Source organism: Streptomyces sp. NPDC005925, from assembly GCF_040638805.1.
Classification (GTDB): domain Bacteria; phylum Actinomycetota; class Actinomycetes; order Streptomycetales; family Streptomycetaceae; genus Streptomyces.
This window is the reverse complement of record NZ_JBEXVL010000013.1, coordinates 115,344-171,818: the sequence shown is the minus strand read 5'-3', so window position 1 is coordinate 171,818 and position 56,475 is coordinate 115,344. Positions and strand designations below refer to the sequence as shown.

Here is a 56,475-nt window from a genome sequence, read left to right as displayed (position 1 = left end):
GGACGCGGAGCACCGAAGTCGAAGCCGCCGCGAACACCGTTGACAGGGCGCTGGAACTCGCCCGGGTAGGGCGCGTCCGCGTCGTTTCCGCGCCCCGGCAGCGCGTGCCGGCCGGCGGATCCGCTGTCCTGGCCCAGCCCGGCGAAGTGGCCGGTCGAGCCGGCGTCGTACGCCTGCGGAGCCGGGAACTGCCCCGTCGGGGACGCGTCGCCCCGGCCGCCCGGGTTGCCGAAGACGTCCGGACGGACGAATGGGTTGCCCTGGGGAGACTCCGTGCCGGGCCGGACGAACCGGCCCGAGTCCTGCGGGTTCTCCGTGCCCGGCGCCGGGCCGGAGAAGTCGGGGCGGGCGAACTCGGCCGTGGAGCCCACGCCCTGCCGCTCGTCGTGCCGCGGCACCACCGGCATCTCGGACGTCGAGCCGACGCCCTGCCGGTCGTCGTAGCGCGGCACACGGGGCGTACGGCCCGGGTCCTGCTCGTCGTGACCGCGCGGGGTGTCCAGCGAGGCCCGTGGCACCGGCGGCCGGGCGTTCTCGTCGCTCCAGCTCGGCCGGGACTGCTGCGTGGGGCCGCCGGGCAGTTCGCCGCGCGGCGCACCGCGCGGCGGGAGCTGCGGACGGCGGCCCTGCTCGTCGTTGCCGCCGAGCGGCCTGCCGCCGAAGACGTCCTGGTCGCCGACCTGCGGCTCGTTCGGTGTCGCCGCCTGCATGCCCTGCGGGGCGACCGGAGTCTGCGCGCCGAAGGCGTGGCCCGCTCCGGCCGGAGCGGGACCCTGCGGCCCACGCGGGCCGCCCGGACCACCGGGGCGCGCGCCGTCCCGGCCGGGCAGCGCGGCACGCGGCTCCTGACCGGCACTGAGCAGCCCGGGGCCACCGGGTCCGCCGCCGAGCGCGCCGCCACCCGCACCGCGTCCGCCCTGGGCCGCGGCGCGCCGGGCCGCCGCCACACCGGCGGAGGCCTGCGCGGCGGCGGGACCGCCCGCGCTCTGCTGCCCGTGCTTCGGCTGGGGCTTCCTGCCGCCCTGGGCGACATCGACGGGCAGCATGACCAGCGCGGTCGTACCACCGGAGTCGGACGGGCGCAGCTGGATGCGGATGCCGTGCCGCTGCGACAGCCGGCCGACCACGAACAGACCCATGCGGCGGGAGACGGAGACGTCCACGGTGGGCGGCGAGGCGAGCCGCTCGTTGATCGACGCCAGGTCCTCCGGGGACAGGCCGATACCGGTGTCGTGGATCTCGATCAGCACACGGCCGTCGGGCAGCGCGTGGCCGGTGACCTTGACCTTGGTCTGCGGGGAGGAGAACGACGTGGCGTTCTCCAGCAGCTCGGCGAGCAGGTGCACGAGGTCGTTGACGACCCGGCCGGCCACTTCCGTCGTCGGCACGGCGGCCAGCTCGATGCGCTCGTACTGCTCCACCTCGGACGCGGCGGCGCGGAGCACGTCGACCAGCGGGACCGGGCGGGTCCAGCGGCGGCCCGGCTCCTCACCCGCGAGGACGAGGAGGTTCTCGCCGTTGCGGCGCATACGGGTCGCGAGGTGGTCGAGCTTGAACAGCGACGACAGCTGGTCGGGGTCCGCCTCACGCGACTCCAGCTCGGAGATCAGCGACAGCTGGCGCTGGATCAGACCCTGGGAACGGCGGGAGAGGTTGGTGAACATCGCGTTGACGTTGCCCCGCAGCAGGGCCTGCTCGGCGGCGAGGCGGACCGCCTCGCGGTGCACGTCGTCGAAGGCCGCGGCCACCCGGCCGATCTCGTCCCGGGAGTGCACACCGACCGACTCCACGGAGGTGTCGATGTCCTGCGGGTCGGACTCGGACAGCTGCTTGACGAGCTCGGGCAGCCGGTCCTGGGCGACCCGTGTCGCGGTCTCCTCCAGGCGGCGCAGCGAGCGGATCATGGACCGGGCCACGACGAAGGCGCCGACCAGTGACACACCGAGCACGAGCAGGATCAGCGCACCGGAGATGATCGCTTCCTGCTCGGAGGCGCTGCGCAGCTCGCGGGCCTTCTGCTCCATGTCCTCGAGCAGCGTGCGCTCGATCTTCTTCATCTGGTCGATCTTCGTCGAGCTGTCGTCGACCCAGTCCAGGTAGGACCGCTTGTCCAGCGACCTCAGGCCGCCGGGGGAGTTCAGCGCCCGGCCGGCGTAGGTGTCGGTCGCCTCGATCGTCGGGTTGCCCTCGCTGATCGGCTTGAGCAGTTCCTCGGCACTGTCGCTGCCGTAGATGCTCTTGAAGCTGCGCAGCTCCGAGGTCTGGCTCTGCAGCGCCGACTCGGCGTAGAGGCGGTCGTTCTCGGAGAGGTCGCCGAAGCTGTTGTCGTTGGCGGGCAGCGCGGCGGCGATGACGGCGCGCTGGATGGAGGCGTACTCCTTGGCGGAGGAGAACGCCGACAGCGCGCGCGTGCGCTGGATCATCTCCGGGTTGCTGGTCGCCTCCGACATGTCCTGCGAGAGGTCCAGCAGGTGGGTGATCAGACGGTGGTAGGCCTCGACCGACTGGGTGGAGTTCTCCTTGGCCTCGTACGCGTTGGAGCGGACGTCGCTGAGGGTGTTCAGGTCGGTGGCGATGCCGACGAGGCTGTCGCGGACGCCGAGGAGGTTGCCCTTCTTGGCCGCGTTGTCGACCTCTTCGGAGCTGGTGATGAAGTTGTCCAGCGCGCGGTCGGTCTTGTCGCGGTAGCCCTTGACGGTGAAGCCGGTGGCCTTCGCGCCGTGGGCCAGCGGGCCGGCCGACTGGTCGCGCTCCTCCTGGAGCGCGGCGGCCAGCTCGGTGGCCTGCTTCGTCATGTCCGTCAGCAGCTTCATGTTGTCGAGCTGCTGTATGTCGTCCATGGACTGGTTGATGCGCAGCGCGCCCAGGGAGGTGGCCGCGACCACGGGCAGCGCGAGCAGCGACACCAGTCGGGTCGAGATGCGCCAGTTGCGCAGGGCCACGCGGGAGCCGGGGCCGCCGGGGTTCTTCACGGTCGCGGGGGCCGACGCGGAGCTGGGGGAGGACGCACCGAGGCGCCCGGAGCGCGCACCGCCGTCGCCGGACTGGCCCTGGTTCTGGGCGTGCTGGGGCGAGGAAGTGCCGGCCATCGGGCCGGTCCCGCCGCGCGGCTCCGGCTCCGCCGAAGCGCTGCCATCCCTCTTGAAACGTCCCTGCACTAGCGTCGCAACCTCTGGACCAGGCGTCCCGCCGCGCGAACGGCGAAGACGGTGTCGGCGTCGTGGGGGCGCCCTGAAAAACGTCCCCATGGCGGTCGTGAGTGACCGGCGCTGGTTCCCCCTTCTTGCCGCCCACTCGGCGCGTCTGTGCGCCCCCTGTGCGCCGGCTCGATCCTGCGGCGGTCCGTGGAATTCCAGCACAGTGCTGGACCTCCAACAAGGGCCATGGGCCACCCCGTGCCGATCGTTACACCTTGTGATTACAACTTCACCAGGCGTACGAAATGATCCAGGGTAAATCGGGCGAATGCGCCACAGGTGGCGGCGGAGCGGTCGGTGTCCCAGTCGACATGATCAGGTGCGAAATGTTCCGTTAAAGACGAAAATGCCCCTTTTCCCCGCCGTGATCATCGGCCCGGATTGACCGATTTGCATGCCGCCTCGTGAGCAAACTCACACACTGATCATGAGCTCTTCACCTCAGCGACGGGAAGTTGAATGTTTAGCCTGACGCTTTGCAGGGATGGCAAATCCGACAACCCGCACCTGAGCGGCGTCCGCTGACGTCTGCCGGGCGCCCGGACGACAAGGTCTCGAACAACGGTGAAGACGACGATGACGTTCCACAAGATCGCCAATCCCCGCCGCACGACGCTGGCCCACCTGAAGGACGCCGACGAACTGCAGAAGCCGGAGCAGCCGGAGCACAGCGTCGAGCTTCCCACCCAGACCGCGAACCCCAGGCGCACCATCCTGAACGAGATCCCGGCCCCCGCCACCCCCGCCGAGTAACCGCGGTACTCACACCCGGTACGCCTGCGCAGTACGCACACGAGGGCGCCCGCTCCGAAGGGCGCCCTTCGTCGTGTGCACGCTGCCGCGCGTGCCGCAGGCCCCGGGCCCGTGAAGCCGGCCCCGCCGGCCGTCGTGGCCGCGAGGCCGTATGGCGCGAGGCGCGGACCGGTCGCCGCGTTAGCCTGGAGCGTCAGACTCCAGCCGCGTCAGTCAAGGGGCCGAACATCCCGTGCGCATCGCCAGATTCTCCATCGACGGGAACGTAGCCTTCGGAGCCGTCGAGGGCGACAGGCCCGACGAACTCGTCCTCGACATCATCAAGGGCATCCCGTTCGCGGACTTCGAGCTCTCCGGCACCAAGGTCCCGGTGAGCAAGGTACGGCTGCTGCCGCCCGTGCTCCCCAACAAGGTCGTCGCCTTCGGCCGCAACTACGCCGAGCACGCGCGCGAGCTGGGCCACGAGGTACCCGCCGCCCCGTTCGCCTTCTTCAAGCCGTCGACCTCCGTGATCGGCTCCGGGGACGAGATCCAGTACCCGCCGTTCTCCGAGGAACTGCACCACGAGGCCGAGCTCGCCGTCGTCATCGGCCGCATGTGCCGCGAGGTCCCGCGCGAGCGCGTCAAGGACGTCGTCTTCGGCTACACCTGCGCCAACGACGTCACCGCGCGTGACGTCCAGAAGCGCGAGAAGCAGTGGGCGCGCGCCAAGGGCTTCGACACCTCGTGCCCGCTCGGCCCCTGGGTGGAGACCGAGCTCGACGCGAGCGACCTGACCATCCAGCTCACGGTCAATGGTCAGCAGCGGCAACTCGGCCGGACCGGCGAGATGATCCACTCCATCGAGGATCTGATCGTCAACATCTCCGAGGCCATGACGCTGCTCCCCGGCGACGTGATCCTCACGGGCACCCCGGCAGGGGTCGGCCCCCTCAACGTCGGCGACGAGGTCGCCGTCACCATCGAAGGCATCGGCACTCTCACCAACAAGGTTGTCAAGCGTGGCTAGCGCACCCGGCTCCCCCGTACGCGTCCGTTTCTGCCCGTCGCCGACCGGCAACCCCCACGTGGGGCTGGTCCGCACCGCCCTGTTCAACTGGGCGTTCGCCCGGCACCACCAGGGCACTCTGGTCTTCCGCATCGAGGACACCGACGCGGCCCGCGACTCCGAGGAGTCCTACGAGCAGTTGCTCGACTCGATGCGCTGGCTGGGCTTCGACTGGGACGAGGGCCCCGAGGTCGGCGGCCCGCACGCGCCGTACCGCCAGTCGCAGCGCATGGACATCTACCAGGACATCGCCCGGAAGCTCCTCGACGCCGGCCACGCCTACCGCTGCTACTGCTCCCAGGAGGAGCTGGACACCCGCCGCGAGGCCGCCCGCGCCGCCGGCAGGCCGTCCGGCTACGACGGCCACTGCCGCGAGCTGAGCGCCGCGCAGGTCGAGGAGTACGAGGCCCAGGGTCGCCGGCCCATCGTCCGCTTCCGCATGCCCGACGAGACGATCACCTTCACGGACCTGGTCCGCGGCGAGCTGACCTTCACCCCGGAGAACGTGCCGGACTACGGCATCGTCCGGGCCAACGGAGCCCCGCTGTACACGCTGGTCAACCCGGTCGACGACGCCCTGATGGAGATCACCCACGTCCTGCGCGGCGAGGACCTGCTCTCGTCCACCCCGCGCCAGATCGCCCTGTACAAGGCGCTGATCGAGCTGGGCGTCGCCAAGGAGATCCCGTCCTTCGGCCACCTGCCGTACGTGATGGGCGAGGGGAACAAGAAGCTCTCCAAGCGTGATCCGCAGTCGAGCCTGAACCTCTACCGCGAGCGCGGCTTCCTCCCCGAGGGCCTGCTCAACTACCTCTCCCTCCTCGGCTGGTCCCTCTCGGCCGACCAGGACATCTTCACGACGGACGAGATGGTCGCCGCGTTCGACGTCACCGACGTGAACCCGAACCCCGCCCGCTTCGACCTGAAGAAGTGCGAGGCGATCAACGGCGACCACATCCGCATGCTCGACGTGAAGGACTTCACCGAGCGGTGCCGCCCGTGGCTCGGGGCCCCGTTCGCCCCGTGGGCACCGGAGGACTTCGACGAGGTCAAGTGGCAGGCCGTCGCACCGCACGCGCAGACCCGCCTGAAGGTCCTTTCGGAGATCACCGACAACGTCGACTTCCTGTTCCTGGCGGAGCCGGTCGAGGACGGGGCCAGCTGGACCAAGGCCATGAAGGAGGGCTCGGACGCCCTCCTGCGCACCGCCCGCGAGAAGCTGGAGGCGGCCGACTGGACGTCCCCGGACTCCTTGAAGGAGGCCGTCCTGGCCGCGGGCGAGGCCCACGGCCTCAAGCTCGGCAAGGCGCAGGCCCCGGTCCGTGTCGCCGTCACCGGCCGCACGGTCGGCCTGCCCCTCTTCGAGTCCCTGGAGATCCTGGGCAGGGAGAAGACGCTGGCCCGCATCGACGCGGCCCTGGCGAAGCTCGCCGCGTAACTCCTCGTAACCCTTCGTACGCCCGGCGGGGGCGGCAGCCGGCGCGCTGCCGCCCCCGTTCGGCACGCCGGCCCGGCGGCGCCGCGCTACCGTCGGTGGCATGAGCGTCAGAGCCGTGGTGTGGGACGTGGACGACACCCTCTTCGACTACACGACCGCCGACCGCACCGGCATGCGCTGCCACCTCGCCGCCGAGGGCCTCCTCGCGGCGTACGACGGTGTCGAGCAGGCCCTCGTCCACTGGCGGACGACCACCGACCGGCAGTGGGCGCGGTTCGCGGCCGGGGAGGTGTCTTTCGAGGACCAGCGGCGCGACCGGGTCCGGGACTTCACCGGCCGCGACCTGACCGACGCCGAGGCCGACGCCTGGTTCCAGCGCTACCTGGGCCACTACGAGGCCGCCTGGACGCTCTTCCCGGACGTCCTGCCCGTCCTGGACGCCCTCGCCCGCAGCCACCGGCATGCCGTGCTCTCCAACTCCAGCCTGCACGTCCAGGACCGCAAGCTGCGCGTGCTCGGGGTCCACGACCGCTTCGAGACCATCCTGTGCGCCGCCGAACTGGGCGTCGCCAAGCCCCGGGCAGCCGCCTTCCGGGCGGCCTGCGACGCACTCGGCCTCGCCGCGCACGAGGTCGCGTACGTCGGTGACCACCCGGAGATCGACGGGCGCGGCGCCGCGGAGGCGGGTCTTGTGTCGGTGTGGATCGACCGGGGCGGCGTGTACGCCACGCTCGAGCCCCCTCGCGGGCCCCACCGCATCGCTTCGCTCGCCGAACTCCCCGCGCTTCTGGGCGCCGATACTCGTTTTGGAGCCCCGTCCACCTTCGGGTAATGTTCTTCCTGCGCCGCGGGAAGCGGGCCGGAAGGCCGGATACCCGGAGCGTACAACTAGAACAAAATCCCCTCAGGGGCTTGCGTTCCAGTGGCCTATGGTGTAATTGGCAGCACGACTGATTCTGGTTCAGTTAGTCTTGGTTCGAGTCCAGGTAGGCCAGCTCGCAGAGCTCATCTGCATCGCGGATCACATCCGCAAGCCCCCGTTGTGTAGCGGCCTAGCACGCTGCCCTCTCAAGGCAGTAGCGCCGGTTCGAATCCGGTCGGGGGTACGGATCCTTCGGGATCAGGGCCCCCGTTGTGTAGCGGCCTAGCACGCCGCCCTCTCAAGGCGGTAGCGCCGGTTCGAATCCGGTCGGGGGTACTCAGAGGTCTAAACCACCTTTGGTCTATGGTGTAATTGGCAGCACGACTGATTCTGGTTCAGTTAGTCTTGGTTCGAGTCCAGGTAGACCAGCTCGGACCTGCGGAAACGCAGAGTCCACGCCCCCGTTGTGTAGCGGCCTAGCACGCCGCCCTCTCAAGGCGGTAGCGCCGGTTCGAATCCGGTCGGGGGTACGAGACGATGGCTCTCCGCCTCAGCGAAACCTCGCTGAGGCGGAGAGCCATTTTTCGTCTCCGTCCGCGGGTGCGCGGTGGGGTGATCGCGCAGTTCCTCGAACTGCTCCTGATCGAGCGACGTGCCCCGGGTGCCCGTGTGGCCGCGCTGTGCGTCGACCGCCGGTTGGACCTGCCGCGGCGCTGAGGCCGGCCAAACCGACGGGCTACGAGATGTCCTGGTCGTCAGCCTGAGCGGCGCAGGGCTTCCGAGAGGCGACCTGCGGCGTCGATGACCGCCTGGGCGTGCATGCGGCCGGGATGCCGGGTCAGGCGCTCGATGGGGCCGGAGACAGACACGGCGGCCACCACGCGATTCGAGGGGCCGCGCACCGGAGCGGAGACCGATGCCACGCCGGGCTCGCGCTCGCCGATCGACTGGGCCCAGCCGCGGCGCCTGACACCCGACAGAGCCGTCGCCGTGAAACGGGCGCCCTGCAGGCCGCGGTGCAGCCGCTCGGGCTCCTCCCAGGCCATCAGGATCTGCGCCGAGGAACCGGCCTTCATCGTCAGCGTGGAGCCGACCGGGACCGTGTCCCTCAGGCCCGACAGCCGCTCGGCGGCGGCGACGCAGATGCGCATGTCGCCCTGGCGGCGGTACAGCTGCGCGCTCTCGCCCGTGATGTCACGCAGATGTGTGAGCACCGGGCCGGCCGTCGCCAGCAGGCGGTCCTCGCCCGCCGCCGCGGCCAGCTCCGCGAGGCGCGGGCCGAGAATGAACCGCCCCTGCATGTCGCGCGCGACCATGCGGTGGTGTTCGAGGGCCACGGCCAGGCGGTGGGCCGTGGGTCGTGCCAGTCCGGTCGCTCCGACCAGACCCGCGAGGGTGGCCGGACCGGACTCCAGAGCGCTCAGGACGAGTGCCGCCTTGTCCAGAACGCCGACGCCGCTACTGTTGTCCATGAAACGATACTTGCGTCTCACTCTGTGAAACGCAAGTTCAATTTCCCGTGGAACCCGCCACTCTGGAAACCACGAAGGCACAGTGGCCCGTGACCAGGGCCCTGGCGGCGGGCGCCCGGGAACAGGGGCGCGGGCGCCGTCTCCTCACAGATCTCTAGTTGGGCCGGCGCACTCCTTGCCGGCCGGAGGGAAAGCGATGGGTAGGACACTCGCGGAGAAGGTCTGGGACGACCACGTCGTCCGGCGCGCCGAGGGCGAGCCCGACCTCCTCTTCATCGATCTGCACCTGCTGCACGAGGTGACCAGCCCGCAGGCCTTCGACGGCCTTCGCAAGAGCGGGCGCACCGTGCGCCGGCTCGACCTGACCATCGCGACCGAGGACCACAACACCCCCACCCTCGACATCGACAAGCCCATCGCCGACCCGGTCTCCCGGGTCCAGCTGGAGACGCTGCGCGCGAACTGCGCCGAGTTCGGCGTCCGGCTGCACCCGCTGGGGGACGTCGAGCAGGGCGTCGTACACGTCGTCGGACCGCAGCTGGGGCTGACCCAGCCCGGTACCACCGTCGTCTGCGGCGACTCGCACACCTCCACGCACGGCGCCTTCGGCGCGCTGGCCTTCGGTATCGGCACCTCGCAGGTCGAGCACGTGCTGGCCACCCAGACGCTGCCGATGTCCCGCCCGAAGACCATGGCGATCACGGTCAACGGCGAACTCCCCGAGGGTGTCACGGCCAAGGACCTGATCCTGGCCATCATCGCGAAGATCGGCACCGGCGGCGGCCAGGGCTACGTCCTGGAGTACCGCGGCGAAGCCGTCGAGAAGCTCTCGATGGAAGCCCGGATGACCATCTGCAACATGTCGATCGAGGCCGGCGCCCGCGCCGGCATGATCGCGCCCGACGAGACCACCTTCGCCTACCTCGAGGGCCGTCCGCACGCCCCCGAGGGCACCGACTGGGACGCCGCCGTCGCGTACTGGAAGACGCTGCGCACCGACGACGACGCGGAGTTCGACGCCGAGGTCGTCATCGAGGCGGCCGAACTGTCGCCGTTCGTCACCTGGGGCACCAACCCGGGCCAGGGCGCGCCGCTTTCGGCGTCCGTCCCCGACCCCGCTTCGTACGAAGACGCTTCGGAGCGCTTCGCCGCCGAAAAGGCCCTGGAGTACATGGGGTTGGACGCCGGGCAGCCGCTGCGGTCCATCACGGTGGACACCGTCTTCGTAGGTTCCTGCACCAACGGACGCATCGAGGACCTGCGCGCCGCCGCCGGGATCCTTCAGAGCCGCAAAGTCGCCGACGGCGTACGGATGCTGGTCGTGCCCGGCTCCGCCCGGGTCGGTCTGCAGGCCGTGTCCGAGGGGCTGGACGTGGTCTTCAAGGAGGCCGGTGCCGAATGGCGGCACGCGGGCTGCTCGATGTGCCTGGGCATGAACCCGGACCAGCTCGCCCCCGGTGAGCGCTCCGCGTCCACCTCCAACCGCAACTTCGAGGGCCGGCAGGGCAAGGGCGGCCGTACGCACCTGGTGTCGCCGCAGGTCGCGGCCGCGACCGCCGTGCTGGGCCACCTGGCCTCGCCCGCCGACCTGTCCGATGCCCCCGTGCCCGCTGGAGTCTGAGAGTCATGGAAGCATTCACCACCCACACCGGCCGGGCCGTCCCGCTGCGCCGCAGCAACGTCGACACCGACCAGATCATCCCCGCCCACTGGCTCAAGAAGGTGACGCGGGACGGGTTCGAGGACGGACTGTTCGAGGCCTGGCGCAAGGACCCGGAGTTCGTGCTCAACCGGCCCGAGCGCCGGGGGGCCACCGTGCTGGTCGCCGGGCCGGACTTCGGCACCGGTTCCTCGCGGGAGCACGCCGTCTGGGCGCTGCAGAACTACGGCTTCAAGGCCGTGATCTCCTCGCGGTTCGCGGACATCTTCCGTGGCAACTCCCTCAAGAACGGCCTGCTCACGGTGGTTCTGGAGCAGAAGACCGTGGACGCGCTGTGGGAGCTGACCGAGCAGGACCCGACGGCCGAGGTGACCGTCGACCTGGAGCGCCGCGAGGTGCGGACCGGGAGCGTCACCGTCTCCTTCGAGCTGGACGAGAACGCCCGCTGGCGGCTGCTGAACGGCCTGGACGACATCTCCATCACGCTCCGGAACGAGGCCGACATCGCCGCGTACGAGGCGAAGCGCCCGGCGTACAAACCGAGCACCGTCCAGGTCTGAGCCGTCGACCCGCCCGGCGCCTGGCACGCGTCCGGCATCGATGGCCGTAACAGGTCGAGTTTCGGCCACTGCGACACCCCGCCGTACCCCCGATCGGCCCGATCGGGGGTACGGCCTTTTTGTGTACCCGAACGGCCCTTCCCGGGGCGCTGGAAGACGCCAACGTCCCACGTTAAGGGGGTTGTTGCCGGGGTAGGCGAGGTTCGTGGACGAGACGGCCCCGGGCGCCGGGCAAGGCCGTTTGCGGCGGCAGTTGCGCCCTGGGCAGGCGACAACTCGCCCCAGATGGCACAATCTGTGCATGGAACACGACGGCCAACTCCAGCTCTATGCGGCGGTCGCGGTCCGACTCAAGGAAGCGCACGCAAAGGTGCGCGCACTGCAAGTCCCGGAGGGCGTACGGATGGCGCTGGCCCGGAAGCTGCTGGTCGTTACGGCCGCGGCCAAGCACGATCTCGCCGACGCGGCAAGGCGTCTGGAGCGGTTCATGACGGACCTCGACGAGGGTCGGCTCCCCGAAGAGGAACGCTGAACAGCCCGAGGCGGCCCGAGTTCGCTGCGGCACAAGGGTGATAAGCCCGTTTCGTGTTTGATTTGCGGTATATATCTGCCTAACGTGCGAAAACGCTAGAACACATTCGTTCCGGCGATGTCTCCGAAGGGGAAGACGTGAACAAGGCGCAGCTCGTAGAAACGATCGCCGACAAGATGGGCGGCCGTCAGCAGGCCGCCGATGCTGTCGACGCGGTCCTGGACGCCATCGTCCGCGCGGTCGTCGCGGGTGACCGGGTCTCGGTCACCGGCTTCGGTTCCTTCGAGAAGGTCGACCGTCCCGCCCGGTACGCCCGTAACCCCCAGACCGGCGAGCGGGTCCGGGTCAAGAAGACCTCCGTGCCCCGCTTCCGCGCGGGCCAGGGTTTCAAGGACCTGGTGAGCGGCTCGAAGAAGCTCCCGAAGAACGACGTCGCCGTGAAGAAGGCACCCAAGGGCAGCCTGACCGGCGGGGCTTCCGCGACGGTCAAGAAGGCCGCCGCGAAGAAGGCCACCAGCAGGACCGCCGCCGCGAAGAAGACCACCGCGAAGAAGACCACGGCCAAGAAGACGACGGCCGCGGCCAAGAAGACCACGGCGAAGCAGGCGCCCGCCAAGAAGACGACGGCGACCGCCAAGAAGACGACCGCGAAGAAGGCCCCGGCGAAGAAGGCGACCGCCAAGAAGGCCCCCGCCAAGAAGTCGACCGCCCGCAAGACGGCCAAGAAGGCCACCGCCCGCAAGAGGTAGGCACCACAGCGTCACTCACGCGACGGGCCGGACTCCGTATCGGGAGCCCGGCCCGCGGCGTGCCGGAAGGGCCGCGGCGTGCGGGGGCCGTGCTGCGGCGAAGGGTGCGCCGCAGGTCAGAACGTCTGCAGTGTCACCAGTGTGATCCGCCGGGACTCGCCCTCGCCGTCCGTCTCCACGCGCACCCGCTGCCCCGGCCGCAGCAGCCTCAGGCCCCCCGCGTCGAACGCCGCCGCGTCGAAGGGCACCGGTGTGCCGTCGTCCAGCAGCACCTGCCCGCTGCGGCTTTCCGGGTCGTACGTGTATGCGGTCGCCTGCATGACGGCAGCCTACTGCCCTGTTATCAGCAACCGCGCGGTGACCGCGGCCGTGTGGGACCCCACGCCCAGCGCGAGTGCCGTACGCAGGTCGTCGCCGGTGTCCACGTCCCGGCGTACCGAATCCACCGCTTCCAGCAGCAGTTCCGTGGCGCCGGACGCGAGGTGGCGGGAGCGGGAGTCGGGGCCGAAGGCCGGCCGCAATTCCCGGCCCGGGGCCGCGGTCAGCAGCGTCGTGCCGATTGCGGCCGCGTCGGCGAGAAAAGCACGGGGGAATTCGGCCGCCGCGTCCAGCACCCGCGCCAATTCCGACGGCCGGAGCGCGGGAAGATCGGCGTTGAGGGCCGCCAGCGGACTTTTGCCGCGTGCTGCCCGTACGGCCGTCGCCGCGTGTGTGAGAGCCGCGTTGAGCCCGGTTCCCGGCTCGTCGGCGACGATCCGGGCGCCCAGCGCGGACAGTTCCCGGCCGGCCCGGGCGTCGTCCGTGACGACTGCCACATCCCGCACCGCGGCGCAGGCCAGCGCGGCGGCCACCGTGTCCTGCGCGAACGCCAGCGCCAGACCGGGCCGCTGCCCGTCGCCCGCCGTGGCCGTGAGCCTGCTCTTGGCGCGCACCAAGGACTTCAGCGGTATGACCAGGGTCCACTGCACCGGCGTTCCGCCCCTCTCCTGTCGCGGCCATTGTCACCCGGTCCATCAGTCGGCGCTGTCGCCGGGGCGTACGGTGTTCTCGACAGACCGACGGCCCGGGGCGACACTTGTGCGGCCCCCCAGGCCCAAGAGGAAGGTGTACGCGTGCCCCGCCGCAGAATCGGCTTCTGGTACCGCTTCGCCGCGGTGATCTGCAAACCGCCGCTGGTGGTTCTGCTCAAGCGGGACTGGCGTGGAATGGAAAACATTCCGGCCGAGGGTGGATTCATCACGGTCGTGAATCACAATTCACACATCGATCCCTTCGGCTATGCACACTTCCAGTACAACACCGGACGGGTTCCGCGTTTCCTGGCGAAAAGCGGGCTTTTCCGTGGGGGATTCGTGGGTGCCGCGATGCGCGGCACGGGGCAGATCCCCGTCTACCGCGAGACGTCCGACGCCCTCAGCGCCTTCCGGGCCGCCATCGACGCCGTGCAGCGCGGCGAGTGCGTCGCCTTCTACCCCGAGGGCACCCTCACCCGCGACCCGGACGGCTGGCCCATGACCGGCAAGACGGGCGCCGCGCGGGTCGCCCTGCAGACCAAGTGCCCGGTCGTCCCGGTCGCCCAGTGGGGCTGCAACGAACTCCTGCCGCCCTACGCCAGGAAGCCCCGTCCCCTGCCCCGCAAGACGCACCGCGTGCTGGCGGGCCCGCCGGTGGACCTCTCGCGCTTCTACGACCAGGAGATGACCGCGGAACTGCTGAAGGAGGCGACGGAGGCCATCATGGCCGCCATCACCCGGCAGCTGGAGGTCATCCGCGGCGAGAAAGCCCCCGAGAAGCCCTACGATCCACGCGAGGAGCGGATGGAGCAGCGGCGCAGGACGTCGACGCAGCCGCGGCACAGGGCAGCACAGGAAGAGGGGCTGGGCACGTGAGCAAGCCGGTCAGGGCCGCCGTTTTCGGCACCGGATCGTGGGGCACGGCGTTCGCCATGGTGCTCGCCGACGCGGGCTGCGACGTCGTGCTGTGGGCCCGCCGCCCCGAACTCGTCGAGGCGGTCAACTCCACGCGCACCAACCCGGACTACCTCCCGGGCGTCCGGCTTCCCGCGCGGGTGCGGGCCACCACGGACGCCGCCGAGGCCGCGCGCGACGCCGACTTCACCGTCCTCGCGATCCCCTCGCAGACGCTGCGCGGCAACCTCGCCGCATGGGCGCCGCTGCTGGCGCACGACACCGTCCTCGTCTCGCTGATGAAGGGCGTCGAACTCGGCTCCGCGATGCGGATGAGCGAGGTCATGGACGACGTGGCGAAGGTCGGCCGGGACCGCATCGCCGTCGTCACCGGGCCCAACCTGGCCCGGGAGATCGCCGCCCGGATGCCGGCCGCCTCCGTGGTGGCCTGCGCCGACGAGGCCGTCGCGCAGCGGCTCCAGGGCGCCTGCCACACGCCGTACTTCAGGCCGTACACCAACACCGACGTGATCGGCTGCGAACTCGGTGGCGCCGTGAAGAACGTGATCGGGCTGGCCGTCGGCATCGCGGACGGTATGGGCCTCGGCGACAACGCCAAGGGCTCGCTCATCACCCGGGGCCTCGCCGAGACCACCCGCCTCGGTGTCGCGATCGGCGCCGACCCGCTCACCTTCTCCGGGCTCGCCGGCCTCGGCGACCTGGTGGCCACCTGCTCCTCGCCGCTGTCCCGCAACCACACCTTCGGCACCAACCTCGGCAAGGGCATGACCCTGCAAGAGACCATCGCCGTCACCAGGCAGACCGCCGAAGGCGTCAAGTCCTGCGAATCGGTACTGGATCTGGCCCGCCGGCACGGCGTCGACATGCCGCTGACCGAGACGGTCGTCGGCATCGTCCACGAGGGCAAGCCGCCGGCCGTCGCGCTGAAGGAGCTCATGTCGCGCAGCGCGAAGCCGGAACGACGCTGAGCGACGGCCGGTACGACGCGAGGGAGCGCCGGTACGACGCCGGGCGGCCGTCGCCCACGACGCCGGGCGACCGTCCGTGGGACGCGCGGCGCGGACGGCCCCGCGAGCGCTGACGCGGGGAATACCAGCGGGTACTCTCGACGCGATATGAGCACCCAGAATCTCCCCCAGAGTCCTGCTCAGCCGCCTCGCAAGCCGCGTGTGGCCGTCGTGTTCGGCGGGCGCAGTTCCGAGCACGGGATTTCCGTGGTCACGGCCGGGGCCGTCCTGCGCGCCATCGACCGGACGAAGTACGACGTCCTGCCGATCGGCATCACCCGGGACGGCCGCTGGGCGCTCACCGCCGACGAACCCGAACGCATGGCGATCGCCGACCGCCGCACACCCAGCGTCGACGAGCTCGCCGAGTCCGGCGAGGGCGGCGTGCTGCTCCCCGTCGACCCCGCCAGCCGCGAAGTCGTCTACAGCGAACCGGGCTCGGTGCCCAAGGTGCTCGGCGACGTCGACGTCGTCTTCCCCGTCCTGCACGGCCCGTACGGCGAGGACGGCACCCTCCAGGGCATGCTGGAGCTGTCCGGGGTGCCGTACGTCGGCTCCGGGGTGCTCGCCTCGGCCGTCGGCCAGGACAAGGAGTACATGAAGCGGGTGTTGACCTCCTTCGGGCTGAGGGTGGGCCCGTACGTGGTGATCCGGCCCCGCGAGTGGCAGCAGGACGAGGCCGCCGCCCGCAGGAGGATCGTGGACTTCGCCGGTGAGCACGGCTGGCCGGTGTTCGTGAAGCCCGCGCGCGCGGGATCGTCGATCGGCATCACCAAGGTCGAGGACCTCTCCGGCCTGGACGAGGCTGTCGCCGAGGCGCAGCGGCACGACCCGAAGATCCTGGTCGAGGCGGCGCTGCGCGGCCGGGAGATCGAGTGCGGGGTGCTGGAGTTCGTGGACGGGCCGCGCGCGTCCTTGCCGGCCGAGATCCCGCCGCCGGACGCGCAGGCGTACTACGACTTCGAGGCCAAGTACATCGACTCGACGCCCGGCCTCGTGCCGGCCCCCCTCACCGACGAGGAGACCGCCGAGGTGCGGCGGCTCGCGGTGCAGGCCTTCGACGCGGCGTCCTGCGAGGGGCTGGTCCGGGCGGACTTCTTCCTCACCGAGGACGGCGAGTTCGTCATCAACGAGATCAACACGATGCCCGGCTTCACGCCGATCTCGATGTACCCGCAGATGTGGCAGGCCACCGGCATCAGCTACCCCGAGCTGGTGGACCTGCTGGTGGGGGCGGCGCTGCGGCGGACCACCGGACTGCGCTGAACCGGCCGGGGTGCGGCCGTACCGGTCCGTGCGCGCGTGACGGAGGCGATCCCCTCGGGGGTCGCCTTCTCGCTGGGTTTCCCGCCGGCCCGCGGTCCCGCCTCAGAGGGTCGTCCGAGGGCGCGGCACAGTATGATCGCCGGGCTTCCCCGGGCCGGGAACCACCGCCGACGCCCAGTCGTCTGCTGAGGAACAGCCCCTGCCGATCAGTCGGGCGAGGGCGGCGGTCCGTGCGCCGGTGACGGACAGAGCACACCGGCCGAGGCGGACGGGGGATCAGAGATGGACGACGGGGCAGGTCAGTGTGCGGGTGATGCCGTCCACTTGCTGGACCTTGGCGACCACCATGCGGCCGAGGGCGTCGACGGTGTCGGCCTGTGCGCGCACAATCACGTCATACGGTCCTGTCACGTCCTCGGCCTGGACGACTCCAGGGATCTTGTTGATCGTCTCGGCGACGGTCGACGCCTTGCCGACCTCCGTCTGGATCAGGATGTACGCCTGTACCACGGAACCTCCAGGGCGGCCACGAGGATCATGTGGGGAAAAGGAACGCCACGGTATCGCGTCGCCGCTCACCGCGGGGAGACCCGCGGGAACCGGCGTGCCCGTGCCGGGGCACCGGCACGAAGGACATCGACGGCCGGCACGGCCGGGACGATGACGACGACACGGACGACCCGCGACCGGCAACGGGCAGGGGCGGAAGGGGAGAAAGGGCAATGAAGGGCACTGTTGGTGAGCTCGGGGAGTTCGGGCTCATCAGGGAGCTCACCTCCCGTCTCACCACGACCCCGGCGGTCCGGGTCGGTCCCGGCGACGACGCAGCGGTGGTCGCCGCGCCCGACCGCAGGGTCGTGGCCAGCACCGACATCCTGCTGGAGGGCCGGCACTTCCGCCGCGACTGGTCGACGGCGTACGACGTGGGCCGCAAGGCGGCGGCGCAGAACCTCGCCGACATCGCGGCCATGGGAGCCGTGCCGACCGCGCTGCTGCTCGGCCTGGTCGTCCCCGGCGAACTGCCGGTGACCTGGCCGACCGAGCTGATGGACGGCCTGCGCGACGAGTGCCAGGTCGCCGGTGCCTCCGTGGTCGGGGGCGACGTCGTACGCGGCGACCAGATCATGGTCTCGATCACCGCCCTCGGCGACCTGCGCAACCAGGAGCCCGTCACGCGGGGCGGCGCTCAGCCCGGTGACCTGGTCGCCGTCACCGGCTGGCTGGGCTGGTCCGCCGCCGGTTACGCGGTCCTGTCCCGCGGTTTCCGCTCACCGCGCGCCTTCGTGGAGGCCCACCGCCGCCCCGAACCGCCGTACCACGCGGGCCCCGCGGCGGCCGGGCTCGGCGCGACCGCGATGTGCGACGTCAGCGACGGACTGATCGCCGACCTGGGGCACATCGCCGAGGCCAGCAAGGTGCGGATCGACGTGCGCTCCGGCGCGATCGACATCCCGTCGCAGATGAACGACATCGGCCAGGCCGTCGGCGTCGACCCGATGCAGTGGGTGCTGACCGGGGGAGAGGACCACGCGATCGTGGCGACGTTCCCGCCGGACGTGAAGCTGCCCGCCCGCTGGAAGGTGATCGGCGAGGTCCTTCACCCGTCGGCGCTGCCCCAGGTGACGGTCGACGGGGCGCCGTGGACGAGCCAGGGCGGCTGGGACCACTTCGGGGACATCGAGCCGTGACCGCCGCCGTGGCTCCGCCGCGGGTGCTGACCGTCGCCGGCTCCGACTCCGGCGGTGGCGCCGGTATCCAGGCCGACCTGAAGACGATGCTCGCGCTGGGCGTGCACGGCATGAGCGTGATCACCGCGGTGACCGCGCAGAACTCCCGCGGTGTCCAGGACGCCTGGGAACTGCCCGTCGAGGCGGTACGGGCCCAGTACCGCAGTGTCGTGGACGACATCGGCGTCCATGCCGTGAAGACCGGCATGCTGGCGTCCGCGGAACTCGTCGAAGCGGTGGCCGGCCTGATCGCCGGGACGGGCGCGCCAGCCGTGGTCGACCCGGTGGGGGTCTCCAAGCACGGAGACCCGCTGCTGGCCGCGTCCGCGCTGGACTCGGTGCGCGGCAGGCTGCTGCCGGCCGCGACCGTCGCCACACCCAATCTGGACGAGGTGGCCCAGCTGACCGGGGTGCGCGTCGAGTCGCCTGACGGAATGCGGGAGGCCGCGGCGGCGGTCCTGGCGTACGGGCCGGCGTGGGTGGTGATCAAGGGCGGTCACCTGCCGGGAGACGCCGTGGACCTGCTCACCGACGGCTCCGAGGAGCACTGGCTGCGTGCGCCCCGGCACGACAACCGGCACACCCACGGCACGGGATGCACGCTCGCCTCCGCCATCGCCGCCCAACTGGCCAAGGGGCAGCCGGTGCCGGAGGCGGTCGCGGCGGCCAAGGAGTACGTCACCGGGGCACTGGCGGCCGGGTTCGCCCTGGGGAGCGGGATCGGGCCGGTGGATCACGGGTGGCGGTTCAGGGGCTGACCCGCAGACGGGACGGGCGGGCGGCCGGTGTGCTGCGGGTCCCGGGCAGAGGGCCGGGGGCGGGAGCACGCGGGGCACGCAAAAAGCCGATCCACCCTGGGGGTGGACCGGCTCAGTGCAGCAACCAGCAGTGGCCGCGCGCTCAGCAGTGCGTCAGCGCGAGACCTTGCCGGCCTTGATGCACGAGGTGCAAGCGTTCACGCGCTTCGGCGTCCCGCCGACCACGGTACGCACGCGCTGGATGTTCGGGTTCCAGCGACGGGACGTACGGCGGTGCGAGTGCGAGATGTTGTTGCCGAAGCCCGGCCCCTTGCCGCAGACGTCGCAGTTGGCAGCCACGGGTCACTCCAAAGACTTCAGATGCACTTACGGTTGATCCCGGCATGCCGGGATCGAAATCTTGAGGCTCGTACGAGCGGTCGAGATCTGAGTGGCGCTGCCGGGGGGAATGGCCCGATCAGATCGGGCAACCGGAGCAGCATACAACGACTGCGCCCGTACAACGAAACTACCACGGCAGCTCAGGGGCCCTGCCCGGCCCACTACCGGAAGCCGCTGTTCCGGGGTCTACGCTGCGTCCACGTCCGTCAGCCCAGGGAGGCGCAGGTGGCGCAGGTGCCGCAGACGTTCTTCGATGCTCGCGCGGTGCGCACCTGGTGCGGTCTGGCCCTTCGGGCGCTGGGGCGGGCGCGTGAGGAGATCGACGCGATCAACGTCTATCCGGTCGCGGACGGTGACACCGGCACGAACCTCTATCTGACCGTCGAGTCGGCGGTCACGGCGGTCGAGGCCGTGTTCGGGGCCCACGAGTCGGCAGCACCCTCGGCGTCCGTCGCCTCCACAGCACCTGTCGAGTCCACCGGGGCCGGCCCGACGCTGGCCGATGCCGCGCGCGCGATGGCGCACGGGGCGCTGATCGGCGCCCGGGGGAACTCCGGAACGATCCTGGCGCAGCTGCTGCGCGGCATGGCGCAGGTGCTCGCCGCCGACGGCGACACCGCCCACGTGGACGGACAGGTCCTGCGGCTCGCACTGCGGCACGCCGCCGACTCCGCGCGTCGGGCCGTCGCCCGTCCCGTGGAGGGCACGGTCCTCACCGTCGCCTCGGCCGCCGCCGACGCGGCCGGGGGAGTGGAGGGCGACTGCGGCACCGTCGCGCGCGCGGCATACGAGGGAGCCCGCGTCGCTCTCGCCGACACCCCGGCGCAGCTGGCCGTACTGCGCCGGGCCGGTGTGGTCGACGCCGGTGGGCGAGGCCTGGTGGCGGTGCTCGCCGCGCTGGTGGAGGCCTTGACGGGAGAGACGCCGGGGACGGTCGTCGCACCCGGCGGGCGGGTGGCGGCCGGTCCGCGCGACGTGTCGGAGGCCGCCGTCTCCGGGGCCGACGCTCTGGGAGAGTGCGTTTCCGGTGAGGCGGCACCCCACGCCGGCGCGCCCGCGTTCGAGGTGATCTACCTCCTGGAGGCCGACGACACGGCCGTGGCACGGCTGCGGGAGCGGCTGGACGGCCTCGGGAACTCGCTCGTCGTGGTCGGCGGCGACGGGCTGTGGAACGTCCATGTGCACGTCGACGACGCCGGAGCCGCCGTGGAGGCGGGCGTCGAGGCCGGGCGGCCCTACCGGATCCGGATCACGCACTTCGGCGCGGGCGACGTGCACACCACCGGGGACGAACGCCCTCCCCGGGAACGCGCCCAGCGGGCCGTGGTGGCCGTCGTACCGGGCGAGGGCCTGGCGGGGCTCTACACGGAGGCCGGCGCGACCACCGTGCTCGCGAGGCCCGGGGAGCCGCCCGCCAGCGGGGAACTCGTCCAGGCCCTACGGCGGGCGCACGCGCGCGAGGTCGTGCTGCTGCCCAACGACGCCGATCTGCGCCACACCGCCGCGGCGGCGGCCGAGCAGGCCCGCACGGACGGCATCCGCGTGGCGCTGATCCCCACCCGTTCCGCCGTGCAGGGCATCGCGGCGCTCGCCGTGCACGAGCCGGACCGCCGGTTCGACGAGGACGTCGTGGCGATGACCTCGGCGGCCGGCGCCACCCGCTACGCCGAGGTGACCGTGGCCGAGCGGCAGTCCTGGACCATGGCCGGCATCTGCCAGGCCGGTGACGTCCTCGGCCTGATCGACGGCGACGTGGCCGTGATCGGCCGGGACGTCACAGCCGTCGCCGAGACCGTCCTCGACCGGATGCTCGCCGCGGGCGGCGAGCTGGTCACGCTCGTCCTCGGCGACGACGCGCCCGGGCCCGTCACCGAGCGGCTGGAGGCACGCGTGCGGGAGGCGTACCTCGCCGTCGACACCGTGGTGTACCGGGGCGGGCGGCAGGGCGCGCTGCTGCTCATCGGCGTCGAGTAGATCCCGTCGATCCGGACAGCTCCCGTCGAGCCCGACCGGCCGGGACTTCGGATCCGGAGGTTCCTCGCCATGCGGCGCCGGTGGGTGGGCGTGCGGCGGAGCGGACACCGCGCGGAGCCGGGCGGTACCGGGTGAGCGGTGACCGCGGGACGGCCGGACTACGTCACCCGAGGGCCCGGACGAGCCGTCCGACCAGGACTTCCCCACGACGTGTACGGCGATGTCAGTGCCGTGGTGTGCAATGGATCTCGTGCCCGCGCTGAAAGAACCCCTGCACCAGCCACTGAAGTCGGTGCTCGGCCCCGCCACCGCGAAGGTGATGGCCGAGCACCTCGGCCTGCACACGGTCGGCGACCTCCTCCACCACTACCCGCGCAGATACGAGGAGCGCGGCCGGCTCACCCACCTCGCCGACCTCCCGATGGACGAGCACGTCACGGTGGTCGCCCAGGTCGCCGACGCCCGGCTGCACACGTTCGCCTCGTCCAGGGCCCCGCGCGGCAAGGGCCAGCGCCTCGAAGTGACCATCACGGACGGCAGCGGCCGGCTCCAGCTGGTCTTCTTCGGCCACGGCGTCCACAAACCCCACAAAGACCTCCTGCCGGGCACCCGCGCCCTCTTCGCGGGCAAGGTCTCCGTCTTCAACCGCCGCCTGCAACTGGCCCATCCGGCGTACGAACTCCTGCAGTCGGAGGACGCGGCGGAGACCGTCGACAGCTGGGCGGGCGCCCTCATCCCGATCTACCCGGCCACCGCCAAGCTGGAGTCCTGGAAGATCGGCAAGGCGATCCAGACGGTGCTGCCCAGCGCGCAGGAAGCCCTCGACCCGCTGCCCGGGAGCCTGCGCGAGGGCCGCGGCCTGGTCCCCCTGCCCGAGGCCCTGCTGAAGATCCACCGCCCGCACACCAAGGCCGACATCGCCGACGCCCGCGCCCGGCTCAAGTGGGACGAGGCGTTCGTCCTCCAGGTGGCCCTCGCCCGCCGCCGCCACGCCGAGACCCAACTCCCGGCCGTCCCCCGCATGCCCCGGCCGGCGGGCCTGCTCACGGCCTTCGACGCCCGCCTCCCGTTCACCCTCACCGAGGGCCAGGAGCGTGTCTCCCGGGAAATCCTCGACGACCTCGCCACGGACCACCCGATGCACCGCCTGCTCCAGGGCGAAGTGGGCAGCGGCAAGACGATGGTCGCGCTGCGCGCCATGCTCGCCGTCGTCGACGCGGGCGGGCAGGCCGCGATGCTCGCACCCACCGAGGTGCTCGCCCAGCAGCACCACCGGTCCGTCGTGGAGATGATGGGCGAGCTGGCCGAGGGCGGCATGCTCGGCGGCGTCGAACACGCCACCAAGGTCGTGCTGCTCACCGGCTCCATGAGCACCGCCGCCCGGCGTCAGGCCCTGCTCGACCTGGCCACCGGCGAGGCCGGCATCGTCATCGGCACGCACGCGCTGATCGAGGACAGGGTCCAGTTCCACGACCTCGGCCTGGTCGTCGTGGACGAACAGCACCGCTTCGGCGTCGAACAGCGCGACGCCCTGCGCGGCAAGGGCAAACAGCCCCCGCACCTGCTCGTGATGACCGCGACGCCCATCCCGCGCACGGTCGCCATGACCGTCTTCGGCGACCTGGAGACCTCCGTCCTCGACCAGCTCCCGGCCGGGCGCTCCCCGATCGCCAGCCATGTCGTCCCCGCCGCCGACAAACCACACTTCCTCGCCCGCGCGTGGGAGCGCGTGCGCGAGGAGGCCGAGGGTGGCCACCAGGCGTACGTCGTCTGCCCCCGCATCGGCGACGAGGAGGACGACCCCACGAAGGCGGGCAAGAAGAAGAACCCCGAGGACGACGCGGACAAACGCCCTCCGCTCGCCGTCCTCGAGGTCGCCGACCACCTCGCGAAGGGCCCCCTCGCGGGCCTGCGCGTCGAGGTCCTGCACGGCCGGATGCATCCCGACGACAAGGACGCCGTCATGCGCCGCTTCGCCGCCGGCGACACCGACGTCCTGGTCGCCACGACGGTCATCGAGGTCGGAGTCAACGTTCCCAACGCCACCGCCATGGTGATCATGGACGCCGACCGCTTCGGCGTCTCCCAGCTCCACCAGCTCCGCGGCCGCGTCGGCCGCGGCTCCGCCCCCGGCCTGTGCCTGCTCGTCACCGAGATGCCCGAGGCGAGCCCCGCCCGGCAGCGCCTCGGTGCCGTCGCCTCCACCCTGGACGGCTTCGAGCTCTCCCGCATCGACCTCGAACAGCGCCGCGAGGGGGACGTCCTGGGGCAGGCCCAGTCCGGCACCCGCTCCAGCCTGCGCATGCTCGCTGTCATCGAGGACGAGGACGTCATCGCCGAGGCCCGCAGGGAGGCGACGGCGGTGGTCGCGGCCGACCCCGACCTCACGCACCTCCCCGCCCTGCGCACCGCCCTGGACGCACTCCTGGACGAGGAGAGGGAGCAGTACTTGGAAAAGGGCTGAGACCGAGGCGCCCCGGAGCGCGGGACTGCGGCGGTGCGCCCTTATTGCCGGGTGGCCGCAACAGGCCGGGATCGACCCCCGCCACCCGGGTACGACGCGCCGCGTCCCCGCCGCCGCCTGCCAGACTGCATCCGTAATCCCCGACGGACAAGGACCCGACAATGACCCGCGTGATCGCCGGCGCGGCCGGCGGACGCCGCCTGGCCGTCCCACCGGGGACCGGCACCCGCCCCACCTCCGACCGCGCCCGCGAGGGCCTGCTCTCCACGTGGCAGTCCCTCCTCGGCGGCCCGCTGGACGGCGAGCGGGTCCTCGACCTGTACGCCGGCTCCGGCGCCGTGGGCCTGGAGGCCCTCTCGCGCGGCGCGAGCCACACCCTGCTGGTCGAGGCCGACGCCCGAGCGGCCCGGACGGTCCGGGAGAACGTGACGTCCCTCGGCCTGCCCGGCGCCGAGGTGAGAGCGGGCAGAGCCGAACAGATCATCCGCACGGCGCCCCCCGAAAAGCCGTACGACATCGCGTTCCTGGACCCGCCGTACGCCGTTTCGGACGACGATCTTCGGGAGATCCTGCTCACACTGCGCACCCAGGGCTGGCTAGCGGACGATGCGCTGGTCACCGTTGAGCGCAGCACCAGAGGCGGCGAGTTCCGATGGCCGGAGGGCTACGAAGCCCTCCGGGCCCGTCGCTACGGCGAGGGAACGTTTTGGTACGGTCGCGCCGCCTCTACGTGCGAAGACGCACGATGACCGGACCGGAGAGCGAGGGATCACAAGTGTTGCGCCGCGCCGTTTGTCCCGGGTCGTTCGACCCGATCACCAACGGACATCTCGACATCATTGCCCGCGCCTCCCGGCTGTACGACGAGGTCTGGGTCGCGGTGATGATCAACAAGTCCAAGAAGGGCCTGTTCGAGATCGACGAGCGGATCGACCTGATCCACCGGGTCACCGCCGAATACACCAACGTGCGGGTCGAGGCCTTCCACGGCCTCCTCGTCGACTTCTGCAAGGAGCGCGACATCCCGGCCATCGTCAAGGGCCTGCGAGCCGTCAGCGACTTCGACTACGAGCTGCAGATGGCCCAGATGAACAACGGCCTGACCGGCGTCGAGACGCTGTTCGTACCCACCAACCCCACCTACAGCTTCCTGTCGTCCTCACTGGTCAAGGAGGTCGCGGCATGGGGCGGCGACGTCTCCCACCTGGTCCCGCCGGAGGTCCTCGCGGCGCTCGGCGACCGCCTGCGGCGGGACTGACGCCCTGACAACCCCTCACTCGGTGTCCCCCGGCAGGCCCATGGCCGTACAGTCGTTCCGTCCGTCTCCAACACAGCTGTAGAGAGTGGCGAGCACACGGTGGACGTGCAGAAGAAGCTCGACGAGATCGTCGCGTCGGTCTCCAGTGCCCGGTCGATGCCCATGTCGGCCTCGTGCGTGATCAACCGCGCCGAACTGCTCTCGATGCTCGAAGAAGTGCGCGCGGCCCTGCCCGGCTCCCTCGCCCAGGCGCAGGAGCTGATCGGCGACCGCGAGCAGATGGTCGCCCAGGCCCGCCAGGAGGCCGAGCAGATCATCGAGAACGCGCACGCCGAGCGCAACTCCCTGATCACCGGCACCGAGATCGCCCGCCGCTCCCAGGCCGAGGCGGACCGGATCCTCGCCGAGGCCCGCCAGGAGGCCGAGGAGATCCGCGCCGAGGCCGACGACTACGTCGACTCCAAACTCGCCAACTTCGAGGTCGTCCTCAACAAGACCCTCGGCTCGGTCGGCCGCGGCCGCGAGAAGCTCCTCGGCACCGGCCCGGGCATAGACGAGCAGGGCTACGAGGACGAGGACGCCCCGGAGCGCAGCCACGACCCCGAGACGCTGCGCCGCAACGCCGACGAGTACGTCGACGTCAAGCTCGGCGCCTTCGAGGCGGTCCTCGCCAAGACCCTGGACGCCGTCGGACGCGGCCGGCAGAAACTGCACGGCCGGATCGCCAGCGACGACCTCGGCGCCCTCGCCGACGACACCAGCACCGTCCAGCACACCAGCGACGCCGACTACCTGGCCGGGCTCGCGGGCGTCGCCGAGCCGGTCGCCGCCCCCGCCGTCCCCGAGGAGCCCCGGCAGCCGCAGCCCGACTACGGGGCGGCGCAGCCGGCCTACACCTACCAGCAGCCCGCCCAGCAGGACCCGTACGGCGGCTACCAGCAGCAGTACGACGGCACCCAGCCGGACCCGTACGGCTACCAGCAGCCCGCGCAGCCCGATCCGTACGCCGCCTATCAGGGCTACGACCAGCAGGGTCTCTACGACCCGCACCAGGCCGCGCAGACCCAGCAGGGCTACCTCCCGCCGCAGCCGGCCCAGCCGCCGTCGCAGGCCCTCGACGAGACCAGCCTCTTCGACACCAGCATGATCAGCGCCGAGCAGCTGCGGGCCTACGAGCAGGGCCGCGGCAACGGCTGAGGGCACGACGGGCCCCGTGGCGGCCCGGGCGCGCGCCGCGGGCTGCTCCGCAGGCCCCGGGTCCCACCGGATTGGGCCAAGAGCGAAAGGTCAAGTATCCTGGCTCTTCGGTCGCGCGTATGTCCGCGATCAACGCTGCCCGGGAAGACCGAAGGGCGGCATCCCGAGAGTTCGCAAGACCGGAAGCAGGAATGGCTCTGAACGCCCGCCTCGACCACCGCAACCCCCTCGTGTTCGACACGCACGAGCTGGGGCGGCGTCCTGGTGCGCTGCGGCGCCTGTCCCGCACGGTCGACGCTCCCCGGGACCTCGGTCTGAAGGACGTCATCGGGGTGCCGGAAGGCACCCCGATGGAGCTGGACCTCCGCCTGGAGTCCGTCATGGAAGGGGTGCTCGTCACGGGCACCGCCCGTGCACGGGCCGAGGGGGAGTGCGTAAGGTGTCTGGAGCCGCTCGGGCAGCAGCTCGAAGCGGACTTCCAGGAGATGTTCTCGTACCCTGACGCCGACGACCGGGGCCGCCCCAAGGCGGAACCGGCCGACGACGCCGAGGAAGACGAGGACAGGTTCTTCATCGAGGACGGCCTGTTCGACCTCGAACCCGTGCTGCGCGATGCGGTGGTGCTCGCACTGCCGATGCAGCCGGTGTGCCAGGACGACTGCCCGGGACTGTGCGCCGAGTGTGGCGCACGCCTGGCGGACGACCCGGACCACCACCACGACGCCGTCGACATCCGTTGGGCGGCACTGCAGGGACTCGCCGGCACCATGAAGGACGGCGAGAAGGACGAGATGAGCGGCGCCGAACCGGGCGTCGACGAGAAGCAGGAGAAGTAGCCGTGGCTGTTCCGAAGCGGAAGATGTCGCGCAGCAACACGCGCCACCGCCGGTCGCAGTGGAAGGCTGCGGTCCCCACCCTGGTTGCGTGCGAGCGCTGCCACGAGCCCAAGCTGCAGCACATTGCGTGCCCGTCTTGCGGCACCTACAACAAGCGCCAGGTCCTCGAGGTCTGAGCGGCTGGTGAGAGGCACTGTGTCCACGCCCAAGAAGCAGCAGGCGGACAATCAGGCCTCGTCCCACACGCTTCTGGAAGGGCGGCTCGGCTATCAGGTCGAGTCCGCCCTTCTGGTGCGAGCACTGACCCACCGTTCGTACGCGTACGAGAACGGCGGTCTGCCCACGAACGAGCGGCTGGAGTTCCTCGGGGACTCCGTGCTCGGCCTCGTGGTCACGGACACGCTCTATCGCACCCACCCCGACCTGCCCGAGGGCCAGCTGGCCAAGCTCCGGGCAGCGGTGGTCAATTCGCGTGCGCTGGCGGAGGTCGGTCGCGGACTCGACCTGGGCTCCTTCATCCGGCTCGGCCGTGGTGAAGAGGGAACGGGCGGCCGGGACAAGGCGTCCATCCTCGCCGACACCCTTGAAGCGGTGATCGGCGCGGTCTATCTCGACCAGGGGCTGGAATCGGCGGCGGAGCTCGTGCACCGCCTGTTCGACCCGCTGATCGAGAAGTCCTCGAATCTCGGAGCCGGCCTGGACTGGAAGACCAGTCTCCAGGAGCTCACCGCGACCGAGGGGCTCGGCGTGCCCGAGTACCTGGTCACGGAGACCGGCCCCGACCACGAGAAGACCTTCACTGCTGCTGCCCGCGTCGGAGGCGTCTCGTACGGCACCGGCACCGGCCGCAGCAAGAAGGAGGCGGAGCAGCAGGCCGCCGAGTCCGCGTGGCGGTCCATCCGGGCCGCGGCGGACGAGCGCGCCAAGGCGGCGGCCCAGGCCGCCGCCGAGCCGGAGCCTGCCGAGACTCCTGAGAGTGCCGACGCCCCGTCGGCCTCCGCCTGACCGACGACAGCATCGTCCGAGCGCCCACCCCACCTGTACGGGGCGGGCGCTCGGCTCGTCTCGCCATCACTCGCATTCACGGCCGTACGGGGGAGTCCATGCCCGAGTTGCCCGAGGTGGAGGTCGTCCGGCGCGGCCTCGAACGGTGGGTCGCCCACCGGACCGTCGCCGAGGCCGAGGTCCTTCACCCGCGTGCCGTGCGCCGCCATCTCGCGGGCGGCGAGGACTTCGCGCGCCGCCTGGGCGGCCACCGCATCGGCGTGCCGGGCAGACGCGGCAAGTATCTGTGGCTGCCGCTGGAGGGCACGGGCGTGACCGGCCAGGCGATCCTCGCCCACCTCGGCATGAGCGGTCAGCTGCTGGTCCAGCCGCACTCGGCGCCCGACGAGAAGCACCTGCGCATCCGGATCCGCTTCACGGACGCCCTGGACACCGAGCTCCGCTTCGTCGACCAGCGCACCTTCGGCGGTCTGTCGCTGCACGAGACGACCCCCGAGGGCCTGCCCGACGTCATCGGGCACATCGCCCGCGACCCGCTGGACCCGCTCTTCGACGACGACGCGTTCCACCGGGCGCTGCGCCGCCGCCGCTCCACGGTGAAACGGGCCCTGCTCGACCAGTCCCTGATCAGTGGAGTCGGCAATATCTACGCCGACGAGGCGCTGTGGCGCTCCCGCCTGCACTACGAGCGACCCACCTCCACCCTCACGGGCCCGCGGACGCGGGAACTCCTCGGCCACGTCCGGGACGTGATGAACGACGCCCTCGCCGTGGGCGGCACCAGCTTCGACAGCCTGTACGTCGACGTCAACGGCGAGTCGGGCTACTTCGACCGGTCGCTGGACGCCTACGGCCGGGAGGGCGAGCCCTGCCGCCGGTGCGGTACGCCGATGCGCCGGCGCCCGTGGATGAACCGGTCGAGCTACTTCTGCCCGAGGTGTCAGCGCCCGCCGCGCGCCGCGTCGTAACGCTCCCGGCAGGCCAGGACCTGGTCCATGCTGCCCTCCAGGAGATGGATGAGGGACAGCAGCCGGGCGGTGACCTCGCGGCCGAGTGGCGTCAGTTCGTAGTCCACGCGGGGCGGGTTGACCGGCTGGGCCTCGCGGTGCACCAGGCCGTCGCGCTCCAGGGCGTGCAGGGTCTGGGAGAGCATCTTCTCGCTGACGCCGTCGACCCGGCGGCGCAGCGCGTTGAAACGGAGGGGCCCCTCGGACAGGGCGCCCAGGGTGAGCGCGCCCCAGCGGCCCGTGATGTGCTCCAGCGTGCCGCGCGAGGGGCAGAGCCTGGAGAACACGTCGTAGGGGAGATCCTGCTCCGGAGTGCGCTCCTCCTGCGTGGTCGTCATGCGCCCCAGAGTAGGGGACCGCAGCGCCGACCGGCAGGTGGCGCTAACTGTGAGACAGCGCTCGTCCTGCCGTTCCACGAGGCCGGGGCGGTGGGCTCAGTAGCCGAAGTCCTGCGTCCACCACGGGCCGCCCTGAGCGAAGTGCACACCCACGCCCAGTTTCTTGAAGTCGCAGTTCAGTATGTTGGCGCGGTGGCCCGGGCTGTTCATCCAGGCCTCCATGACGGCTACCGCGCCCGCCTGGCCGCGGGCGATGTTCTCGCCGCCGAGGTTGCTGATGCCGGCCTTCTCCGCCCGGTCCCAGGGCGTGGCGCCGCTGGGGTCGGTGTGGTCGAAGAAGCCCCGCTCGGCCATGTCCTCGCTGAAGTCGGAGGCCAGGTCGGTCAGGGCGCTGTTCGCGGCGACGGGGCTGCAGCCGGCCTGGGCCCGCTCGTCGTTGACGAGCTTGAGCACCTGGGCAGCGGCGGCGGCCTCCTCGGACAAGGTGACCGGCGGAACGTCGGGCACGGGTGCCTTCGTGGCCTTCGGTGTGGCTGTCCGCTGCGGCTTCTCGCTCGGCGTGCTCTCCGGCTTCTTCGACGGCGCCTCGGTCGTCGGCGCCGCGGAGGACTTCGGTGCGGACGGCGACGTCGGGGCGGCGGGGGACGTGGAGCGGTCGGTGTCGCGGCTCGTCGCCGTGCTGTCGCGGCCGTCGGCCGAGCCGGAGGTGCCGCCCTGCACGCTGGGGGTGCTCGTCGCGGAGTCGGCGGCCTGCACCCGGTCGCCGGTCCCGAAGCCGCCGCCGATGCGATAGCCGTCCAGGCCGGGTACGGCGCCCGTGGCCACGGCGACCGTGCCGAGCGCGACCGCGGCCGAGGCGCCGAGCAGCCCGGCGCGGACCGGCACGCCCTTCTTCTTGCGGCGCCGGCGGGGCCCGGCCTGCGTGACGCCGCCGTCGGCCTCGTGATCGCCGTCGGCCGGGAAGGCGGGGGTGCCCGAAGCAGGGGTGTAGTCGTCGTCCGTGGCGTAGAGGAAGGCCTCGGTCTTCGCGTACGTCTCCGCGTACGCCTCCGGGTTGAGATACGGGGCGATCCCCGTCGTCGGGTGGTCGCCCCCGTACGAACCCGATGGCTCGTCGTGTCCCTGGCGGCCGTCCGGCTGCGTGCTCCCCGTGGCACGGCCCGTGGCGGCGCGGCCGGCGGCGGAGCGTCGGTGGCGTCCCATGTCCTGGCCTTCCTCGTTCTTGCGGTCTGCTCGTCCTCGCGATCAACACAAAACTCACTCGATCGTGTGAGTTTCATAGGACTTTCGTTTGGGTGGGGACGGTACCGCAAGACGCTCGGGGGGAAAGTGTCCGAAGAGACATTGGCCGGTTAGGTTGCCCCCATGAGTGAGGATGTGCGACTGGTCGCCTGGGTACGCGGACGCGTCCAGGGTGTGGGTTTCCGCTGGTTCACGCGGGCGAAGGCCCTGGAGCTCGGAGGCCTGAGTGGCTTTGCTCTCAATGTGCAGGACGGGCGGGTCCAGGTCGTCGCGGAAGGCCCGCGGAGCGCGTGCGACGCGCTGCTCGAGTGGCTCCGCGGCGCCGACACGCCCGGCCGCGTGGACGGCGTCACAGAGATTTGGGACACACCCCGCGGTGGCTACGACGGCTTCGCCATCCGCTGACCGCGCCGCCCGGCACGGCCCGCCCGGCGGCGAAGCCTTTTGTCGCAGGCGTCCGCGGGGACGAAAAAGAGCAGGTCGTTGCCGAGAAAACCCTTGCCATGACGGGCCCGCCCCGCGAAGATGATCGCCACACCCCGAGAGCCCCGCAGAAGTCGCCGCGCCGCCGTTGTGAGCCGCGCGCCACCGGGTTGCCCCCCATACGGGGCGTGATCGTGTTGACCGTCAAACTTTTTGGTGAGACGCTGAAAGCCCCGCGCACCTTAGCTGTTTGGCATGGCAGAACAGCACCACAACCGCATCAGTGCCAAGCACCGCGGGTGCGAATCCCTCACGACCCACACCGCTTCGGTCGTCACTCATTGTGGAGGACCATCCATCATGGCAAAGGCGCTTCTCGGTTACGTCGGCGGCTCCGACCCTCGACTCCTCGCTGAGATGCGACGGCTGCAACAGCGCGTCCAGGACCTCGAATCCGAGCTCGTACGGATCCAGGCCGAGAACGACGCACTGGCGACTGCCGCGTCGCACGACAGGATCATGGAGAGCGTTGACGCACACCAGGCGGAGCCTGCGCTGACCTGATCGCTGCGCAGTTCCACAACAGCGCAGCAGTGGTCGGGCCGCCCGACAACCCGCTGATTCTCAGAGTTGCAAGGGACGCCGATCTCGGCGTCCCTTCTTTCTTGCCTCCGGCCGGCTTCGGCGGCCCGGCGGCTTGCTCGTCCCCGCCATTCCTTTCACCGTCTTCAACGTCTGATGTGCCCTGCGCGTTCACCGGCGAAACCGTGGGTTCATGGAGTGAGACAACCCCGGCGGGTAAAGTCCACGGGCGTGCACCTCAAGGCCCTGACCCTCCGAGGGTTCAAATCGTTCGCATCGGCAACCACGCTCCGGTTCGAACCGGGGATCACGTGCGTCGTCGGCCCGAACGGCTCGGGCAAGTCCAACGTGGTGGACGCGCTCAGCTGGGTCATGGGCGAACAGGGCGCCAAGTCGCTGCGCGGCGGCAAGATGGAGGACGTCATCTTCGCCGGCACGACCGGCCGCCCGCCGCTCGGCCGGGCCGAGGTGTCGCTGACCATCGACAACTCCGACGGGGCCCTGCCCATCGAGTACGCCGAGGTCACCATCACGCGGATCATGTTCCGCAACGGCGGCAGCGAGTACCAGATCAACGGCGACACCTGCCGCCTCCTCGACATCCAGGAGCTGCTGTCCGACTCCGGCATCGGCCGCGAGATGCACGTCATCGTCGGCCAGGGCCAGCTCGACTCCGTGCTGCACGCCGACCCCATGGGCCGCCGCGCCTTCATCGAGGAGGCCGCCGGTGTTCTCAAGCACCGCAAGCGCAAGGAGAAGGCGCTGCGGAAGCTGGACGCCATGCAGGCCAACCTCGCGCGCGTGCAGGACCTCACGGACGAACTGCGCCGGCAGCTCAAGCCGCTCGGACGGCAGGCGGCCGTCGCCCGGCGCGCCGCCGTGATCCAGGCCGACCTCCGCGACGCGCGGCTGCGCCTCCTCGCCGACGACCTCGTACGGCTGCGGGAGGCGCTCAACGCCGAGGTCGCCGACGAGGCCGCCCTCAAGGGGCGCAAGGAGGCCACCGAGCAGGAGCTGCGGCGGGCCCAGCAGCGCGAGGCCCAGCTGGAGGACGAGGTACGCCGGCTCACGCCGCGCCTGCAGCGCGCCCAGCAGACCTGGTACGAACTGTCCCAGCTCGCCGAGCGGGTGCGCGGCACGATCTCGCTCGCCGACGCGCGCGTGAAAAGCGCCACCTCCGCCCCGCCCGAGGAGCGGCGCGGCCGGGACCCCGAGGACATGGAGCGCGAGGCCGCCCGGGTCCGTGAACAGGAGGCCGAACTGGAGGCCGCCCTCGAGGCGGCCCGGCACGCGCTGGAGGACACCGTCGCCCACCGGGCCGACCTGGAGCGCGGACTCGTCGCCGAGGAACGCCGGCTGAAGGACGTGGCCCGCGCGATCGCCGACCGCCGTGAGGGCCTGGCCCGGCTCAGGGGACAGGTGGGCGCCGCCCGGTCCCGCGCTGCCGCCGCGCAGGCCGAGATCGAGCGGCTGGCCGCCGCCCGGGACGAGGCACAGGAGCGTGCCGTCGCCGCCCAGGAGGAGTACGAGGCACTGCGGGCCGAGGTCGACAGCCTGGACGCCGGCGACGAGGAACTCGCCGGGCGGCACGACGCCGCCAGGGCACGGCTCGCCGAGGCCGAGGCCGCCCACGCCGCCGCCCGCGAGGCCGTCACCGCCGCCGAACGCAAACGCGCCGCGACCCGCGCCCGCCACGACGCCCTCGCCCTGGGCCTGCGCCGCAAGGACGGCACCGGGGCCTTGCTGGGCGCCCGGGACCGGCTCACCGGCCTGCTCGGCCCGGCCGCCGAACTGCTCACCGTGGACCCCGGGCACGAGGTCGCCCTCGCCGCCGCCTTCGGGGCCGCCGCCGACGCCATCGCCGTGACCACGCCCGCCTCCGCCGCCGAGGCGATCCGGCTGCTGCGCAAGCAGGACGCGGGCCGCGCCGCCCTGCTCCTGGCCGGCGCCCCCGACGACGTACCGCACGAACCGCGTGCAGGTGGGCCGCCGTACGCCGCCGACCTGGTGAGCGGGCCCCCCGAACTGATGCCCGCCGTACGGCGCCTGCTGCGCGGGTACGTCGTGGTGGGCACCCTGGAGGACGCCGAGGACCTCGTCCGCGTCCGCCCCGGCCTGACCGCGGTCACCGCCGAAGGGGACCTGCTCGGGGCGCACTTCGCGCACGGCGGGTCGGCCGGGGCGCCCAGTCTGCTCGAGGTGCAGGCCTCCGTGGACGAGGCCGCCCACGAGTTGGAGGAGCTGGAGGTCAGGTGCGAGGAGCTGGCCGAGGCGCAGCGCGCGGCGGCCGAGCGGCGCCAGGAGTGCCGGGCGCGCGTCGAGGAGCTGGGGGAGCGGCGCCGTGCCGCCGACCGGGAGAAATCGTCCGTGGCGCAGCAGCTCGGGCGGCTCGCCGGGCAGGCCCGGGGGGCAGCCGGGGAGGCGGAGCGGTCCACGGCCGCCGCGGCACGCGCGCAGGACGCGCTGGACACGGCTCTGCTGGACGCCGAGGAGCTCGCCGAGCGGCTGGCCGTCGCCGAGGAGATGCCGGTCGAGGAGGAGCCGGACACCTCGGCGCGCGACCGGCTGGCCGCCGACGGGGCCAATGCCCGGCAGACGGAGATGGAGGCCCGCCTTCAGGTCCGTACGCACGAGGAGCGGGTGAAGGGGCTCGCGGGACGGGCCGACTCGCTCGACCGGGCCGCCCGCGCCGAACGCGAGGCACGTGCGCGTGCCGAGCAGCGGCGGGCCCGGCTGCGTCACGAGGCCGCCGTCGCCGGGGCCGTCGCCTCGGGCTCCCGCCTGCTGCTCGCGCATGTCGAGGTGTCCGTGGCACGCGCCGAGCAGGAACGTACCGCCGCCGAGGCCGCGAAGGCCCGCGGTGAGCAGGAACTCGGCCAGGCACGGGTGCGGGGGCGCGATCTCAAGGCGGAACTCGACAAGTTGACGGATTCGGTTCACCGCGGAGAGGTACTCGGCGCCGAGAAGCGGCTGCGGATCGAGCAGCTGGAGACCAAGGCGCTGGAGGAACTGGGTGTCGAGCCGGCGGGGCTGGTGGCGGAGTACGGTCCTGACCAGCCGGTGCCGCCCTCGCCCGCCGCCGAGGGCGAGGAGCTGCCGGAGGACCCGGAGCATCCGCGCAACCTGCCGAGGCCCTTCGCGCGGGCCGAGCAGGAGAAGCGGCTGAAGGCCGCCGAGCGGGCCTACCAGCAGCTCGGCAAGGTGAACCCGCTGGCGCTCGAGGAGTTCGCGGCCTTGGAGGAACGGCACAAGTTCCTCAGCGAGCAGCTGGAGGACCTGAAGAAGACGCGGGCCGACCTGCTGCAGGTGGTGAAGGAGGTCGACGAGCGCGTCGAGCAGGTCTTCTCCGAGGCGTTCCGGGACACCGCCGGCGAGTTCGAGGGTGTCTTCTCGCGGCTCTTTCCGGGTGGCGAGGGCCGCCTGGTGCTGACCGATCCCGACAACATGCTCACCACGGGCGTGGACGTCGAGGCCCGTCCGCCGGGCAAGAAGGTCAAGCGGCTCTCGCTGCTGTCGGGCGGTGAGCGGTCGCTGACCGCGGTCGCCATGCTGGTGTCGATCTTCAAGGCACGGCCCAGCCCGTTCTACGTGATGGACGAGGTCGAGGCCGCGCTCGACGACACCAACCTCCAGCGGCTCATCCGGATCATGCAGGAGCTGCAGGAGGCCTCGCAGCTGATCGTGATCACGCACCAGAAGCGCACGATGGAGGTCGCCGACGCGCTGTACGGCGTCTCCATGCAGGGCGACGGTGTGTCCAAGGTCATCAGCCAGCGACTCCGCTAGGCCCCGCCCCGCTCCCGGCTCCGCCGAATTGGTCTACACCTTCGATGACCAGCGCTTCTTGACGCGCTCTTCGCAAGTTCTTCAGCTCTTGAACAGGCGAGCCCTCAAGATGTGCACCGGCTGACGCAAGATCGCCTGTTGACTTCGACTCTTGAACGAATAGTCTCTCCGTCGTTACTTTCACCTTCAGGTGTTGCCACCTGGAAGGGCTGACCCCCACCCCGGCAACGTTGCCGGGTGCCCGAGGAGTACACGTGACCAGCACAGAGCAGGCATCCCAGTCAGGAGCCGGTACGGCTCATCCCGAACATCTCGGGCACGTCATCTTCATCGCGGCGGCGGCCGCGATGGGCGGATTCCTCTTCGGCTACGACAGTTCCGTGATCAACGGCGCCGTCGAGGCCGTCCGGGACCGCTACGACATCGGCTCCGCCGCGCTGGCACAGGTCATCGCCATCGCCCTGATCGGCTGTGCCGTCGGTGCCGCGACCGCCGGCCGTATGGCCGACCGCATCGGCCGCATCCGGTGCATGCAGATCGCCGCGGTCCTGTTCACCATCAGCGCCGTCGGCTCGGCCCTGCCCTTCTCCCTGTGGGACCTCGCCCTGTGGCGCGTCGTCGGCGGTTTCGCCATCGGCATGGCCTCCGTGATCGGCCCGGCCTACATCGCCGAGGTCGCCCCGCCCGCCTACCGGGGCCGGCTCGGCTCCTTCCAGCAGGCCGCCATCGTCGTCGGCATCGCCGTGTCCCAACTGGTCAACTGGGGCGTCCTGAACGCCGCCGACGGCGACCAGCGCGGCGAGCTGATGGGCCTGGAGGCCTGGCAGGTCATGCTCGGTGTCATGGTCGTACCGGCCGTCCTCTACGGCCTGCTCTCCCTCGCCATCCCCGAGTCGCCCCGCTTCCTGATCTCGGTCGGCAGGCACGAGCGCGCCCGCGAGATCCTCGGCGAGGTCGAGGGCGCGGACATCGACCTCGACGCGCGCGTGGCCGAGATCGAGAACGCCATGAAGAGCGAGCACAAGTCGTCCTTCAAGGACCTGCTCGGCGGCGGTTTCCTCTTCAAGCCGATCGTCTGGGTCGGTATCGGCCTGTCCGTCTTCCAGCAGTTCGTCGGCATCAACGTGGCGTTCTACTACTCCTCGACGCTGTGGCAGTCGGTCGGTGTCGACCCGGCGGACTCGTTCTTCTACTCCTTCACCACCTCGATCATCAACATCGTCGGCACCGTCATCGCGATGATCTTCGTGGACCGCGTCGGCCGCCGCCCGCTGGCCATCATCGGCTCCGTCGGCATGGCGATCGGCCTCGCCCTGGAGGCCTGGGCGTTCTCCTTCGACCTCGTCGGCGGCAGGCTGCCCGAGACGCAGGGCTGGATCGCCCTGGTCGCCGCGCACGTCTTCGTCCTGTTCTTCGCCCTGTCCTGGGGCGTGGTCGTATGGGTCATGCTCGGCGAGATGTTCCCCAACCGGATCCGCGCCGCCGCCCTCGGCGTGGCCGCCGCCGCGCAGTGGATCGCCAACTGGGCCATCACCGCGAGCTTCCCGTCGCTGGCCGACTGGAACCTGTCCCTCACCTACGTGATCTACACGGTCTTCGCCGCGCTCTCCATCCCGTTCGTCCTCAAGTTCGTGAAGGAGACGAAGGGCAAGACGCTGGAAGAGATGGGCTGACCCCGGGCCCGCGCCCCGCGTCCGCCCGGACACCCGGCCCGCCACCGGGCCCGAGCCCGAGCCCGAGAAGGGCATACCGGGCCCGAGAAGGGCGCCGGGCCCGAGGCCGAGAAGACCGTGGGAGCCGAGCCCGAGAAGACAGACCGTAAGACCCGGCCCCGAAGGGAATGGGGGCCCGAGCCCGAGGAGAAGGGTCCGAGCCCCCGCTGCCCCTCTCCTCGCACCGTCCGCCGCCCCGCCCGGAACCCCCGGGCGGGGCGGCGGCCGCATTCCCCGGGCCCGGCCGTGCAACGAGGTGCCTCTCGCGCGACACCTGAATGATCCGAACGTCGGGGCCCAGGTGCCCGGCGGCACCCATGGCTGATACTGGACGGGTTATGGAAATCGTCATCCTTGCTGTAGTCATCGCCGTGGTCGTGCTCGGCGCGCTCGGTGGGCTCATCGTCGGCAGCCGCCGGAAGAAGACGCCGCCCCCGCCCGCCGCCCCCGACATCACCGCCCCACCGGCCGAACCGCACGTCGGCGACGAGGCCGAGACGCCGCGGGAGGAACCCCGCCGGACCATAGAGGAGGTGGACCTGACGGGCGGCGGCTCGACGCTGGTCGGGGAACCGCCCGTCGAGGAACTCCCGCCCGCCGAGATCGAGGTCCCGGAGCCCACCGAGGGACGCCTGGTACGCCTGCGCGCCCGGCTGTCCCGCTCGCAGAACGCCCTCGGCCAGGGACTGCTCACGCTGCTGTCCCGCGAGCACCTGGACGAGGACACCTGGGAGGAGATCGAGGACACCCTGCTCACCGCCGACGTCGGCGTGCAGCCCACCCTGGAACTGGTCGAGCGGCTGCGCGAGCGGGTGAAGGTGCTCGGCACCCGCACCCCGCAGGAGCTGCGCACCCTGCTGCGCGAGGAGTTGCTCACGCTCGTCGGCCCCGACCTGGACCGCGCCGTCAGGACCGAGCCCCCAGGCGGAGGGCCCGGCATCGTGATGGTCGTCGGTGTCAACGGCACCGGAAAGACCACCACGACCGGCAAGCTCGCCCGCGTCCTGGTGGCGGACGGGCGCAGCGTCGTCCTCGGTGCCGCCGACACCTTCCGCGCCGCCGCCGCCGACCAGCTGCAGACCTGGGGCGAGCGGGTCGGCGCCCACACCGTGCGAGGCCCGGAGGCCGGCGACCCCGCCTCCGTCGCCTTCGACGCGGTCAAGGAGGGCAAGGAGTTCGGTGCGGACGTCGTCCTCATCGACACCGCGGGCCGGCTCCACACCAAGACCGGGCTCATGGACGAGCTCGGCAAGGTCAAGCGCGTCGTGGAGAAGCAGGCCCCGCTGGACGAGGTGCTGCTCGTGCTGGACGCCACCACCGGTCAGAACGGACTGGTCCAGGCGCGCGTCTTCGCCGAGGTCGTGAACATCACCGGCATCGTGCTCACCAAGCTGGACGGCACCGCCAAGGGCGGCATCGTGGTAGCCGTGCAGCGCGAGCTGGGCGTCCCGGTCAAGCTCGTCGGCCTCGGCGAGGGCGCCGACGACCTGGCACCGTTCGAGCCGGAGGCGTTCGTCGACGCGCTCATCGGAGAGTGAGCGCCTCCAGAAACCCGCACGGCACACCCGTACGGCTATCCCGCGAGGCCGTGCGTACGGCCATCCCCGCGGCTCCCACGGTTCGACGGCGTCGGCCCCCACGGCGACGAGAAGCGCCCGCCCCGAGACACTGTCGGGGACGGGCGCTTCGCCGTCGGGAGACGGGTTCGCCGGGCCCGGCGAAAAGCGGCGCCCGGGGCGTCACGCCCGCGACCGGTGCGCCACGTACGCGAGGGTGCCCAGCAGCAGCCGGGCGGCCGGGGGCTTCGACGCCGAGTCCAGGGCGGGGCAGCGCAGCCAGCGCACCGGCCCGCGCCCGCCACGGTCCGACGGCGGCGCCGTGACGTACGTGCCGCGGCCGAGGCCCCGCAGGTCGAGGGAGGCCGGGTCGTCCCAGCCCATGCGGTAGAGCAGCTCGGGCAGTTGGGCGGCGGCGCCGGGCGCGACGAAGAAGTGGGCGCGGCCCCCGGGGGTCGCGATGACCGGCCCCAGCGGCAGACCCATGCGCTCCAGTCTGGCCAGTGCACGGCGCCCGGCGGCCTCGGCGACCTCGATCACGTCGAACGTCCGGCCCACGGGCAACAGCACCGAGGCGCCCGGGTGGTCCGCCCAGGCCCGGGTCACCTCGTCGAGCGTGGCGCCCGCGGGGATCTCCGCCGCGACGTCCAGCGGATGCGCGCCCGGAGCCCGGCACGCGCGCCGGCCGCAGGAACAGGAGCCCGCCGCGGCCCGGGTGCCCGGCACCACGTCCCAGCCCCACAGCCCGGTGAACTCGGCCACGGCGGTGCACTCCGAGGAGCGCCCGCGGCGCCGCGCGCCCGACCGGATGTCACGGATGCCCCGACTGCTGCCGATCGTGAAGCCCATGCCCCCTCCAACGGGTCCGACGCGCCGATGGTTACGCAGCGGACGCGCGGCGTAACTCTCTGTCCTCGGACTCCCCATCCTCGCGCGTTTCAGGCAGCGCCCTGGGGTGTCCGGGGTGGCGCGTACGGCGGTGCGCGCCCCACGGTGCACCGTTCCACCCACTACTGAGTGTGTTGTGTCAAGTGAATCGGACTGCCGCCCGGGTGAGTTCATTCGAAGGGGTGGCGAATGGTGGCGTTTCCGTGATCGCCGTGGCTGGGCCCGTGACCGTAAGATTACTGTGGGTGCACGAGGCTACGGGGTGCAACCCTTTTCGGGTATGCCGGAGGCAAGGTGACGTTCCGTCCGAAAGCCGAAGATCCACGGACGGGAGACCACGATCACCGGCATTCTGATAGGGCTTGGCGCACTCGACGACACAGTGGTCTCAGGGATGGGGGCGTTCCAGTGAGCGGCAGCGGCGGTAACGCGACGAACGCGGACAAGCGCCCGAACGAGCTGTTCACCTCCTGGTTCGTCCGCAGCGGCTGGTCCAAGGGCGAGCTTGCTCGCCAGGTCAACCGCCGGGCGCGCCAACTGGGCGCCAACCACATCTCCACGGACACCTCCCGCGTGCGCCGCTGGCTGGACGGCGAGAACCCCCGCGAACCCATCCCGAAGATCCTCTCCGAGCTGTTCTCCGAGCGATTCGGCGTCGTCGTCTCCGTCGAGGACCTCGGACTGCGCAGCACCCGCCGCCCGCCCTCCGCGACCGGCGTCGACCTGCCCTGGACGGGCCCGCAGACCGTGGCCCACCTCAGCGAGTTCTCCCGCAGCGACCTCATGCTGGCCCGGCGCGGCTTCCTCGGCAGCTCACTCGCTCTCTCCGCGGGACCGTCCCTCATCGAGCCGATGCAGCGCTGGCTCGTGCCCGCGCCGCCCTGCCCGCAGGAGTCCCGTCCGGAGCCCACCAACCGCGCGCGCGGCCGGCTCTCCAAGCCCGAGCTGGACCTGCTGGAAGCCACCACGGTGATGTTCCGCCAGTGGGACGCCCAGTGCGGCGGGGGACTGCGCCGCAAGGCCGTCGTCGGCCAGCTGCACGAGGTGACCGACCTGCTCCAGGAGCCCCAGCCGGAGCAGACCACCCGCAAACTGTTCAAGGTCGCCGCCGAGCTCGCCGAACTCGCCGGCTGGATGTCGTACGACATCGGGCTGCAGCCCACCGCGCAGAAGTACTTCGTCCTCGCGCTGCACGCCGCCAAGGAGGCCGGCGACCGGCCGCTCGGCTCGTTCATCCTCTCCAGCATGAGCCGCCAGATGATCCACCTCGGCCGGCCCGAGGACGCGCTGGAGCTCATCCACCTGGCGCAGTACGGCAGCCGGGACTGCGCCGGCCCCCGCACCCAGGCGATGCTGTACGCGATGGAGGCCCGCGCCTACGCCAACATGAGCCAGCCCGGAAAGTGCAAGCGGGCGGTCCGCATGGCCGAGGACACCTTCTCCGACGTCGACGAGTGGGACGAGCCGGACCCCGACTGGATCCGTTTCTTCTCCGAGGCCGAGCTGCACGGCGAGAACTCCCACTCCTTCCGCGACCTCGCCTACGTCGCGGGCCGCAGTCCCGCCTACGCCTCCCTCGCCGAGCCCCTGATGCGGCGGGCCGTGGACCTGTTCGCACAAGACGGCGTGCACCAGCGGTCCTACGCGCTGAACCTCATCGGCATGGCCACCGTGCACCTCCTCCAGCGCGAGCCCGAGCAGAGTGCCGTACTCGCCCAGCGGGCCATGGCGGAGGCCAAGAAGGTCCGCTCCGAGCGCGTCAACACGCGTATCCGGAAGACCGTCGACACGGCCGTACGCGACTTCGGAGACCTCGCCGACGTCGTGCACCTCACGCAGCGGCTCGCCGTAGAGCTGCCGGAGGCAGCCGAAGCGGTCTGACCGCCACAGCCCCGGCCGCGGCCGGCCTTCCCGAACAGCCCGACTCGGCTCCCCCGCCAGGTCGTCGGAAGGCCGCCCGCGGCCGGTTCGCGTCTCCCGGGCCGCGCCCTGCGCCCACCCGGCCGGGACCTGCGTGCGCAGAATCCGCCACGGTGACGGCCGGCGGCCCGGGACCGGGCGGTTCACCCGGGCGTAACACCCGCGGCCGCTTCGTCACGCGGGCGAAACAACGAGGGGCACTCACCGAAACGGCGCTGCGCCACGCTCGTACGCACGACCGGCCCACCCCTCCATCCGCTCAGGCTTCGCCCGCACGGGGCCGTACCCATGACGAGGAGACGCCGATGGCATCAGCCGCCATCCCGCTCGCGGCGGACGCACCCGCGCTGTCGTCCGCCAACACGGGCTTCATGCTCATCTGTTCCGCCCTGGTGATGCTCATGACCCCTGGCCTGGCCTTCTTCTACGGAGGCATGGTCCGTGTCAAAAGCACCCTGAACATGCTGATGATGAGCTTCATCAGCCTCGGGATCGTCACGGTCCTGTGGGTGCTCTACGGCTTCTCCCTGGCCTTCGGCACCGACTCGGGCAGCATCGTCGGCTGGAACTCGGACTGGGTCGGCCTCAGCGACATCGGCCCGACCGACCTGTGGGACGGCTACACGATCCCCGTCCTCGTGTTCCTCGTCTTCCAGATGATGTTCGCCGTCATCACACCCGCCCTGATCAGCGGCGCCCTCGCCGACCGCGTCAAATTCACGGCCTGGGCGCTGTTCGTCGCCCTGTGGGCCACGATCGTCTACTTCCCCGTCGCGCACTGGGTGTGGGGCGCCGGCGGCTGGGCCTTCGAGCTCGGCGTGATCGACTTCGCGGGCGGTACGGCCGTCCACATCAACGCCGGCGCCGCCGCCCTCGGCGTCATCCTGGTCATCGGCAAGCGCGTCGGCTTCAGGAAGGACCCGATGCGCCCGCACAGCCTGCCGCTGGTCATGCTCGGCGCCGGGCTCCTGTGGTTCGGCTGGTTCGGCTTCAACGCCGGCTCCTGGCTCGGCAACGACGACGGCGTCGGCGCGCTGATGTTCGTCAACACGCAGGCCGCCACCGCCGCCGCCGTCCTCGGCTGGCTCGCCTACGAGAAGATCCGGCACGGCACGTTCACCACGCTGGGCGCCGCCTCCGGCGCGGTCGCCGGCCTCGTCGCCATCACCCCGTCGGGCGGCGCGGTCTCCCCGCTCGGCGCCCTCGCCATCGGCCTCGTCGCCGGTGTGCTGTGCGCCATGGCCGTCGGCCTGAAGTACAGGTTCGGCTACGACGACTCCCTCGACGTCATCGGCGTCCACCTCGTCGGCGGCATCCTCGGCTCCCTGCTCGTCGGCTTCTTCGCCACCGGCAAGGGCCAGTCCGACGTGGCGGGCCTCCTCTACGGCGGCGGCCCCGACCAGCTCTGGAAGCAGTGCGCCGGCGTCTTCGGCGTCCTCGCCTACTCACTGGTCGTCTCCGCGGTCCTCGCCCTCCTCCTCGACAAGACCATCGGCATGCGGATCGGCGAGGACGAGGAGGTCGCCGGCATCGACCGGGCCGAGCACGCCGAGACCGCATACGACTTCAGCGGCGCCGGCGGAGGCATCGCCGCCCGGACCGGGGCCCCCACGCCCGTCGCCGCCGCCGAGAACAAGAAGGTGAACGCATGAAGCTCATCACCGCCGTCGTCAAGCCCCACCGGCTCGACGAGATCAAGGAAGCCCTCCAGGCCTTCGGAGTGCACGGCCTCACGGTCACCGAGGCCAGCGGCTACGGCCGGCAGCGGGGGCACACCGAGGTCTACCGCGGCGCCGAGTACACCGTCGACCTCGTCCCCAAGATCCGCATCGAGGTGCTCGTCGAGGACGACGACGCCGAGCAGCTGATCGACGTCGTCGTCACGGCGGCCCGTACCGGCAAGATCGGTGACGGCAAGGTGTGGTCCCTCCCGGTCGACACCGCCGTCCGCGTCCGCACCGGCGAACGCGGCCCGGACGCGCTCTAGGACAACGGACAGGAGCCCACCCGGTGACGGGCACGGACGTGCACAGCGAAACAGACGGCGCGAAACCCGGCGGCTACGCGGCGGCCCGGCTGCGCCTCCTCACCGAGGAGGAGCGGTCCGGGCCGCCGCGCCGTGCGGCCCTGTCCGCGCTGACCGACGGCTGGCTGACCGGCCTGTTCGCCGCCGCCGGACAGCCGCCCGGCGCCTCCCTGGTCGCCGTCGGCGGATACGGCCGCGGCGAGCTGTCCCCGCGCAGCGACCTCGACCTGCTCCTGCTGCACGACGGCAGCGACCCCCGCGCCGTCGCCGCCCTCGCCGACCGCCTCTGGTACCCCGTGTGGGACCTCGGCCTCGACCTCGACCACTCCGTACGGACCCCCGCCGAAACCCGCAGGACCGCGAACGGGGACCTCAAGGCCCAGCTCGGCCTGCTCGACGCCCGGCACCTCGCCGGCGACCCGGGCCTCACCGCCCACCTGCGCACCACCGTCCTCACCGACTGGCGCGACCAGGCCCCAAGACGCCTGCCCGAACTCAGGGAACTGTGCGCCCAGCGCGTCGAACGCCAAGGTGAGCTCCAGTACCTCCTGGAACCCGACCTCAAAGAAGCCGGCGGCGGGCTGCGTGACGCCACGGTCCTCCGCGCCGTCGCCGCGTCCTGGCTGGCCGACGCCCCGCGCGAGGGCCTCGCCGCCGCCCGGCGCCGCCTCCTCGACGTCCGCGACGCCCTGCACCTGACCACCGGCCGCGCCACCGACCGGCTCGCCCTCCAGGAGCAGGACCAGGTCGCCGCAGAGCTCGGCCTCCACGACGCGGACACCCTGCTGCGCCAGGTCTACGAGGCGGCACGCGTCATCTCGTACGCCGGTGACGTCACCTGGCGCGACGTGGGGCGGGTGCTGCGTTCCCGTGCCGTGCGGCCGAGGCTGCGCGCCATGCTGGGCGGCGGGAAGCCGGCCGCCGGGCGATCCCCGCTCGCCGAAGGTGTCGTGGAACAGGACGGCGAAGCGGTCCTCGCCCGCGCCGCCCGCCCCGGACGCGACCCGGTCCTGCCCCTGCGGGCCGCTGCCGCCGCCGCGCAGGCCGGGCTGCCGCTCTCCCCGCACGCCGTACGCCGTATGGCCGCGGAGGTGCGACCGCTGCCCACGCCCTGGCCCGCCGAGGCCCGCGAACAGCTCGTCACCCTGCTCGGCTCCGGGCGCCCCACCCTCGACGTGTGGGAGGCCCTGGAAGCCGAAGGCCTGATCACGCGCCTGCTGCCCGACTGGGAACGGGTCCGCTGCCGACCGCAGCGCAACGCCGTACATGTGTGGACCGTCGACCGGCACCTCATCGAGACGGCGGTACGCGCCTCCGCGTTCACCCGCCGTGTCGGCCGCCCCGACCTGCTGCTGGTCGCCGCGCTGCTGCACGACATCGGCAAGGGCGGGCCGGGCGACCACTCGGTGGCCGGCGAGATCATCGCCAGGGACGTGGCCGCCCGCATCGGCTTCGACCGCGCCGACGTCACGGTCCTGTCCACCCTCGTACGGCACCACCTGCTCCTCGTGGAGACCGCCACCCGGCGCGACCTGGAAGACCCGGCCACCGTCCACGCGGTCGCCGCCGCCGTCCGCTCCCCGAGCACCCTGGAACTGCTGCACGCCCTCACCGAGGCCGACGCGCTGGCCACCGGCCCGGCCGCCTGGTCGTCCTGGCGCGGCTCCCTCGTCGCCGACCTGGTCACACGCGTCGCCGCCGGCCTCGCCGGAGACCTCCCCGAGGAGCCCGAGAGCGCCGCGCCGACCGCCGAGCAGGAACGCCTCGCCATCGAGGCCGCCGCCACCGGCAGTCCCGTGCTGTCGCTGCGGGCCCGGACCGAGCCGCCCGCGGACGGGCAGACCGACGATCCCGAACCCCTCGGTGTGGAACTCCTCATCGCCGTACCCGACCAGCCCGGTGTGCTGCCCGCCGTCGCCGGCGTCCTCGCCATGCACCGGCTGACCGTACGGACGGCCGAGCTGCGCGCCGTCGACCTGCCCGACGGCGTCGACGGCTCCGTCCTCGTGCTGGACTGGCGGGTGGCCGCCGAGTACGGCTCCCTGCCGCAGGCCGCCCGGTTGCGGGCCGACCTGGCACGCGCACTCGACGGCTCCCTGGACATCGCGGGCCGCCTCGCCGAACGCGACGCGGCCCACCCGCGCCGCCGGGGCGTCGTCCCGCCACCGCCCCGGGTCACCGTCCACCCGGCCGCCTCCCGGCACGCCACGGTCATCGAGGTCCGCGCCCAGGACGTGCCGGGGCTGCTGTTCCGCATCGGGCGGGCCCTGGAGGACGCGGGGGTGCGGGTGCGGAGTGCGCACGTCAGCACGCGGGGTTCCAACGCGGTCGACGCCTTCTACACGACCGGTGGCGAGGGCGACCCTCTGCCGCCGGGGGAGGCGACGGCGGTGGCGCGCAGGCTGGAGGAGACGCTGCGGGCGTGACCTTCCGGTCGGGTCGCGCCGGTCATGCCGTGTTCGCCGGACGCAACCGCCGCCGATGCCGTGGTCATGGGGGCGGAGCCCCGGCGCACTGGAGGGCCGGATGCCCGCTCCCTGCCGATGCGGGACGGTCCCCGCCGGTTCAGTCCGGCGGGCGGGGGCGAATTGCCTGCCGGGCCGGATACCCTGGAGGGCAGCCCGACCGCCCCCTAGCTTCGAGGACCGACGCCACCGTGTTCGATACCCTCTCCGACCGCCTCAGCGCGACTTTCAAGAACCTCCGCGGCAGGGGCAAGCTGTCGGAGGCGGACATCGACGCCACCGCGCGCGAGATCCGCATTGCCCTCCTGGAAGCGGACGTGGCCCTGCCGGTCGTCCGGACGTTCATCAAGAACGTCAAGGACCGCGCGCTCGGGTCGGAGGTCTCGCGGGCGCTGAACCCCGCTCAGCAGTTCATCAAGATCGTCAACGATGAGCTGGTCACGATCCTGGGCGGCGAGACCCGCCGCCTGCGCTTCGCCAAGCAGCCCCCGACCGTGATCATGCTGGCCGGTCTCCAGGGTGCCGGTAAGACCACCCTCGCGGGCAAGCTCGGCCGCTGGCTGAAGGAACAGGGCCACTCGCCCATCCTGGTCGCCTGCGACCTGCAGCGCCCCAACGCCGTCAACCAGCTCGGCGTGGTCGCCGAGCGCGCCGGCGTGGCCGTCTACGCGCCCGAGCCGGGCAACGGTGTCGGTGATCCGGTCAAGGTCGCCAAGGACTCCATCGAGCACGCGAAGTCCAAGGTCCACGACATCGTCATCGTCGACACCGCCGGCCGCCTCGGCATCGACCAGGAGATGATGCGGCAGGCCGCGGACATCCGCGACGCGGTCTCGCCGGACGAGATCCTGTTCGTCGTCGACGCGATGATCGGTCAGGACGCGGTCAACACCGCAGAGGCCTTCCGCGACGGTGTCGGCTTCGACGGCGTGGTGCTGTCCAAGCTCGACGGCGACGCCCGCGGTGGTGCGGCCCTGTCGATCGCCTCGGTGACCGGCAAGCCGATCATGTTCGCCTCCAACGGCGAGAAGCTCGAGGACTTCGACGCCTTCCACCCCGACCGGATGGCTTCCCGCATTCTCGACATGGGTGACCTGCTCACCCTGATCGAGCAGGCGGAGAAGACGTTCAGCCAGGAAGAGGCCGAGAAGATGGCCTCCAAGCTGGCGTCCAAGAAGGGCCAGGAATTCACCCTGGACGACTTCCTGGCCCAGATGGAGCAGGTCAGGAAGATGGGCTCCATCTCGAAGCTCCTCGGGATGCTGCCCGGCATGGGCCAGATCAAGGACCAGATCCAGAACCTGGACGAGCGGGACGTCGACCGCACGGCCGCGATCATCAAGTCGATGACGCCGGTCGAGCGCCAGGACCCGACGATCATCAACGGCTCGCGCCGTGCCCGTATCGCCAAGGGTTCCGGCGTCGAGGTCGGCGCGGTGAAGAGCCTGGTCGAGCGGTTCTTCGAGGCCCGCAAGATGATGTCCCGCATGGCCCAGGGCGGCGGCATGCCCGGGATGCCGGGGATGCCCGGCATGGGTGGCGGCCCCGGCCGTTCCAAGAAGCAGCCGAAGAAGGCCAAGGGCAAGCAGCGCTCCGGCAACCCGATGAAGCGCAAGCAGCAGGAGCAGGAGGAGGCCGCCCGCCGCGCCGCCGCAGCCCAGGGCGGCAACGCCCTGGGGATGCCGCAGCAGAGCGCGCAGGACTTCGAGCTGCCGGACGAGTTCAAGAAGTTCATGGGCTGACCGGCCCGTAGTCCAGGGCCGGTCAGGCCCTGGCGTACGTCACTGGGGGCGCCCCCCGCACGAGGGGCGCCCCCAGTGACGTACGCCCAGGTCAGGGTGTGCGGGCGATGAGATACCGGAACACATTCGGCATCCACACCGTGCCGTCCGACCGCCGGTACGCGTGCAGCGCCCCCGCCAGCTCCCTGTCCACCCGCTCCCGGCCGGCCGCGACGATCGCCGCGTCGAACAGCCCCGTCGACAGCAGACCCCGCATCGCGCTCTCCACGTCGGCGTATCCGAACGGGCAGGACACCCGCCCGGAACCGTCCGGCCTGAGCCCGGCCCGCTGCGCGACCTCCTCCAGATGGTCCCGCGGCGCCGGGCGCCGGACGCCCGCGCCGTGCGACGGCACCGCCGGCCTCGCCGCCACCCGGAACACGGACGACGTGGCGCAGCGCTCGGGCGGCCCCCAGCCGGCCAGCACCACGGCCGCCCCGCGCGCGGCCAGCGGCGCCGCCTCCTCGACCAGTTCCCCGAACCCCTCCGGGTCGCCCGCCGGACAGCCGATCGGCTCGAACGCCGTCACCAGCGTGTACGGCGCCGTCCGCGGGTCGGCCGCGTCCCCGGGGGTGCCGTCCACGACCCGGGGCGCGGCAGGCGCTCGCATGTCCCACGTCTCCGGGCGGAGCCGCTCCCGTGCGAGCTCGAGCCGCTCGGGGGAGGAGGAGTCCACGCCGGTGACCGCCGCGCCGCGGGCGGCCGCCATCAGGAGGGCGAGCCCGGAGCCGCAGCCGAGGCCGAGGAGCCGCGTGCCGGGGCCCACGCCGAGTCGCTCGTGGACGGCCTCGTAGAGCGGTACGAGCATCCGCTCCTGGATCTCGGACCAGTCACGCGCGCGTGCCCGCCGGTCCACGCCGGGTGTCACCCCCGCGTACCGCGGGTGCTGCCGCACGAGCGTACGTGTCATGAAAGCGCCCCAATCCGCCGAGAGTTGCCGTGTACTCCTGCTCCGGCCCCGTGCCCTGCGCGCGCGGTCCCCCGTAAGCCAGGAAACTCCGAGCTCGACGTCGCGTCCAGTGGAACGCGTCCCGGCTCGCGAATCCGCGGGCCGGGGATGGAATACCGCATTCCGGCAACCTGGGCGGTTCTGGTCAAGGCCGTCGAAGGGGGCCGGTTGGGGACGCCGGTGATGTACCGGGTAATGTCGCGGGCGTCGCGTGCGCTGTGTGAGGAAAGGCCCTCCGGCGCCAGAGCGGCTCAATCGCCTCTTGCGCATCCGCGGGGCGCAGTGGGCCCGGGACGCGGGCCCCGCCCGGACGCCGGGACGTATGGTGAACTACGTACCGTCTTGTGGTGGGCTGCGAGGCTTCTCCGCGGTTCGGCGTACCCGCCCTCCTCCCGTCGCATCAGTGGCAACTGACGGGTACGTGCAAATTATTTGGGATGCCCCGGAATAGGAACACAGCGGCACCCATGCTCGTTGTCATTACGTGAGCACGACACCACCTGTTCTCGCCGCAGAGCTGGCGCAGGCGTGGGCCGACATTCAGCGGCACCACCCCGAGCTGCCAGATCTAGCCGCGCCAGAGTCCCTGATCGGTGAGTCGTCGTCCGCATGCGGACACGAACTCTCCTTCGAGCGACTGCTTCACGAGGCAGTCCACGGCATCGCGGCCGCGCGCGGAGTGCGCGACACCTCCCGGGCCGGCCGCTACCACAACCGCAGATTCCTCTCGATCGCCGAGGAGCTGGGGCTGGACCACCCCGAGGAACCGCATCCCAGCAGCGGCTTCTCCCTGGTCTCGCTCACACCCGAGGCGAGGCGTCGTTACCGGCCGACCATCGAGCGCCTCCAGCGGGCGCTCAAGGCCCACACGGTGGCGACGGAATCCGACACCGCCCGCAGTTTCCGCGGGCCCGCCGCCCGGCACGGCTCCTCCGGTGGAGGCGTCCGTGTCAAGGCGGTGTGCGACTGCGGACGCAACGTCCGGGTCGTTCCGTCCGTCCTGGCCCAGGCCCCCATCATGTGCGGCGGCTGCGGCAAGCCGTTCCGCATCCCGGAGGTCGTGGCAGCGGTGGCAGGCTGACGAGGCGGCTGCTCGTGGCAGCCGCGCGTCGGCATGTGACGACGCCGTCGGCGCACCCGATGTCCCCTGGACGCCGGGTGCGCCGCAGCCATGCCCCCACACGGTCCGGTCAAGCGCGACGCGCGCCGTGTGGCACAATGGCCAGCTGTACTCGACAGTCGAACAGGATCCCTCTCTCCTCCGGCTGACGCGTCCATCGGGCACTCGGGTACCGCAACCCCACGCGGCCGTCTCGCCGTGCCCAATCACGTCAATTCCAGGAGAACCCACTCCCGTGGCAGTCAAGATCAAGCTGAAGCGTCTGGGCAAGATCCGTTCGCCTCACTACCGCATCGTCGTCGCCGACTCCCGTACCCGCCGTGACGGCCGGGCCATCGAGGAGATCGGCAAGTACCACCCGACGTACAACCCGTCGGTGATGGAGGTCGACAGCGACCGTGTGGCGTACTGGCTCTCCGTCGGCGCCCAGCCGACCGAGCCCGTGCTCGCCATCCTGAAGAAGACCGGCGACTGGCAGAAGTTCAAGGGCGAGCCCGCCCCGGCTCCGCTGCTGCAGCCGGCCGAGAAGCCGGCGCGCCCGTCGTTCGAGGCTCTCGGCGGTGACGACGAGGGCAAGGGTGAGGCCATCACCCAGAAGAAGAAGGCTGAGAAGAAGGACGAGGCCACCGCTGAGTCCGCGTCGACCGAGGCCTGAGCATGCTCGAGGAGGCTCTCGAGCACCTCGTGAAGGGCATCGTCGACAACCCTGACGATGTGCAGGTCGCCTCGCGCAACCTGCGCCGCGGACGTGTGCTCGAGGTCCGGGTCCACCCGGACGACCTCGGCAAGGTGATCGGCCGCAACGGCCGCACCGCACGCGCTCTGCGCACCGTCGTGGGCGCCATCGGCGGCCGCGGTGTCCGTGTCGACCTCGTCGACGTGGACCACGTCCGCTGACGCAAACGCAGCACCGGCTCGGGCCGGGGAAGGCCACAGGGCCGTCCCCGGCCCGTAGTCGTATGACAGGAGATCCAGAAAAGTGCAGCTGGTAGTCGCTCGCATCGGCCGTGCCCACGGCATCAAGGGCGAGGTCACCGTCGAGGTACGTACCGACGAACCCGAGCTCAGGCTGGGCCCGGGCGCCGTCCTGACCACCGAGCCCGCCTCGGCCGGCCCCCTGACCATCGAGACCGGCCGCGTCCACAGCGGCCGTCTCCTGCTGCGCTTCGAAGGCGTGCGCGACCGAACCGGCGCCGAGGCGCTGCGCAACACCCTCCTCATCGCCGACGTCGACCCCGAGGAACTGCCCGAGGGCGAGGACGAGTACTACGACCACCAGCTCATGGACCTCGACGTGGTGACCGTGGACGGCACCCAGGTCGGCCGTATCACCGAGATCTCCCACCTGGCCTCGCAGGACCTGTTCGTGGTCGAGCGGCCCGACGGCACCGAGGTGCTGATCCCGTTCGTCCAGGAAATCGTCACCGAGATCGACCTGGAGGAGCAGCGTGCGATCGTCGACCCGCCGCCCGGTCTGATCGACGACCGGGCCGAGATCGCCTCCTCCCGGGACGCGGCCGACGGAGACGAGGCGTAATGCGGCTCGACGTCGTCACGATCTTCCCCGAGTACCTCGAACCGCTGAACGTCTCCCTCGTCGGCAAGGCACGCGCGCGAGGACAGCTCGACGTACACGTCCACGACCTGCGCTCCTGGACCTACGACCGGCACAACACCGTCGACGACACCCCGTACGGCGGCGGCCCCGGCATGGTCATGATGACCGACCCCTGGGGAGCCGCCCTCGACTCCGTCCTCGCCGACGGCTACGAGACGGGCTCCCACCGACCCGCGCTCATCGTGCCCACGCCCAGCGGCCGGCCCTTCACCCAGGAACTCGCCGTCGAACTCTCCGACCGGCCCTGGCTGATCTTCACACCGGCCCGCTACGAGGGCATCGACCGGCGCGTCGTCGACGAGTACGCCACCCGGCTGCCGGTCTACGAGGTGTCCATCGGCGACTACGTCCTCGCCGGCGGCGAGGCGGCCGTCCTCGTCGTCACCGAGGCCGTGGCCCGGCTGCTGCCCGGCGTCCTCGGCAACGCCGAGTCCCACCGCGACGACTCCTTCGCGCCGGGCGCCATGGCGAACCTGCTGGAAGGGCCCGTCTACACCAAGCCGCCCGAGTGGCGCGGACGCGGCATCCCCGACGTCGTGCTCAGCGGTCACCACGGCAGGATCGCCCGCTGGCGCCGCGACGAGGCGCTGCGCCGCACCACCGCCCACCGGCCGGACCTCATCGAGCGGTGCGATCCCAAGGCCTTCGACAAGAAGGACCGCGAGATGCTCTCCATCCTCGGCTGGTCACCCGACCCGGACGGGGAGCCCTACGGCCGATTTTGGCGCAGGACCGACGGCGTGGAAGAATAGGCCGCTGTTGTGCGTCCGTCGGGCGTGCGCCCCTGCCACAGGGGGACACGACGCCCGCCCCGACCGCACATCGCCGAATCGACACTCTCTAGTGCCGCTGATGACCTGTGGCATCAGCGAAGAAAGCAGACGAAATGTCTCACCTGCTCGACACCGTCGACGCCGCGTCGCTGCGCAGCGACGTTCCGGCCTTCCGCCCCGGCGACACCGTCAACGTCCACGTGCGCGTCATCGAGGGCAGCCGCTCCCGTGTGCAGCAGTTCAAGGGTGTCGTGATCCGCCGCCAGGGTGCCGGCGTGCGCGAGACCTTCACGGTCCGCAAGGTCTCCTTCTCCGTCGGCGTCGAGCGCACCTTCCCGGTGCACACCCCGATCGTCGAGAGGATCGAGCTCGTCACCAGGGGCGACGTCCGCCGGGCCAAGCTGTACTACCTGCGTGAGCTGCGCGGCAAGGCGGCGAAGATCAAGGAGAAGCGCGAGCGCTGATCTCGCGCCGGAGTCCGAGCGGGGGCCGGATAGCATCTGGCCCCGATGGACACCGAAGCACAGCCGACGGAGCGCGACCGCTCCTCCCGCCCGTTCGACACCGAGGACGCCTCGGAGCCGACAGGGCCGGAGGGCCGGTCGCGTTTCGCGTTGCGGCTCGCCGAACGGCTGCCCGGCGGGCGGATCACCCTCACCCTGCTGCTCTGTCTGCTGTTCCTGCTGCTGCTCAGCACATTCGTCCTGCAGCCCTTCCAGATCCCGAGCGGGTCCATGGAACGCGGATTGAGGATCGGCGACCGCGTTCTCGTAAACAAGTTGGCGTACCGTTTCGGTGCCGCCCCGCGGCGCGGCGATGTTGTCGTGTTCGACGGCAGTGGGTATTTCGGGGACGCGGAGTACATCAAGCGCGTCGTGGGCGTGGGGGGAGACCATGTGGTCTGCTGCGACAAGGAGGGGAGGCTCCAGGTGAACGGCCGGTCGATCGACGAGTCGGCATACCTCCATCCCGGCGACAGCGCCTCCACGGTGCGCTTCGACGTCGTCGTCCCCCACGGCACCCTGTTCGTCCTCGGCGACCACCGCAGCAACTCCAGCGACTCCCGTGACCACCTCGGCTCCCCGGGCGGCGGCATGATCCCCCTCGGTGACGTCCTCGGGCGCGCCGACTGGATCCTGTGGCCCTCCGACCACGCCACCCGCCTCGTCCGCCCCGAGGTCTACGCGCGTGTCCCCGCCGGTGAGGGCGCCCATGGGTAACCGCGGCAAACCACGCCGCGCGCCCGACAGCGCCGCGGACAACCCGCTGCCCACGGGCAGCAGGCGGGCCGGCGGCCCCACGGGCGGCCGTACGCGCGCGGAGCGGCGCAAGCTCCAGCGCAAGGTCAAGCGGAGGCGCAGGCGCTCCGCCGTCAAAGAGGTCCCCCTGCTCGTCGGCATGGCCGTCCTCATAGCCCTGGTGCTCAAGACGTTCCTCGTCCAGGCATTCGTGATCCCGTCGGGCTCCATGGAGCAGACGATCCAGATCGGCGACCGGGTCCTGGTCGACAAGCTCACGCCTTGGTTCGGCTCCCGGCCCGCGCGCGGGGACGTCGTCGTGTTCCGCGACCCCGGCGGCTGGCTCCAGGACGAGACGACCACGCGGAAGAAGGCGGACCCCGTCGTCGTCAGGCAGATCAAGGAGAGCCTGACCTTCATCGGTCTGCTGCCGTCCGACAACGAGAAGGACCTCATCAAACGCGTCGTCGGCGTCGGCGGCGACCGCGTCAAGTGCTGCGACGCCAAGGGCAGGGTCACGGTCAACGGCGTCCCGCTGGAGGAGGACTACCTCTTCCCCGGCAACGCCCCCTCCACCACCCCCTTCGACATCACCGTCCCCGAGGGGCGGCTGTGGGTGATGGGCGATCACCGCTCCAACTCCGCGGACTCCCGCTACCACAGGAACACCGACTACGGCGGCACCGTCTCCGAGGACGAGGTGGTGGGCAGGGCCATGGTCATCGCCTGGCCACTGGGCCACTGGAGCACCCTCGACGAGCCGAAGACCTACGCCTCCGTGTCCGGCCCGGGTGCCGCGCCGACGACGGCTCGCGAGGCGTCGCATAGGGTTGCGCCTGACTACCCGGCAAGAAATCCGGCAAGCGAACCGGAAAGCGTGAATCAGCTCCCGACCCCTGCGGAACTCCCGCTCGTTATGGGAGTGGTGGGCCTGCGTCGCGGATGGCGCAGGCGCCGGCAAGAAGACAGGAGTAGGCGTGGGGGATGTGGCGGTAGGCGCACGGTCCGGACACGACGGCGAGGAGCACCGCGGACACCCCGTGGAATCGGCCGGCCAGGCCTCCGACGGCGCCGTGACCTCCGGCGGTGGCTCCGGAGCGGGCGAGGACGACAAGGTGACGGGCGAACAGACCAGGACGGATGACCAGGAACCGGACAGGCCGGATCCCCAGCCGAAGAAGCCCCGCTCCTTCTGGAAGGAGCTGCCCATCCTGGTCGGCATCGCGCTGGTCCTGGCGCTGCTGATCAAGACGTTCCTGGTGCAGGCGTTCTCGATCCCCTCCGACTCGATGCAGAACACCCTCCAGCAGGGTGACCGCGTCCTGGTGGACAAGCTCACCCCGTGGTTCGGCTCCGAGCCCGAGCGCGGCGAGGTCATCGTCTTCCACGATCCCGACAGCTGGCTGGCGGGCGAGCCGACGCCGGAACCGAACGCGGCCCAGAAGTTCCTCAGCTGGATCGGCCTCATGCCGTCCGCCGAGGAGAAGGACCTGATCAAGCGCGTCGTCGGCGTCAGTGGCGACACCATCGAGTGCAAGGGCACCGGCCCCCTCAAGGTCAACGGCAAGGCCCTCGACGAAGAGTCGTACGTCTACGCGGGCAACACACCGTGCAGCCTGGACGACCAGGGCGGCCAGTTCAAGGTGAAGGTACCCAAGGGCCACGTCTGGGTCATGGGCGACCACCGGCAGAACTCCCGCGACTCCCGCTACAACCGGTCGGACAAACACCACGGCATGGTCCCGGTCAAGGACGTCGTCGGGCGGGCCATCGTCGTGGCCTGGCCGGTCGACCGCTGGGCCACGCTGCCCGTGCCGGACACCTTCGACCAGGACGGCCTCAAGGCGGGGCCCGCCGCCCTGTCCGTCGCACCACAGGGCCTCGCCGTCGTCGGCGTCGTACCCTTCGCGCTGTGGCGCCGCAGGCGGACCACGGCGGTCCGCACCCGCTGACACGACCGTTCCCCGACCGGCCGGTGGCTGTGCCCCGGCCGGTCGGTCTGTGCACCGCCACCCGTCGGCGAGTGCGCCTCCGGCGGGGGAGGGGACCCGTGAAGCCCCCGTGGAACTCTGATCCCGGTCCCGGCCCAAGGGCTGACCGCGCAGGTACCGCCGGGTAGGGTGCGGATCCATGGGTGGTCAGAGCACGACACGTACGGCCCCGCGCAGCGGCGGCACGAACAGCGGCCCGGCGGGCAGCCGGACCGGACAGGTCCTGTCCGGTCTGGCCGTGGCGCTGGGCCTGGTGATGTTCCTCGGCGGGTTCGGCTGGGGAGCGGTCGTCTACCAGCCCTACACGGTGCCCACCACCTCGATGACGCCCTCGATCGACGCCGGTGACCGGGTGCTCGCGCAGCGCGTCGACGGCGCCGAGGTGCGCCGCGGAGACGTCGTCGTGTTCAAGGACGCCACCTGGGCCAACGTCCCGATGCTCAAGCGCGTCGTCGCCGTCGGCGGCGACACCGTCGCCTGCTGCAAGGACGGCAGGCTGAAGGTCAACGGCAAGGAGATCGACGAGCCGTACCTCGCCGAGGGCGAGGCGGCAGGTGTCGCGAACTTCCCCACCGTGACCGTCCCGAAGAACCGCCTCTTCCTGCTCGGCGACGAACGCGGCAACTCCGTGGACTCCACCGCCCACCTCACGGACGCCGCGAAGGGAACCGTCTCTCGCGACACCGTCGAAGGCCGCGTCGACGCCGTCGTATGGCCCATGAACGGCATGCTGGAGCGCCCCACGGGCTTCGAGGCCCTCGGCACCCTCTCCAGCCCCGGACCGCTGCGCACCGTGGGCGCGCTGATCCTCGGCGGCGCCGTGCTCGTCCTCGGCGGGGCGGCGTACGGGCCCCTCGCCAAGCGGAGCGGTGCCTCCCGCGCGCGGGCCGGGACGGAGTCGCCCGGTGCCCGCTGAGGCGCCGGACGCGGGCGACCGCGAGACCTCCGCGGACGGACCGCGGAAGGTGGCGCGGGTCGTCCTGCTCGA

53 protein-coding genes and 5 tRNA genes (2 of these 58 running past the window's edge) are annotated in these 56,475 nt (G+C 71.4%); 48 read left to right on the top strand and 10 right to left on the bottom strand.

Annotation, left to right across the window (positions count from 1 at the left end; all coding sequences use genetic code 11):
- Positions 1-3,158 carry the 5' portion of a nitrate- and nitrite sensing domain-containing protein gene (locus tag ABZ354_RS18015; protein ID WP_358657746.1) on the bottom strand. The gene continues 514 nt to the left of window position 1, outside the view, so only the first 3,158 of its 3,672 coding nucleotides appear in the window; the start codon lies at positions 3,156-3,158; its stop codon lies off the left edge, out of view.
- Between the two features lie 603 nt (positions 3,159-3,761).
- Between ABZ354_RS18015 and ABZ354_RS18010 the strand changes: the two genes are divergently transcribed.
- The 9 genes from ABZ354_RS18010 (at position 3,762) to ABZ354_RS17970 (ending at position 7,828) form a co-directional block, all read left to right on the top strand.
- Positions 3,762-3,950, top strand: coding sequence for a hypothetical protein (locus ABZ354_RS18010; RefSeq protein WP_358657744.1), 189 nt, complete (start codon positions 3,762-3,764; stop codon positions 3,948-3,950).
- A 232-nt stretch (positions 3,951-4,182) separates the two neighbouring features.
- Entirely contained in the window at positions 4,183-4,959 is a 777-nt protein-coding gene (locus ABZ354_RS18005; RefSeq protein WP_358657742.1) for a fumarylacetoacetate hydrolase family protein, read from the top strand.
- Entirely contained in the window at positions 4,952-6,436 is a 1,485-nt protein-coding gene (gene gltX, locus ABZ354_RS18000; protein WP_358657740.1) for a glutamate--tRNA ligase, read from the top strand. Before ABZ354_RS18005 ends, gltX begins: the two co-directional genes overlap by 8 nt.
- Before the next feature lie 100 nt (positions 6,437-6,536).
- The gene (locus ABZ354_RS17995) at positions 6,537-7,268 is read left to right on the top strand and encodes an HAD family hydrolase (RefSeq protein ID WP_358657738.1); all 732 of its coding nucleotides are present in this window, start codon (positions 6,537-6,539) and stop codon (positions 7,266-7,268) included.
- Between the two features lie 91 nt (positions 7,269-7,359).
- Positions 7,360-7,431: transfer RNA gene (locus ABZ354_RS17990), tRNA-Gln, on the top strand.
- Between the two features lie 38 nt (positions 7,432-7,469).
- Positions 7,470-7,542 (top strand) — tRNA-Glu (locus tag ABZ354_RS17985).
- A 19-nt stretch (positions 7,543-7,561) separates the two neighbouring features.
- A tRNA-Glu gene (locus tag ABZ354_RS17980) sits at positions 7,562-7,634 on the top strand.
- Positions 7,635-7,655: 21 nt separating this feature from the next.
- Positions 7,656-7,727: transfer RNA gene (locus ABZ354_RS17975), tRNA-Gln, on the top strand.
- Positions 7,728-7,755: 28 nt separating this feature from the next.
- Positions 7,756-7,828: transfer RNA gene (locus ABZ354_RS17970), tRNA-Glu, on the top strand.
- A gap of 225 nt (positions 7,829-8,053) precedes the next feature.
- On the opposite strand, the gene ndgR is transcribed toward ABZ354_RS17970, so the two are convergent.
- Positions 8,054-8,770, bottom strand: a complete 717-nt coding sequence (ndgR, locus tag ABZ354_RS17965) for an IclR family transcriptional regulator NdgR (protein ID WP_046590279.1) — start codon at positions 8,768-8,770, stop codon at positions 8,054-8,056.
- Positions 8,771-8,966: 196 nt separating this feature from the next.
- On the opposite strand from ndgR, the gene leuC reads away from it, so the two are divergent.
- The 4 genes from leuC (at position 8,967) to ABZ354_RS17945 (ending at position 12,271) form a co-directional block, all read left to right on the top strand.
- A complete protein-coding gene (leuC, locus tag ABZ354_RS17960) occupies positions 8,967-10,391 on the top strand; it encodes a 3-isopropylmalate dehydratase large subunit (RefSeq protein ID WP_358657736.1) in 1,425 nt (474 codons plus the stop codon).
- A 5-nt stretch (positions 10,392-10,396) separates the two neighbouring features.
- A complete protein-coding gene (gene leuD / locus ABZ354_RS17955) occupies positions 10,397-10,990 on the top strand; it encodes a 3-isopropylmalate dehydratase small subunit (protein ID WP_358657734.1) in 594 nt (197 codons plus the stop codon).
- Between the two features lie 301 nt (positions 10,991-11,291).
- Positions 11,292-11,522, top strand: a complete 231-nt coding sequence (locus ABZ354_RS17950; RefSeq protein ID WP_358657732.1) for a hypothetical protein — start codon at positions 11,292-11,294, stop codon at positions 11,520-11,522.
- A gap of 137 nt (positions 11,523-11,659) precedes the next feature.
- Positions 11,660-12,271: an HU family DNA-binding protein gene (locus ABZ354_RS17945; RefSeq protein WP_358657730.1), complete on the top strand. Its 612-nt coding sequence runs from the start codon at positions 11,660-11,662 to the stop codon at positions 12,269-12,271.
- Positions 12,272-12,387: 116 nt separating this feature from the next.
- Here ABZ354_RS17945 and ABZ354_RS17940 read toward each other — a convergent pair whose 3' ends face one another.
- Positions 12,388-12,591, bottom strand: a complete 204-nt coding sequence (locus ABZ354_RS17940; RefSeq protein WP_358657728.1) for a hypothetical protein — start codon at positions 12,589-12,591, stop codon at positions 12,388-12,390.
- 9 nt (positions 12,592-12,600) lie between these two features.
- On the bottom strand, positions 12,601-13,239 hold the full coding sequence (cofC, locus tag ABZ354_RS17935; protein ID WP_358657726.1) for a 2-phospho-L-lactate guanylyltransferase: 639 nt from the start codon (positions 13,237-13,239) through the stop codon (positions 12,601-12,603).
- A 144-nt stretch (positions 13,240-13,383) separates the two neighbouring features.
- On the opposite strand from cofC, the gene ABZ354_RS17930 reads away from it, so the two are divergent.
- The 3 genes from ABZ354_RS17930 (at position 13,384) to ABZ354_RS17920 (ending at position 16,472) form a co-directional block, all read left to right on the top strand.
- Positions 13,384-14,160: a lysophospholipid acyltransferase family protein gene (locus ABZ354_RS17930; RefSeq protein WP_358657724.1), complete on the top strand. Its 777-nt coding sequence runs from the start codon at positions 13,384-13,386 to the stop codon at positions 14,158-14,160.
- Positions 14,157-15,167, top strand: a complete 1,011-nt coding sequence (locus ABZ354_RS17925) for an NAD(P)H-dependent glycerol-3-phosphate dehydrogenase (protein ID WP_358657722.1) — start codon at positions 14,157-14,159, stop codon at positions 15,165-15,167. The genes ABZ354_RS17930 and ABZ354_RS17925 overlap by 4 nt, the downstream gene beginning before the upstream one ends.
- A gap of 147 nt (positions 15,168-15,314) precedes the next feature.
- The gene (locus ABZ354_RS17920; RefSeq protein WP_358657720.1) at positions 15,315-16,472 is read left to right on the top strand and encodes a D-alanine--D-alanine ligase family protein; all 1,158 of its coding nucleotides are present in this window, start codon (positions 15,315-15,317) and stop codon (positions 16,470-16,472) included.
- 276 nt (positions 16,473-16,748) lie between these two features.
- Here ABZ354_RS17920 and ABZ354_RS17915 read toward each other — a convergent pair whose 3' ends face one another.
- Complete coding sequence (locus ABZ354_RS17915) at positions 16,749-16,982, bottom strand: Lrp/AsnC ligand binding domain-containing protein (protein WP_358657718.1); 234 nt, start codon at positions 16,980-16,982, stop codon at positions 16,749-16,751.
- A 212-nt stretch (positions 16,983-17,194) separates the two neighbouring features.
- On the opposite strand from ABZ354_RS17915, the gene ABZ354_RS17910 reads away from it, so the two are divergent.
- Together ABZ354_RS17910 and thiD are read left to right on the top strand one after the other, a co-directional pair.
- Complete coding sequence (locus ABZ354_RS17910; RefSeq protein WP_358657716.1) at positions 17,195-18,160, top strand: thiamine-phosphate kinase; 966 nt, start codon at positions 17,195-17,197, stop codon at positions 18,158-18,160.
- Entirely contained in the window at positions 18,157-18,957 is an 801-nt protein-coding gene (gene thiD / locus ABZ354_RS17905) for a bifunctional hydroxymethylpyrimidine kinase/phosphomethylpyrimidine kinase (protein WP_358657714.1), read from the top strand. The genes ABZ354_RS17910 and thiD overlap by 4 nt, the downstream gene beginning before the upstream one ends.
- A 153-nt stretch (positions 18,958-19,110) precedes the next feature.
- Here thiD and rpmB read toward each other — a convergent pair whose 3' ends face one another.
- Positions 19,111-19,296 carry a 50S ribosomal protein L28 gene (gene rpmB / locus ABZ354_RS17900; protein WP_003993230.1) on the bottom strand — a complete coding sequence of 62 codons (186 nt, stop codon included), beginning with the start codon at positions 19,294-19,296 and terminating at the stop codon, positions 19,111-19,113.
- A 267-nt stretch (positions 19,297-19,563) separates the two neighbouring features.
- Here rpmB and ABZ354_RS17895 point away from each other — a divergent pair, with 267 nt between their 5' ends.
- The 9 genes from ABZ354_RS17895 (at position 19,564) to mutM (ending at position 29,040) form a co-directional block, all read left to right on the top strand.
- Positions 19,564-21,312: a DAK2 domain-containing protein gene (locus ABZ354_RS17895; RefSeq protein ID WP_358657712.1), complete on the top strand. Its 1,749-nt coding sequence runs from the start codon at positions 19,564-19,566 to the stop codon at positions 21,310-21,312.
- 241 nt (positions 21,313-21,553) lie between these two features.
- The gene (gene recG, locus ABZ354_RS17890) at positions 21,554-23,776 is read left to right on the top strand and encodes an ATP-dependent DNA helicase RecG (protein WP_358657710.1); all 2,223 of its coding nucleotides are present in this window, start codon (positions 21,554-21,556) and stop codon (positions 23,774-23,776) included.
- 161 nt (positions 23,777-23,937) lie between these two features.
- A complete protein-coding gene (rsmD, locus tag ABZ354_RS17885; RefSeq protein WP_358657709.1) occupies positions 23,938-24,525 on the top strand; it encodes a 16S rRNA (guanine(966)-N(2))-methyltransferase RsmD in 588 nt (195 codons plus the stop codon).
- 29 nt (positions 24,526-24,554) lie between these two features.
- Complete coding sequence (coaD, locus tag ABZ354_RS17880) at positions 24,555-25,034, top strand: pantetheine-phosphate adenylyltransferase (protein WP_358657770.1); 480 nt, start codon at positions 24,555-24,557, stop codon at positions 25,032-25,034.
- A 99-nt stretch (positions 25,035-25,133) separates the two neighbouring features.
- Positions 25,134-26,231 (top strand): cell division initiation protein, encoded by a 1,098-nt coding sequence (locus tag ABZ354_RS17875; protein WP_358657707.1) that lies wholly within the window; start codon positions 25,134-25,136, stop codon positions 26,229-26,231.
- A 191-nt stretch (positions 26,232-26,422) separates the two neighbouring features.
- Positions 26,423-27,067: a DUF177 domain-containing protein gene (locus tag ABZ354_RS17870; protein ID WP_358657705.1), complete on the top strand. Its 645-nt coding sequence runs from the start codon at positions 26,423-26,425 to the stop codon at positions 27,065-27,067.
- 2 nt (positions 27,068-27,069) lie between these two features.
- Positions 27,070-27,243, top strand: coding sequence for a 50S ribosomal protein L32 (gene rpmF / locus ABZ354_RS17865; RefSeq protein WP_007493396.1), 174 nt, complete (start codon positions 27,070-27,072; stop codon positions 27,241-27,243).
- A gap of 19 nt (positions 27,244-27,262) precedes the next feature.
- The gene (gene rnc / locus ABZ354_RS17860) at positions 27,263-28,072 is read left to right on the top strand and encodes a ribonuclease III (RefSeq protein ID WP_358657768.1); all 810 of its coding nucleotides are present in this window, start codon (positions 27,263-27,265) and stop codon (positions 28,070-28,072) included.
- A gap of 98 nt (positions 28,073-28,170) precedes the next feature.
- Positions 28,171-29,040, top strand: a complete 870-nt coding sequence (mutM, locus tag ABZ354_RS17855) for a bifunctional DNA-formamidopyrimidine glycosylase/DNA-(apurinic or apyrimidinic site) lyase (protein WP_358657703.1) — start codon at positions 28,171-28,173, stop codon at positions 29,038-29,040.
- Here mutM and ABZ354_RS17850 read toward each other — a convergent pair.
- Positions 29,013-29,417: a helix-turn-helix domain-containing protein gene (locus ABZ354_RS17850; protein WP_358657701.1), complete on the bottom strand. Its 405-nt coding sequence runs from the start codon at positions 29,415-29,417 to the stop codon at positions 29,013-29,015. The genes mutM and ABZ354_RS17850 overlap by 28 nt on opposite strands.
- 96 nt (positions 29,418-29,513) lie before the next feature.
- Complete coding sequence (locus ABZ354_RS17845) at positions 29,514-30,620, bottom strand: CAP domain-containing protein (RefSeq protein ID WP_358657699.1); 1,107 nt, start codon at positions 30,618-30,620, stop codon at positions 29,514-29,516.
- A gap of 162 nt (positions 30,621-30,782) precedes the next feature.
- Between ABZ354_RS17845 and ABZ354_RS17840 the strand changes: the two genes are divergently transcribed.
- The 5 genes from ABZ354_RS17840 (at position 30,783) to ftsY (ending at position 38,700) form a co-directional block, all read left to right on the top strand.
- Positions 30,783-31,064: an acylphosphatase gene (locus tag ABZ354_RS17840; protein ID WP_358657697.1), complete on the top strand. Its 282-nt coding sequence runs from the start codon at positions 30,783-30,785 to the stop codon at positions 31,062-31,064.
- A gap of 378 nt (positions 31,065-31,442) precedes the next feature.
- Positions 31,443-31,646 carry a hypothetical protein gene (locus tag ABZ354_RS17835; RefSeq protein ID WP_358657695.1) on the top strand — a complete coding sequence of 68 codons (204 nt, stop codon included), beginning with the start codon at positions 31,443-31,445 and terminating at the stop codon, positions 31,644-31,646.
- A 249-nt stretch (positions 31,647-31,895) separates the two neighbouring features.
- Positions 31,896-35,450 (top strand): chromosome segregation protein SMC, encoded by a 3,555-nt coding sequence (smc, locus tag ABZ354_RS17830; protein WP_358657693.1) that lies wholly within the window; start codon positions 31,896-31,898, stop codon positions 35,448-35,450.
- Between the two features lie 254 nt (positions 35,451-35,704).
- Entirely contained in the window at positions 35,705-37,123 is a 1,419-nt protein-coding gene (locus tag ABZ354_RS17825; protein ID WP_358657691.1) for a sugar porter family MFS transporter, read from the top strand.
- 377 nt (positions 37,124-37,500) lie between these two features.
- The gene (ftsY, locus tag ABZ354_RS17820; RefSeq protein WP_358657690.1) at positions 37,501-38,700 is read left to right on the top strand and encodes a signal recognition particle-docking protein FtsY; all 1,200 of its coding nucleotides are present in this window, start codon (positions 37,501-37,503) and stop codon (positions 38,698-38,700) included.
- Positions 38,701-38,901: 201 nt separating this feature from the next.
- Here the strand turns inward: ftsY and ABZ354_RS17815 are convergent, their stop codons facing one another.
- Positions 38,902-39,567: a bifunctional DNA primase/polymerase gene (locus ABZ354_RS17815; protein WP_358657689.1), complete on the bottom strand. Its 666-nt coding sequence runs from the start codon at positions 39,565-39,567 to the stop codon at positions 38,902-38,904.
- Between the two features lie 447 nt (positions 39,568-40,014).
- On the opposite strand from ABZ354_RS17815, the gene ABZ354_RS17810 reads away from it, so the two are divergent.
- The 5 genes from ABZ354_RS17810 to ffh all read left to right on the top strand — a co-directional run bounded on the left by ABZ354_RS17810 (position 40,015) and on the right by ffh (position 47,759).
- Positions 40,015-41,487, top strand: a complete 1,473-nt coding sequence (locus tag ABZ354_RS17810) for a hypothetical protein (RefSeq protein WP_358657688.1) — start codon at positions 40,015-40,017, stop codon at positions 41,485-41,487.
- 344 nt (positions 41,488-41,831) lie between these two features.
- Positions 41,832-43,178, top strand: coding sequence for an ammonium transporter (locus tag ABZ354_RS17805; RefSeq protein WP_358657686.1), 1,347 nt, complete (start codon positions 41,832-41,834; stop codon positions 43,176-43,178).
- Positions 43,175-43,513: a P-II family nitrogen regulator gene (locus ABZ354_RS17800; RefSeq protein ID WP_358657684.1), complete on the top strand. Its 339-nt coding sequence runs from the start codon at positions 43,175-43,177 to the stop codon at positions 43,511-43,513. Before ABZ354_RS17805 ends, ABZ354_RS17800 begins: the two co-directional genes overlap by 4 nt.
- A gap of 23 nt (positions 43,514-43,536) precedes the next feature.
- Positions 43,537-45,978: a [protein-PII] uridylyltransferase gene (locus ABZ354_RS17795; protein ID WP_358657682.1), complete on the top strand. Its 2,442-nt coding sequence runs from the start codon at positions 43,537-43,539 to the stop codon at positions 45,976-45,978.
- Between the two features lie 230 nt (positions 45,979-46,208).
- Positions 46,209-47,759, top strand: a complete 1,551-nt coding sequence (gene ffh / locus ABZ354_RS17790; protein ID WP_358657680.1) for a signal recognition particle protein — start codon at positions 46,209-46,211, stop codon at positions 47,757-47,759.
- 91 nt (positions 47,760-47,850) lie between these two features.
- Here ffh and ABZ354_RS17785 read toward each other — a convergent pair whose 3' ends face one another.
- The gene (locus tag ABZ354_RS17785; RefSeq protein WP_358657678.1) at positions 47,851-48,708 is read right to left on the bottom strand and encodes an SAM-dependent methyltransferase; all 858 of its coding nucleotides are present in this window, start codon (positions 48,706-48,708) and stop codon (positions 47,851-47,853) included.
- 523 nt (positions 48,709-49,231) lie between these two features.
- On the opposite strand from ABZ354_RS17785, the gene ABZ354_RS17780 reads away from it, so the two are divergent.
- The 11 genes from ABZ354_RS17780 to ABZ354_RS17730 all read left to right on the top strand — a co-directional run.
- The gene (locus tag ABZ354_RS17780; protein ID WP_358657676.1) at positions 49,232-49,828 is read left to right on the top strand and encodes a hypothetical protein; all 597 of its coding nucleotides are present in this window, start codon (positions 49,232-49,234) and stop codon (positions 49,826-49,828) included.
- A gap of 274 nt (positions 49,829-50,102) precedes the next feature.
- Positions 50,103-50,522 carry a 30S ribosomal protein S16 gene (gene rpsP / locus ABZ354_RS17775; RefSeq protein ID WP_358657674.1) on the top strand — a complete coding sequence of 140 codons (420 nt, stop codon included), beginning with the start codon at positions 50,103-50,105 and terminating at the stop codon, positions 50,520-50,522.
- Between the two features lie 2 nt (positions 50,523-50,524).
- Positions 50,525-50,764, top strand: coding sequence for an RNA-binding protein (locus ABZ354_RS17770; RefSeq protein ID WP_003973401.1), 240 nt, complete (start codon positions 50,525-50,527; stop codon positions 50,762-50,764).
- Between the two features lie 82 nt (positions 50,765-50,846).
- Positions 50,847-51,404 carry a ribosome maturation factor RimM gene (rimM, locus tag ABZ354_RS17765; protein ID WP_358657672.1) on the top strand — a complete coding sequence of 186 codons (558 nt, stop codon included), beginning with the start codon at positions 50,847-50,849 and terminating at the stop codon, positions 51,402-51,404.
- Entirely contained in the window at positions 51,404-52,237 is an 834-nt protein-coding gene (gene trmD, locus ABZ354_RS17760) for a tRNA (guanosine(37)-N1)-methyltransferase TrmD (RefSeq protein ID WP_358657670.1), read from the top strand. The genes rimM and trmD overlap by 1 nt, the downstream gene beginning before the upstream one ends.
- 134 nt (positions 52,238-52,371) lie before the next feature.
- The gene (gene rplS / locus ABZ354_RS17755) at positions 52,372-52,722 is read left to right on the top strand and encodes a 50S ribosomal protein L19 (RefSeq protein ID WP_358657668.1); all 351 of its coding nucleotides are present in this window, start codon (positions 52,372-52,374) and stop codon (positions 52,720-52,722) included.
- 45 nt (positions 52,723-52,767) lie between these two features.
- Entirely contained in the window at positions 52,768-53,478 is a 711-nt protein-coding gene (gene lepB, locus ABZ354_RS17750; RefSeq protein WP_358657666.1) for a signal peptidase I, read from the top strand.
- Positions 53,471-54,640, top strand: a complete 1,170-nt coding sequence (gene lepB, locus ABZ354_RS17745) for a signal peptidase I (RefSeq protein WP_358657664.1) — start codon at positions 53,471-53,473, stop codon at positions 54,638-54,640. Before lepB (ABZ354_RS17750) ends, lepB (ABZ354_RS17745) begins: the two co-directional genes overlap by 8 nt.
- Positions 54,537-55,448, top strand: coding sequence for a signal peptidase I (gene lepB / locus ABZ354_RS17740; protein WP_358657662.1), 912 nt, complete (start codon positions 54,537-54,539; stop codon positions 55,446-55,448). The genes lepB (ABZ354_RS17745) and lepB (ABZ354_RS17740) overlap by 104 nt, the downstream gene beginning before the upstream one ends.
- Before the next feature lie 178 nt (positions 55,449-55,626).
- A complete protein-coding gene (lepB, locus tag ABZ354_RS17735) occupies positions 55,627-56,403 on the top strand; it encodes a signal peptidase I (RefSeq protein WP_358657660.1) in 777 nt (258 codons plus the stop codon).
- Positions 56,393-56,475: the start of an NUDIX hydrolase gene (locus tag ABZ354_RS17730; RefSeq protein ID WP_358657658.1), read on the top strand. The gene runs 457 nt beyond the window's last position; only the first 83 of its 540 coding nucleotides appear in the window; its start codon is at positions 56,393-56,395; the stop codon falls past the right edge of the window. The genes lepB (ABZ354_RS17735) and ABZ354_RS17730 overlap by 11 nt, the downstream gene beginning before the upstream one ends.

Excerpts from the sequence above, each read along its gene's own strand:
- leuC (WP_358657736.1), top strand. The coding sequence starts at position 8,967 with ATGGGTAGGACACTCGCGGAGAAGGTCTGGGACGACCACGTCGTCCGG.
- rsmD (WP_358657709.1), top strand. The coding sequence starts at position 23,938 with ATGACCCGCGTGATCGCCGGCGCGGCCGGCGGACGCCGCCTGGCCGTC.
- rplS (WP_358657668.1), top strand. The coding sequence starts at position 52,372 with ATGTCTCACCTGCTCGACACCGTCGACGCCGCGTCGCTGCGCAGCGAC.
- ABZ354_RS17800 (WP_358657684.1), top strand. The coding sequence starts at position 43,175 with ATGAAGCTCATCACCGCCGTCGTCAAGCCCCACCGGCTCGACGAGATC.
- lepB (WP_358657660.1), top strand. The coding sequence starts at position 55,627 with ATGGGTGGTCAGAGCACGACACGTACGGCCCCGCGCAGCGGCGGCACG.
- ftsY (WP_358657690.1), top strand. The coding sequence starts at position 37,501 with ATGGAAATCGTCATCCTTGCTGTAGTCATCGCCGTGGTCGTGCTCGGC.
- lepB (WP_358657666.1), top strand. The coding sequence starts at position 52,768 with ATGGACACCGAAGCACAGCCGACGGAGCGCGACCGCTCCTCCCGCCCG.
- recG (WP_358657710.1), top strand. The coding sequence starts at position 21,554 with ATGGATCTCGTGCCCGCGCTGAAAGAACCCCTGCACCAGCCACTGAAG.
- ABZ354_RS17995 (WP_358657738.1), top strand. The coding sequence starts at position 6,537 with ATGAGCGTCAGAGCCGTGGTGTGGGACGTGGACGACACCCTCTTCGAC.
- trmD (WP_358657670.1), top strand. The coding sequence starts at position 51,404 with ATGCGGCTCGACGTCGTCACGATCTTCCCCGAGTACCTCGAACCGCTG.
- ABZ354_RS17815 (WP_358657689.1), bottom strand. The coding sequence starts at position 39,567 with ATGGGCTTCACGATCGGCAGCAGTCGGGGCATCCGTGACATCCGGTCG.
- ABZ354_RS17835 (WP_358657695.1), top strand. The coding sequence starts at position 31,443 with ATGGCAAAGGCGCTTCTCGGTTACGTCGGCGGCTCCGACCCTCGACTC.
- leuD (WP_358657734.1), top strand. The coding sequence starts at position 10,397 with ATGGAAGCATTCACCACCCACACCGGCCGGGCCGTCCCGCTGCGCCGC.
- ABZ354_RS17870 (WP_358657705.1), top strand. The coding sequence starts at position 26,423 with ATGGCTCTGAACGCCCGCCTCGACCACCGCAACCCCCTCGTGTTCGAC.
- ABZ354_RS17940 (WP_358657728.1), bottom strand. The coding sequence starts at position 12,591 with ATGCAGGCGACCGCATACACGTACGACCCGGAAAGCCGCAGCGGGCAG.
- ABZ354_RS17770 (WP_003973401.1), top strand. The coding sequence starts at position 50,525 with ATGCTCGAGGAGGCTCTCGAGCACCTCGTGAAGGGCATCGTCGACAAC.
- ABZ354_RS17950 (WP_358657732.1), top strand. The coding sequence starts at position 11,292 with ATGGAACACGACGGCCAACTCCAGCTCTATGCGGCGGTCGCGGTCCGA.
- ndgR (WP_046590279.1), bottom strand. The coding sequence starts at position 8,770 with ATGGACAACAGTAGCGGCGTCGGCGTTCTGGACAAGGCGGCACTCGTC.
- ABZ354_RS17805 (WP_358657686.1), top strand. The coding sequence starts at position 41,832 with ATGGCATCAGCCGCCATCCCGCTCGCGGCGGACGCACCCGCGCTGTCG.
- ABZ354_RS17850 (WP_358657701.1), bottom strand. The coding sequence starts at position 29,417 with ATGACGACCACGCAGGAGGAGCGCACTCCGGAGCAGGATCTCCCCTAC.
- ABZ354_RS17920 (WP_358657720.1), top strand. The coding sequence starts at position 15,315 with ATGAGCACCCAGAATCTCCCCCAGAGTCCTGCTCAGCCGCCTCGCAAG.
- ABZ354_RS17840 (WP_358657697.1), top strand. The coding sequence starts at position 30,783 with ATGAGTGAGGATGTGCGACTGGTCGCCTGGGTACGCGGACGCGTCCAG.
- mutM (WP_358657703.1), top strand. The coding sequence starts at position 28,171 with ATGCCCGAGTTGCCCGAGGTGGAGGTCGTCCGGCGCGGCCTCGAACGG.
- ABZ354_RS17785 (WP_358657678.1), bottom strand. The coding sequence starts at position 48,708 with ATGACACGTACGCTCGTGCGGCAGCACCCGCGGTACGCGGGGGTGACA.
- lepB (WP_358657664.1), top strand. The coding sequence starts at position 53,471 with ATGGGTAACCGCGGCAAACCACGCCGCGCGCCCGACAGCGCCGCGGAC.
- ABZ354_RS17910 (WP_358657716.1), top strand. The coding sequence starts at position 17,195 with ATGAAGGGCACTGTTGGTGAGCTCGGGGAGTTCGGGCTCATCAGGGAG.
- ABZ354_RS17845 (WP_358657699.1), bottom strand. The coding sequence starts at position 30,620 with ATGGGACGCCACCGACGCTCCGCCGCCGGCCGCGCCGCCACGGGCCGT.